This is a genomic window from Thermus thermamylovorans, assembly GCF_004307015.1.
Classification (GTDB): Bacteria; Deinococcota; Deinococci; order Deinococcales; family Thermaceae; genus Thermus; species Thermus thermamylovorans.
The window spans coordinates 1-55378 of record NZ_SIJL01000008.1; the positions used below are offsets into that span (position 1 = coordinate 1).

The window sequence follows — 55378 nt, forward strand, 5'->3', positions numbered from 1 at the left end:
ACATAAATCCTTACACGACCGGAAAGGCCCTGGGCCAGATAACGGACCACCATGAGTTCGCGCTCCGTCAGGACCTCTGGCCCCGGCTTGCGGACGGTTTGGGCCTGGATCATGCGGTAAAGGAGGCTCTGGGGCAGGTAGTGCTCTCCTCGGGCCACTGCCAACACGGCATCCTCCAGCTCCTGCTCGATGGCCTCCTTGGACAGGTACCCGGAGCCCCCGGCCTGGAGGAAACGTTCCGCATATTCCGGTTCCGCATACATGGACAGGGCCAGGAGCCGGGCTTCGGGGTAAAGAGCCTTCAGCTTTTCCGCCACCTGGATGCCGTCCATGTCAGGTAGGGCGATGTCCAAGATCACCACCTGGGGCCTGGATTGGGGGATCTTCAGCAAGGCCTCCTGGCCTGTTTCCGCCTCGCCCACGATCTCCACCTTTCCTTGCAACAGGTAGCGTATCCCTGCCCGCACCACGGGATGGTCGTCCACCAGGAAGACCCGGATCACGCCTTCACCTCCTTTAAGGGAATGCGGGCGTAGACGGTGGTGCCAAGCCCCTGGAGGCTTTCCATCTGGAACCGGCCTCCTAGGAGTTCTATCCTCTCCCGCATACCCAGGATCCCCAAGCCAGGCTGGACCTGCGGGGGGAAGCCTTGGCCGTCGTCCTCCACCACCAGGTGGATCCCATCCCCTTCTTGTTGCAAGACAACGGAAACCTGCTTGGCCTTGGCATGGCGGGCCACGTTGGTGAGGGCCTCCTGTACCACCCGGTAGAGGGTGGTTTCGTGGGTTTCCGGCAGCCGCCCCTTTAGGCGGCAAAGGAGGTTGACCCGGATCCCGGTTCTTTCCTGGAACTCTTCGGCCATGCGTTTCAAGGCGGCCTCGAGGCCCAGGGTGTCCAAGGCGGAGGGGCGCAGGGAGCGGGAGAGGTGGCGCACATCCTGGATGGCGCTTCGCACCGACTCTTGCAGGGTGGGCACCGCCTCCAGCCGCCCCTCCTTCACCGCTCTCAAGCCCAGGTCGATGCCCGTAAGGACCTGGCCTATCTGGTCGTGAAGATCGCGGGCGATGCGCGCCCTTTCCGCCTCTTGGGCCTGAATGAGGGCCTTGAGGAGCTGGGAACGCTCCTGGTCCCTTTCCTTTAGGGCCTGGGTGTACCGGGCCCGGTGTAGCCCGGCTTCGATAGGGGCTTTGATAGCCTCCCGGAAGGCCTCGGGGGCTTCGGCGTTCAGGTAGAGGCGGGCTCCGGGAAGTTCCAGGGTGTGGTAGAGCCCTTGCACGCCTTTCCGTAGGAGGCAGTCCTTCTCCTCCTGGTAGGGGCAGAGAAACTTACCCACCCGCACCTCGCCCAGCCAGGCTTCCCCGCAACGGAAGAGTCCGCTTTGGGCCAGGGCTTCCAGGGCGTTGTGCAACACCTCTTCTGGGGTTTCCGCCCGGTTCACGGCCTCCGCCACCTGGTTTAGGGTGGAAAGCTCCTGTTCCCGTCGCTTCACCCCTTCCCGGTATGCCACCAGAGCCTGATGGAGGACCCTTAGTTCCCCACCGGGATCGGGAAGGACTGCTTCCCGTCCCTCTTGCCAGGCCCGCACGCCTTGGACCAGGGCCTCGAGAGGCTTAAGAAACTGGTTCGCCGCACGGCTCACCAGGAGGAAGGCCAAAGCGGCCACCCCCAGGGCCAGCCAGGCGCCCAGGACCAAAAGGTGGGCCAGCTTCTGCCAGAGGGGGGTTTCGGGAAAGGCTAAGGCCAAGGCACCCACAGAGCCATCCCCGATGGGGCTACGGTAAAGCCTATAGATTTCCCCTTGGAAACGGAAGCGACCCTTTAGGGTTTTTAGATTCAGGGGAAACCCGCCCGGGAAGGTGTGCACCATCACCTCTCCCTTGGGGCCTAGGACAAACCCCAGCACGCCTTCTGCCACCAGGGACTCCAGCTGGCGGAAAACGGCATAGAGGTCGTTGACCAAGAGGTCCTCTTCCAGTTGCCGGGCCAGGTAGAGGGTCTGGGCTTTGCCCCGGGCCTCGAGGCTGGCCTCCAGGCCTGTCTTCACCAGGAAGAAAGCGGTTCCCCCGAGTCCGAGCCCCAGGAAGAGCATGCCCAGAGCGAAGGTCGCCAGCAGGCGCGTACGGAAGCTTCCCTTCATGTCTAGAACCCCAACAGGAAGCGGCGATACTCAGCGTCGCTAGCGGAAGCGAAGCCGGCTATTCCCGCTTCCGGAAGCTGTCCAGCTTCCTCCAAGCGTTTTAGGATCTCCCGCTTGAGCTCAGGAGCTACACCCTTCCGCACTACCACGGGTGGGGGTGGATCCTCGGGTCCTTCCCAGATGACCCGGATCTTTTCCTTGAGCCCGGCGTCCTTTCGTATCATAGCATCCAGCACCATTCCGTCCACCGCTGCGGCCTCCACCAGGCCCTGGATCATGGCCTCCACCGCTCGGTCGTGGGCGTAGGTGAAGAGGATCTTGCCCAGAAAGATTTCCGGCCGATAGCCCCTCCCCTTGAGCTCCCGGATGGGGCGGAGGTAGCCCGTGTTGGACAAGGGGTCCACAAAGGCCATGGTGGCTCCCGCCAGATCCTCCAGGCTTTGTCGGTCCGAGGTGGCCGGCACGATGACCACGCCGCGGTACCGGGTCCAGCTTGCGGGCACCGACTGGGCGATGACCTCCCCGTAACCCTCCGCTACCGCTTTGGCTGCAGCGAAGGTGCATAGGAAGGCTATGTCCACTTGGCCCTTGTGCAGAAGGTCCAGCACCTCCCCGTACCCCCTCCGCCCCAATACCGTGGCCTGGGGCCAGAGGGTGTGGGCCAGGGTCCAGTAGGGGTAGCTCCTTTTGGGGGAGAGGATGCCCGCCACGGCGATGCGCAGGGTGGCTTCTTCCTCGAGGCGGATGGGGGGAAGGGGAGCCAAGGGCCCGGCTTCCGGGATCCGGGCGCAGCCCAGGAGGAGAAACACCAGGAGCCAGATTCGGGCCATGTCTTTAGTATGCCCAGGCTTGCCCGTGACGAAGGTCCCGGGGTTTGTAGGTGTTTTCCCGAGGACACCCGTCCGGGGGGGTTGTCGGAGAAACGCCGATGAAGACCGCTTTTGATTTTCCTAACCTGGCCGTGGAGGTGGGTATGAACGAGGTGGAAAGCCGCAGGGCCTTTCTGGAGAAGGTGGCCTCCACGGTCTTCGCCGGCGTGGTGCTGGGCGGTCAGCCGGTGAAGGCTGGGGCCGAACCTTCCAAGGTGGAGCTACCCCCAAGACCCCCCGATGGGCCCATCCTACCCGAGCTGGAGTATGAGGATGTTCTTTTGCGCATGCAACGGGATCTGGAGCGGGCCCTGAACAAGGGCACCACCCCCAAGTGGGTCATGGTGATCGACACCCGCAAGTGCGTGGGTTGCCACGCCTGCACCATTTCCTGTGCCGTGGAGAACAAGCTTCCCCCTGGGGTGGTCTACCGTCCTGTGGTGGAGGAGCAGGTGGGTGTCTACCCGCGGGTAACCTGGAAGTTCCTGCCCCGGCCTTGCATGCAGTGCGACAACCCTCCTTGCGTTCCCGTCTGCCCGGTGGGGGCTACTTGGAAGCGGGAAGACGGCATCGTGGAGATCGACTACGACGCCTGTATCGGCTGCCGCTACTGCCTGGTTTCCTGCCCCTATCAGGCCCGCACCTTCGACTTTGGGGAGAATTGGACGCAGGATACTCCGGGCCATGGGCAGATGCCCTACGAGGAACTTCCCACATTTGAGTGGGGTGAAGTTCACGTGCATAAGGAAGGGTTGACCCCCGGTAGCCCCGTGGGCAACGCCCGCAAGTGCAGCTTCTGCTTGCACCGCATCGAGCACGGGCTTTTGCCCCAGTGCGTGACCACCTGCATCGGTCGGGCTACCTTTTTCGGGGATGCCTCCGATCCGGAAAGCCTGGTTTTCCAGCTCATCCACCAGCCCAATGTCATGCGGCTTAAGGAAGAGCTGGGTACGGAACCCAGGGTCTACTACCTGGTGTAAAGGAGGGCAAGGATGCGCGTTTGGGGTCGGATCCTCTACGGGGTTTTAGCGGCCATAGGCCTTGTGGGTTTCTTCTTGCGCTTCGCCACCGGCCACCAACTGGCGGGATACGGCAGCTACGTGCCCTGGGGTCTATGGGTGGCCGCGTATATCTACTTCATTGGCCTCTCGGCGGGAGCTTTCCTGCTTTCCGCCTTGGTCTATGTCTTTGGGGTGCGCAAGCTGGAGCCCATCGCTCCCTTGGCCCTGGTGGTGGCCTTGGCCAGCCTACTAATGGCTCTGGTTACCATCTGGTTTGACCTGGGACACATGGAGCGGTTTTATTACGTCTACCTGAGGCCCAACTTCCGCTCCATGATGGCCTGGATGGTGTGGCTTTATACCGCCTATGGGTTGCTCCTTCTTGCGGAGCTCTACTACGCCCTGAGGCGCCACCTGCCCCGGTATGCGGATAGGGGTGGCATAACCGGATTTCTGGCGCGCTTCCTCGTCAAGGGGCGGAAGACCCCCTTTACTCAGGAGGAGATCCAGCGGGACGAGGGCATCACCAGGGTTTTGGGGACCATTGGCGTCCCCTTGGCTATCGCCTTCCACGGGGGTGTGGGTGCCCTCTTCGGCACGGTGGTGGCCCAGGATCTGTGGCATAGCCCCATCTACCCCATCCTCTTTCTCACGGGTGCCCTCCTCTCGGGCGGGGCGCTGATGACCGCAGCCTACGTGTTCTTCTGGCCCAGGAAGGACGGGGAGTGGAGGGAGCTTAGCCTTCTCCTGGGCCGGATCGTGTTAGGGCTTATCCTTTTTGACCTCCTCTTGGAGTGGGCGGAGTACTCCATTCCCATGTGGTACGGGGTGGGTTCCGAGTTCAAGGCGCTGCGGAATACCCTGTTCGGCCCCTTCTGGTACGTGTACTGGGTGTTCCACATCCTGCTCGGGGTGGTGGTTCCCATCTGGCTCCTGTTGGCCTTTGGCTTGCGGGGCCGGATGGGGGCCGTAGGTCTCGCCAGCTTTCTGGTGGCCTTCACCTTCCTGGCCATCCGCCTCAACCTGGTCATTCCCAGCCTGGTCCACCCCAAGCTGGAGGGCCTGGTAAACGCTTACCGGGACCATCGCCTTGTCTTTGCCTACCTCCCCACCTGGTTTGAATGGAGCGTGGTGGTCTTTTCGGTGGTGCTGGGCTTTACCGTGACCTACATTCTGGTGCGTGTTTTGCCCGTGATCGAGGGCAAGCTTCTAAAGGAGGTGGCGTGATGCTTTCCCGGCGGGAACTGATCAAGCTGGGCGCCCTTTCCGGAAGCGGGGTTCTTCTGGGGGAGAAGGCCACAGAACTCCTTTCCAAAGCCGAGGCGGCGGCTCAAAGGACTCCTGGCTTCTATCCTCTGAACGATCCAGAAAATCAGATCTATTCGGTTTGCCTCCAGTGCAACACCGGCTGCCCCATCAAGGTAAAGATCTACGAGGGGGTGGCGGCGAAGATAGACGGGAGCCCTTATTCGCCTTGGACCCTCTACCCGCACCTTCCCTTGGGAACATCGGTGGAGAAAGCAGCCAAGGTGGATGGGGGTATCTGCCCCAAGGGGCAGTCTGGTTTGCAGACGGCCTATGATCCTTACCGCATACGCAAGGTTCTCAAGCGGGCAGGCCCCAGGGGAAGCGGCAAGTGGAAGGAGATTCCCTTCGAACAGGCGGTGAGGGAGATTGCCGAAGGAGGGAAGCTCTTTGCCGAAATCGGGGACGAACGGGTCTATCCGGGTCTGAAGGAGGTCTGGGCCCTGAGGGACCCCAAGGTGATGAAGGCCATGAAGGCCCGGGTGGAGGAAATTTGGCAGGAAAAGGATCCAGCCAAGAAAAAGGCCTTGGTGGAGGGCTTTAAGGAGGAATTCAAGGACTACCTGGACACACTCATCGACCCCGATCACCCCGACCTGGGACCCAGGAACAATCAGGTGGTCTTTGCCTATGGCCGCCTAAAGGCCGGGCGGAGTGAGTTCTTCAAGTGGTTCTTCCAGAACGGCCTGGGTACCGTTAATTTCCACGGGCACACCACCGTGTGCCAGGGCTCCCTCTACTTCACGGGCAAGGCCATGAGCTACCAGCTGGCCTACGACGAGAAGAAGGGGGAGTACACCTGGACGGGGGCCGAGAAGTTCTACTGGCAGGCGGACCTGACGGGGGCGGAATTCGTCATCTTCGTGGGGTCCAACATCTTTGAGGGCAACTACGGTCCGCCCCTCCGGGTGAAGGAGGTTACCCAGGGATCGGCAACCGGGAAGTTGAGGTATGTGGTCCTGGACCCCCGAGCCCAAAAGGGCGTGGCCCATGCCACCAAGTGGATCCCCACCAAGTCGGGCTACGATGCCGCCGTTGCCTTTGGCATGATGCGTTGGATGTTTGCGAAGGGGCGGTTTGACGCCCGCTTCCTCTCTGCCGCCAACAAAGGAGCGGCCAAGGCCATTGGCGAGCCCAGCTGGACCAACGCCACCTGGCTGGTGGAGATAGACGAGAAGGGCTTTCCCGCCAAGCTTCTGCGCATGAGCCACCTGGGAATGGCTCCCGAGGTCCGGGTCATGGACGGCAAGGAGGTGGTCTTCGACCATCCCATTGTCTTGGTGCAGGGGAAACCCACCCCGGTGGACCCGCAGAGCGAGGATAAGCCGGTTTTCGGAGACCTCTTTGTGGACACCACCCTTAACGGCATCCGGGTGAAGAGCGCCCTCCAGCTGATTCGGGAGGAGGCCTTCAGCCGGAGCCTCGAGGAGTGGGCGGAGCTTGCGGGGGTTGAGCCCGAGGAGATCGTCTGGCTGGCCCATGAGTTCACCAGCCACGGCAAAAGGGCGGTGGTGGATATCCACCGGGGAGCCAGCCAGCACACCAACGGCTTCTACAACGCCTTTGCCTGGAATGTTCTTAACGCCTTGATTGGCAACTACGACCACCATGGTGGGTACGTCCGGGCCAGCACCTATGACATCACAGGCAAGAAGGCGGAAGGGCCCTTCTACCTGGACAAGCTCCACCCCAATAAGCTGGAGCCCTTCGGTATCAGCATCATCCGCCATGAGGTGGACTACGAAAAAACGACCCTCTTTGAGGGCTATCCCGCCAAACGTCCCTGGTTCCCCCACAGCTCGGACATCTACCAGGAGATTCTGCCCTCCGCTGCCCAAGGGTACCCGTACCCGGTGAAGATCCTTTTCCACTACATGGGCTCCCCTGCCTATGCCCTTCCCGCCGGCCACACCCAGATCCAGGCCATGCTGGACCCCGCCAGGATTCCCCTCATCGTGGCCTTTGACATCGTGGTCGGGGATACGTATCTCTACGCTGACTACATTATTCCCGATCTCTCCTACCTGGAGCGCTGGGAGTTCCATGGAAGCCACCCCAACGTGATCTGGAAGGTGCAAACCGTGCGGCAGCCCACTATCGCACCCATTCCTGAGGAGGTGAAGGTCTTTGGGGAGGGGATGCCCCTGTCCGCAGAGGCCTTCCTACTGGCCCTGGCGGAGCACTTGGGGGTGCCGGGATTTGGGGAGAAGGGCTTTGCCAACGGCATGCCCTTCCGCAGGCCCGAGGACTTCTACCTGAAGATGGTGGCCAACCTGGCGTTTGGCGAGAAGGCGGATGGGTCGGATGCGGTGCCTGAGGCCGACGACAGGGAAATGGAAATCTTCAGGCAAGCCCGCCGCCACCTGCCCCCCTCGGTGTTCGACCTGGAGAAGTGGAAAGCGGCCATCGGGGATGAGGGTCTTTTCCGTCGAGCGGTGTATGTTCTTAACCGGGGTGGGCGTTTCCAGGCCTTTGAGAAGGCCTTTAAGCCCGACGGCACCCTGGCTAATGCCTACGGCAGGCAGATCAACCTCTACCTGGAGAAGCACGCCAAGAGCAAGAACAGCATGACCGGCAAGCCCTACTGGCCCTTACCCCGCTTCTTCACCCCCTACACGGATGCCTTGGGCCAGCCCATCCAGGACGAGGAAAAGGGTTTCGAGCTCACCCTGATCACCCACCGCTGGATCACCATGACCAAGAGCCGGACCATTTCCAACTACTGGCTCCTTAACATCACCCCCGAGAACTACATTGCCATCAACCCCGAGGATGCCAAGCGGTTGGGTTTCAAGGATGGGGAGCTGGTCAAGGTGGTTTCCGCCAGCAACGAGGCGGGGATTTGGGACCTAGGGCCTTTGGGCAAAAAGCCCATGGTGGGCAAGGTGAAGGTCATGGAGGGCATCCGCCCCGGGCATCTGGCCTTTGCCTTGGGTTTTGGCCACTGGGCCTATGGCGCAAGCGACCTGGAGATCAACGGCCAGGTGATCAAGCCTGACCTTAGGCGGGCTACAGGTATCCATGCCAATGCTGCCATGCGGGTGGACCCCGTCCTTAAGGACGTGGGGCTGACGGACATTACCGGAGGAAGCGCTGTCTTCTACGATTCCAAGGTGCGCTTGGTGCGCCCTACCCCTGAGGAAGCCCGGACTTATGGGGAGGGAGTGCGGAGGGTGGCCCTCGAGGGCCCAGCGGGCGTCCGGGCCAAGGAGATACTGGAAAAAGCCCTTAAGGCCGCCCGAGGGGAGCTGGAACCGGAGGCCTTGAGGCGGGAGGTGGCAAGCCAGCTGGGTCTGAGCCAAAAGGTCTAGCAGCCGAGGGGCCAGGCTCCAGGGGATGACATCCCCTGGAGCCTTTGCCCTAGACGGGGGTCGGCCGGTGAGGTACATTTGTCCCGTGGACCCCGGCGAACTCCTCGACCTCCTCAAGGGGCGCACCGGCTTTACCGAGGCCCACGCCGCCCTCCTGCGGGAGCTGGGCCAGGTGATGGCCCCCATCGCCCCCGAGGTGGCCCTGGCCTTCTACGACTACCTGGGGCGGGATCCGGAGCTTTCGGAAATCCTTCACGCCGTGCCCGGCAGGGTGGAGAGGCTTTACGGCACCTTTGCCCACTGGTACGGGGAGCTTTTCTCGGGCACCTACGACCGCGCCTATGCGGAAAGGCGGCGTCGCATCGGGCTGGTGCACGCCAGGCTCGGCATCGGCCCCCGGGCCATGATCCCAGCCATGGGGATCGTGCAGGAGCTTTCCCTGGAGCACCTGCGCACCGCCTTACGCGGTCCCGAGGTTTTTAGTGCGGTGGAGGCCTTTGAGAAGATCGTGGCCGTGGAGATCGGGCTCATCGAGGAGAGCTACCTGGAGGCCCTCGCCCTGGGGTTTGCCCTGGGCCACCGGGACCTGCGGCGGGCCTTGGCCGAGGGGGCGGCGGCCCTCCTCGCGCCACCCCACCCGGGCCCGGGTAGAGGCCCCGGCTGATACCCTTTGCCGCTCCATCCCTCATCCCCTTCCCCAAGGCGGGCCCTTACCCACGGCCTCTGCCCTCCTCCGCAAAGCGCTTCCCCCCCTCTCCGAGAACCCCGGGCTTGCCTGGAGGTGCCCCCTGGGGGCTCCCCTCAGGGCTCCCGGGCCAGGTCGTTGAAGCGCACGTGCTGGGCGTGGAACTGGAGCTCTACGGTGCCCGTGGGCCCGTTCCGTTGCTTGCCCACGATGATTTCGGCGATCCCGGCCTTTTCGGAGTGGGGGTTGTAGTACTCGTCCCGGTAGATGAACATGACCAGGTCCGCGTCCTGCTCGATGGAGCCCGACTCCCTTAGGTCCGAGAGCATGGGGCGCTTGTTGGGCCTGGCCTCCACCGCCCGGGAGAGCTGGCTCAGGGCGATGACCGGGATGTGGAGCTCCCGGGCCAGGGCCTTGAGCCCCCGGGAGATGGCGGCGATCTCCTGCTGGCGGTTCTCCCCCCCCTTGCCCGCGCCGGGCCCGGACATGAGCTGCAGGTAGTCGATGACCAGGAGGCCCACCCGGTGCTGGCTTCTGAGCCTGCGGGCCCGGGCCCGGAGTTCCAGGAGGGTCAGGTCGGGGGTGTCGTCGATGAAGATGGGGGCTTCGGCCAGGCGCCCGGCCACGTCCACCAGGCGGGAGAAGTCCCGGTCGGTGAGCTGGCCGAGCCGTACCCGGTTCATGTCGATGCGGGCCTCGGAGCACATGAGGCGCAGGGTCAGCTGGGCTGCAGGCATCTCCAGGGAGTAGATGCCCACCCCCACCCCCTCCCTCAGGGCGGCGTGCTGGGCGATGGTGAGGGCGAAGGCCGTCTTGCCCATGGCGGGGCGGGCGGCGATGATGTTCAGGGAGCCCGGGGAGAGGGTGCCGATGAGCCCGTCCAGCTCCTTGAAGCCCGTGTGCACCCCAGCCACCTCCCCTTTGTTCTGGAAGAGGGCCTCGATGTGCTCGAAGGTCTCGTGCACCAGCTCCCGCATGCCCCGGGCCTCGGTTTCGGTCTGGGCGAGGGCGACCTCCAGGATCTTCTTCCCCGCGGTGTCCAGGATCTCGTCCAGGCTCCCCGCCTCCTCGTAGGCCAGGCGCATGGCTTCTCCCGCGGCCTGGATGAGCCGCCTCAGGGTCCACTTCTCGGCCACGATGCGGGCGTAGTGCTCCGCGTAGGCGGCGGTGGGGGTGGCCTCGGAGAGCTGGGCCAGGTAGCTCACCCCCCCTACCCCCTCCAGCTCCCCCCGGCGGGAAAGCTCCTCCGCCAGGGTCACCAGATCCACAGGCTTGCCCTGGGCCCTCAGGGCCTGCATGGCCGCGTAGACCTTGCGGTGGGCCTCGGCGTAGAAGGCCTCGGGGGAGGGGAGGAGGCTTTCCAGCTCGTCCAGGACCTCCGAGTCCAGGAGGATAGCCCCCAGGAGGCTCTGCTCGGCCTCGAGGCTGTGGGGGGGGATACGCCCTTCGGGATATCCTGGCGAGTGGCCCATAGGCTCCACCAGGCTACGCCTGTCCCCCCGGGTTCCGCCAGGGGGCTCCCCTCCAAGGGAGGCCAGGACCTCTTTGGGGCTTCTCACCCTTCGCCGCTAGGGTGAAGGGGTGGGCTGGTTTCTTCTCCTCTTCCTTCTTGCCTCCTGCCGGGCCCAGGGCCTGCCCGAGCCTTACGCCCTCCTGGGCCGGGGGGACCTCGAGGCGGTCCGCCAGGTGGCCCTGGGGGGTGAGGGCTACGCCCGCCTGCTTGCGGGCTGGCTCCTGGTGGACGCGGAGGGCCTCCCCCTCGCCGAGCGCGCCGAGTACGCCTGGCGCTACGCCCTCTTCCTGGAGGAGGTGCGGGCCTTCGAGCCCGGTTGGGAGGCGCGGGCGGCCTGGCGCAAGGCCGCCCCCCTCCTCCAGGCGGCGGGGGATCCCCGGGCCTTCTCCGCCTGGCAGAGGCTCCTCCCGGAGGGGGAGGCCGTGGCCGCCCTCCTCACCTTGGGGGAAGGGGAAAGGCTCTACGAGGCCCTCCTCCGCGGGCAGGCCTACGAGGCCCTCCTCGAGGCGCTGCCCGAGGGGGCGCGGCCCGATCTCCGGGCCCAGGCCCTCTTCCGCCTGGGACGCTTTGCCGAGGCCCTGCCCCACTATCGGGCCTGGGCGGAGCGGGAGGCCCGGGGCTACCTGGGCCTGGGCTACGCCCTTTGGCGGCTTGGCCGCCGGGAGGAGGCCCTCTCGGCCTTCGCCCGCTACCCCCACCCGGAGGGCCGCTACGCTCAGGGTCGGCTCTTGGAGGAGATGGGGCGGGCCTGGGAAGCGGTGGCCGCCTACCGCAGGAGCACCCCGGAGGGGCTTTGGCGGGCCACGGCCCTTTTGGAACGGCAGGGGCTCCTGCGGGAGGCCCTGGGCCTCTACCTGGAGCTCGCCCGCACCCCTAGCCCCTACGCGGACGACGCCGCCCTACGGGCCTACTTCCTCGCGGGGCAGCTGGGCCTGGAGGGGGAGCGCCAGCAGGCCTACGCCCTCCTCCAAGGAGGGCTCGGCCTCCTCCTGGGCCGCTGGCCGGACCCCCCGCCGCCGGTCCATGAGGCCTCCCCGCCCCCCGAAGCCCCCCGGGTGGAGGCCCTCCTGCGGGTGGGGCAAGGGGCCTGGGCCCGGGGGGAGGTGCGCTACGCCCTGTGGCAGCGTCCCCGGGACTGGCCCGCCCTGGTGCCCCTCCTCTACCGCCTGGGGGCCTACCGGGAGGGAATCCGGGCCGCCTGGCCCACGGCCCTGGCCTACCCCAGGGCCTACCGGGGGTGGGTGGAGGGGTACGCCCAAAAGGAGGGCCTGGACCCGGACCTCCTCTTCGCCCTCCTCCACGTGGAAAGCCGCTTCGACCCCCTGGCGGTGAGCCGCACCGGGGCCCTGGGCCTGGGCCAGTTCTTGCGGAGCACCTGGGCCGACGTGGCCCGGATGCTGGGGGAGCCCCCCGCCGACCCCTTTGACCCGGAGGCCAGCATCCGCTACGCCGCCCGCTACCTGCGCTGGCTCATGGAACGGTGCGCCGCCTTCGAAGGCCTGGAGCAGGTGGCCTGCGCCCTCACCGCCTACAACGGGGGTATCGGCTACACCCTGCGGGGCATCGCCCGGGAGGGAGACCTCTATGCCTTCTTCCGCTTCCAGGAGCGGGACGAGCCCCGGGAGTACCTGGCCAAGGTGCTTTCCGCCTACGCCGCGTACAAGGCCCTGCCCTGAGCTTGCCCCCCGCTTTTGGCTTTGGGTATATTGGGGGCCATGGCGCTATCGGCCCTTGCGCCCTTCCTTCTGGGAGCCTTGGCTCCCTTTCTTATGCGTTTTCTGGGGCGGAAAGTGGCCTATCTCTTCTTCCTCCTCCCCTTGGGCCTTTTCCTCCACCTGCTCGGGTACCTGCCCCGGGTGGCAGCGGGGGAGCGGGTGCGGGAGGATTGGGCCTGGGTGCCGGGCCTGGGGATCGCCTTCGGCTTCTACCTGGACGGCTTCAGCCTCCTCTTCGCCCTCCTCATCCTGGGTATCGGGGCCGTCATCCTCCTTTACGGGGCCAGCTACCTGGAGCACCATCCCCACCAGGACCGATTTTTCCTCTTCATCCTGGCCTTCATGGGCTCCATGCTGGGTTTGGTCCTGGCGGGGGACCTCGTCACCCTCTTCGTCTTCTGGGAGCTCACCAGCCTTACCTCCTTCCTTCTGGTGGGCCTGGAACACGAGCGGGCCTCGGCCCGGCGGGCGGCCCTGCAAGCCCTTTTCGTCACCGTCTTCGGCGGACTTTTCCTCCTAGCAGGGTTTGTCCTTTTGGCTCTGGCGGGGGGGAGTTACAGCCTCGAGGCCCTCCTGGCCCAAGACCTCACCGCCCACCCCTACTACCCCGCCCTCCTCCTCCTCCTGGCCCTGGGGGCCTTCGCTAAGTCCGCCCAGTTCCCCTTCCACTTCTGGTTGCCCAACGCCATGGAGGCTCCCACCCCCGTTTCCGCCTACCTGCACTCCGCCACCATGGTGAAGGCCGGGGTCTACCTCCTGGCCCGCTTCCACCCCACCTTGGGGGGAGGTGAGCTCTGGCAGGCCCTCCTCCTGCCCGTGGGCGGGGTCACCATGCTCCTCGGGGCTTACGCCGCCCTCACCGCCACCGAGATCAAGCGGGTCTTGGCCTACTCCACGGTGAGCGTCCTGGGCCTGCTCACCTTCCTCCTGGGGGTGGGCACCGAGGGGGCGGTGAAGGCCATGGTCTTGGTCCTCCTGGCCCACGCCCTCTACAAAGGGGCCCTTTTCCTGGTGGCAGGTTCCATCGACCACGGGGCGGGGGAGAAGAAGGTAGACCGGCTCGGGGGCCTTCTTTCCGCCATGCCCCTCACCGCCTTGGCCGGCTTTCTGGCTGCCCTGTCCATGGTGGGCCTGCCCCCAGCTTTCGGTTTCGTGGCCAAGGAGTTCTTCTACAAGGCCCTGGAGGGTTCCCCCCTCCTCCTGCCCGCCTTCCTGGCTAGCCTTCTCCTGGTGGGGGTGGCCCTCCTGGCGGGGGTGAAACCCTTCCTGGGGGAAAGACCCCCCCACCTCCACCCCCACGAGTCCCCCTGGCCCCTATGGGGGGGGCCCCTTCTCCTGGGTCTCGTGGGGCTAGCCTTCGGCCTCCTCACCCCCGAGGTGGGCCGCCTGCTGGTGGCCCCGGCGGTGGTGGCCATCTGGGGCCAGGAGGTCCCGGTGAAGGTCTACTTCTGGGACGGGTTCAACCCTGTCCTCCTCCTCTCCTTGGCCACGGTCCTGGCCGGGGCGGGGGCCTTCGCCGCCCGCAGGGGGCTTCGCCGCCTGGCCCTGCCCTACAGCGCCGACCGGGCCTACGACCGCATCCTGGAGGCCCTGGAGGGGCTCGCCAAGTGGCAGACCGCCCTCCTGCAGCACGGCTACCTGCGGCTTTACGCGGCCACGGTTTTGGGGGTTGGCCTCCTCCTTACCCTCCTCCCGGCCCTCAGGGCCGGGGTGAGGTGGCCGGCCCTCGAGGGCGTAAGGCTCTACGAGGCTCTGATCCTGCTCCTCATGGCCACCGCTGCCTTTTACGCCGCAAGGACCCGCTCCCCCATCTTCGCGGTGGTGGCCTTGGGGCTGGTGGGCTACGGCATCGCCCTGGTCTACCTCTTCTACGGGGCCCCGGACCTGGCCATGACCCAGCTCCTGGTGGAAACCCTCACCGTCTTGGTCTTCGCCTTCGTATTTGCCGCCATGCCCCGCTTTGCCCGGGACCGGCCTGTTCCCTGGAAGGCCCTTGTAGGCGCGGGGGTAGGGGCCGCCGTCACCTTGGGTGTCCTTGCCACCTCGGGCCAGGCCCCTCTGCCGCCGGTTTCGGAGTTCTTCGCCGAGGAAAGCTACCAAAGCGCCTTCGGCCGCAACGTGGTCAACGTGATCCTGGTGGATTTCCGCGCCCTGGACACACTGGGGGAGGTGGTGGTCCTGGTGCTGGCAGGGCTCGGCGCCTACGTGCTCCTCAGGAGGAAACATGGAAACTCCGGTGCTTAGGGGACTTGCCCGCTGGATCCTCTTTCTCATGCTTCTCTTTTCCCTCTACCTCTTCTACCGGGGGCACAACCTCCCGGGTGGAGGCTTCATCGGGGGCCTGGTGGCGGCCTCCGGCTTCCACATCTACGCCCTGGCCTTCGGGGTGGGGCGGGCCCGGGCGCTTTTGCGCCTCCATCCGACCGAGCTGGCGGTTTTGGGGACCAGCATCGCTCTTCTGGCTGGTCTCCTGGCCTTGGGACACGGAGCCCCCTTCCTCACCGGTTTCTGGACGGAGCTCTTAGGGCAGAAGCTGGGGACCCCCTTGCTCTTCGACGTGGGGGTCTACCTGGGAGTGGTTGGGGCCGTGCTTTCCGTGCTATGGGCCCAGGAGGAGGAGGTGAGGGCAGGGTGACGGTGCTGCTTGCCCTTCTGGTGGGTCTCCTGGTGGGGGTGGGGGTGTACCTCATGCTCCAGGGAAGCCTGGCCCGTTTCCTTCTGGGCCTGGCCCTGCTCTCCAACGCCGCCAACCTGGTGGTCTTCCTGAGCCCCGGCCTGGTGCGGGGAGGAAGCCCGGTAATCCCCGCGGGAATCCTCGTTCTGGAACCCCCTTATGCCGACCCCCTGCCCCAGGCCATGATCCTCACCGCCATCGTCATCGGTCTCGGAGTCCTGGCCTTCGCCGTGGTCCTGGCCTACCGGGTGCACCAGGTCCTGGGCACCGACGACTTGGACGAGCTCAGGGGGACGGACCGATGAAGGATCTGTGGCTCACCCTGCCTCTCCTCATCCCCCTTTTAAGCGGGCTCCTTTGCTTCTTCTTAAGGCGCTCGCCTTTTGGGGAAAAGCTGGCGGTGGCCTCGGCCCTGGCCCAGCTGGGGGTGGCGGTCTACCTTATCGCCTACGTGCAAAAGGAAGGCATCCAGTCCACGGCCCTAGGGAACTGGCCTGGTCCCTTCGGGATCGTCTTGGTCCTGGACACCTTTGCCGCCTTGATGGTCTTTACCGCCGCCCTGGTGGGTCTGGCGGTTACCCTCTACTCCCTAAGGGGCATCGATCCTGGCCGCAAGGCCCTGGGCTACTTCGCCTTCTTGCAGATCATGCTCTTCGGTGTCCAGGGGGCCTTCCTTACCGGTGACGTCTTCAACCTTTACGTCTGGCTGGAGGTTATGCTCCTCTCCTCTTTCGTCCTCCTCACCCTGGGAGGGGAGCGGGTCCAGCTCTTGGGGGGCCTCAAGTATTTTGCTTTGAACTTTCTCTCCTCCCTCTTCTACCTCATGGCTGTGGGTCTGCTCTACGGCCTCACGGGCAGCTTGAACCTGGCCGATCTCCACCTGCGCCTTGCCCATGTGGATCCCGCCCAGGTGAGCCTGGTGGCGGGCTTTTTCCTCTTGGCTCTTTCCATCAAGGCCGCCCTCTTTCCCCTCTTCTTCTGGCTGCCCGCCTCGTACCATACCCCGCCCCTACCGGTGGCCGCTTTCTTCGCCGCCTTGCCTACCAAGGTGGCGGTCTACGCGCTTTTCCGCCTCTTTACCGTGCTCTTCCATCAGGAACCCGAACTGTGGCACCGGTTGATCCTTTGGATCGCCGGTTTCACCATGGTCACCGGGGTCTTGGGGGCCTTGGCCCAGATGGAGGTGCGTCGCCTTCTCTCCTTCCACATCATCAGCCAGATCGGCTACATGGTCATGGGCCTGGGGCTTTTCACGCCCGTAGGGATCGCCGGGGGTATTTTCTACATCGTCCACCACATCTTCGTGAAGGCGGCCCTTTTCCTGGTGGCCGGTCTGGCCCAAAGGCTTTTGGGTTCTTTCCACCTGGAAGAGCTGGGCGGCCTCTACCGCTACCGGCCTTTTTTTGCCCTGCTCTTCATCATCCCAGCCCTTTCCCTGGCGGGACTTCCCCCCTTCTCCGGCTTCTTCGCCAAGCTCTTCCTGGTGGTGGGGGGGTTGGAGATCGGGGAGTACGCCATCGTGGGGGTGGCGCTCCTGGTGGGGCTTTTCACCCTGATGTCCATGATGAAGATCTGGCGGGAAGCCTTCTGGAAGCCCCTGCCGGAGGAGCGGGTTAGGCTCCTGGAAGGCCCCGTGCCCCTCACTATGGTCCTGGGTACCGCCCTTCTCTCCTTCGTCACGGTGTTCATCGGCCTCGGAGCCGGCTACGGCTTCGCCCTGGCGGAGCAGGCGGCCCGGGAGCTTCTGGACCCTTCCGCCTACGTGGCGGCGGTTCTCGGAGGTGCACGGTGAAAGTCTGGCTTGTCTTGCGGCTCGTCCTCTACTTCCTTTGGGAGGTGGTCCTCTCCAACCTGCGGGTGATCCAGGAGGTGCTCTCCCCCCGCTTCCGCATGCGCCCGGGGATCCTGGCGGTGCCCCTGGAGGGGAAGAGCGACCTGGAGATCGCCCTCTTCGCCAATATGATCACCCTCACCCCGGGCACCCTGAGCGTCCACGTCTCCCGGGACCGCCGGGTGCTCTTCGTGCACAACATGTATGCGGAGGACCCCCAGGCGGCCAAGGAGGACCTCAAGGGGAGCTTCGAGCGGCGCGTTTTGGAGGTGACCCGGTGAAGGAGCTTTCCCTTTTCCTCCTCACCGTGGCCCTGGCCCTCACCCTCTACCGCCTCCTCCGGGGGCCTTCCCTGCCGGACCGGGTGCTGGGCCTGGAAATGGTGGGCTTTGGCTTCATGGGGCTGGCTCTGGTCTACGCCCTCCTCACCCGGCAGGTCTTTTTTGTGGACGTGGCCACGGTGCTGGCCCTGGTCTCCTTCTTGGCCACCATCGCCTTCGCCCGCTTCATCGAAAGGAGCCGGGAATGAGCCTCCTGGTAGACCTCCTGCTCCTTTTGGGTTCTTTGGTCTTCCTGGCGGCGGCCCTGGGCCTTCTGCGCTTCCCCGACTTCTACATCCGCATGTCCGCGGCCACCAAGGCCGCCACCCTGGGCCTGGGCCTCCTCCTCCTGGGGGTGGCCTTGGGCTTTGGCGAGGGGCTGGTGGCCTTCAAGGCGGTGCTCCTCCTGGTCTTTCTCTTCTCCACCGCCCCCATTGGGGCCCACTTCCTGGGCCGCGCCGCCTACCGCGCAGGGGTACCCCTGTGGGAGAAGACCCACGTGGACGAGCTGAAGGGGCGGGAGCACGAGTAGGCCTTATCCCCGGCGCCCCCTGGGGGCAAAGCGGCGGGCCAGCAGTGCCCCGAAGAGGAACCCCCCCAGGTGGGCCCACCAGGCCACCCCAGGGAGCCCCAAGGCGCCCTGGAGGAGCTGGAGCAGGGCCCAGTAGCCCAGGTAGAAGCCCGCGGGCAGGGTGACCAAAAAGGGCAGGATCAGGAAGACCAGGGCCACCACGTAGGCCCGGGGGAAAAGGACGTAGTAGGCCCCGAGGACCGCCGAGACCGCCCCGCTGGCCCCGATCATGGGGATGGGGGAGCCCGGCATGAAAAGCCCCTGGGCCAGGGCGGCCGCCAAGCCCCCCAGGAGGTAGAAGAGGAGAAAGCCGCCGTGGCCCATGCGGTCCTCCACGTTGTCCCCGAAGACCCAGAGGAACCACATGTTGGAGAGAATATGAAAGAAACTCCCGTGGAGGAACATGCTGGTGAGGAGGCGGTAGGCCTGCCCCAGGGGGTCCTGGAAGAAGAGGGCCGGGATGAAGCCATAGGCCCTCGCCGACCACTCCAGCCCCACGGAAAGCTGCCAGAGGAAGGCCAGGGCGTTGGCCAGGACCAGGGCTTTGACCACCAGGGCCGGCCGGCGGGCGTGGTTGATGTCGTAGAGGGGGAGCACCTACCTCCTCCCTCCGGCCGGCTCCCCCCGGTAGGGGAGGGGCACGTACTGCACGCTGGGCTTACCCCCCTGGGCCTGGGGGTAAAGGTCCATGAGCTCGTAGACCTCCAGGGGCATCTCCGTGCTCACCGGCAGGCCCATCTCCCGGGCCTGGGTCACGTCGATGGGGTAGTCGTGGGTCCAGGTGCCCTGGGAGAGGAGGGCGGCCACCGCCTCCGCCCTCTCCTCGGGGAGGTGCCGGAGGAGGAGGCCCTTAACCGTGGCCTTCACCTGCCTCAAGGCCTTCTCCGCCACGTCCGCCAGGATCAGGGTCTGGTCCTCCACCTCAGCAAGGGGCTTCTTTTCCAGCACCTTCAGGATGCTCGCCGCCGGGTACTGGCCGAGCTGGGGGTCCACAGGGCCCAAGACGGCGTTCTCGTCCATGACGATCTCGTCCGCGGCCAGGGCGATGAGGGTCCCCCCGGACATGGCGTAGTGGGGCACGAAGACCGTGACCTTGGCGGGGTGGCGCAGGAGGGCCTCGGCGATCTGCTCCGCGGCCAGGACCAGCCCTCCCGGGGTGTGCAGGACCAGGTCGATGGGCACGCTCTTGTCGGTGAGGCGAATGGCCCTCAGGACCTGCTCCGAGTCGTCGATGTTGATGAAGCGGGTGATGGGGATGCCGAGGAAGCTCACCGCCTCCTGCCGGTGGATGAGGGTGATGACCCGGCTCCTGCGCTTCCTCTCCAGCTCGGCGATCTTGCGGGCCCGGGCCCCATAGAGCAGCTGCTGCTGCAGGTAGGGGGACAGGACGGAGAGGATGAAGAAGAGCCAGAAGAGCTGGAAAAAGATTTCCATAACCCGACCTCTGGCCCTATCCTAGCACCGGGGCCTGCGGGCCAGCGGGGGCTTGGGCCTCATCCTGCCCCACCCCCATGGGGCCGTCGGCCCAGAGGGCCCCTTCGGGTGGGGCCCCGGTGCGGGGGCAGGCGCGGCCTCCGCCTCGGGGAGAGGGTTCAGCGGAGGGGGGCCTCACGCGGGACCCCCTTTGGGCCTGGGGTAAAGCCCCCAGCTTGGTTTGGTATCCCCCACCGCCTCGAGGTGGAAAGGCACCCCGACCAGATGGCCCCGGGCTCCCGGGCCTCCTCACGGCAGGCTCGCCTTCCCAACCCACCTCAAAGTGCTGGGGTTCCCGCTTCCCCCTCTACCTTCACTCCGCCCTCCCCGGGGAGAAGCGCACCGCCAGGGTGCGCCCTAGGACCAGGGCCAGGATGCCCAGGGTCCAGAAGAAGACATCGAGGCCGGAAAGCGCCTCGGCGAAGAGGAGGAGGAGAAGCTCCCGCAGGGCCAGGGCCACCCCGATCTCCAGGAGGACGGCCAGGCGCACCCGCTCCAGCTCGAAGTACTCCACGAAGACCCGCACCAGCTCCAGGACGATGACCAGGGTGAGGACGTTGGTGACGAGCTCCTTGAGGCCCAGGCGCACCGTGGGCTCGGTGAGGGTGAGGCCGAGCTCCAAGAAGGTGCGCCCCACCCCCACGAAGAGGCCCACGAGGAGGGCCACCACCACCAGGTTGAAGACCAGGCGGGTGGCCCGGCGGTAGAGGAGGAGGAGGAGGTCCTGGCTCATGGGTGGCGCCCGCTCCAAGCCCGCAGGGGGCCTCTGGAGGACGGCCCCCTGGCCTTCCAGCGGCTACTCCCCCTGGATGGGGATCCGCACCGGGGGCTCGTGGGGGCGCTTTTCCCGGGGGATGCGCACCTCCAGCACCCCCTTGCCGAGCCGGGCCTCGAGGCCTTCCCTCTTGGCGTCCTTGGGGAGGAGGTAAGCGCGGTAGATGCGCCCGTAGACGATCTCCGAGAGGTGCTTGGTGCGCTTTTCCTCCCGTTTCTCCCCCTCCACCACCAGCTGGTCCCCCTCCAGGCGCACCTCCAGGTTCTCCGGGCCCAGGCCCGGCACTTCCACCCGCAACAGGTAGTGGTCCTCCCCCTCCTGGAGCTCGGAAAGGGGCTCCAGGGTCTCGCCCTCCTCCTTGAAGGCCCGGTCCAGGGCTTCCTCCAGGGCCTTGCGCACCCGGTTTCTGCCGAAGGGCCAGAGCTTTTCTAGCATGGTCCGCCTCCTTTGGGTCCCCACGGGGTCCGGCCGCCTCCGCCGCACCCCTTGCCCTCCCCATCCTGCGGAGGTCCTCGCCTCCCTCCGCTGGGGTGCGGTCACTCCGTCCAGCGGCCCCGGAGGAGCTTTTCCGTCTCCTCCTTGTGCCGGGTCTCCTCGGAGATGATCTCGTGCAGGTCGTTGGCCAGGCCGTAGTCCCCCAGGGCCTCGGCCTGCTTCATCCGCTCCACGTAGCGGGCGATGGTCTCGGTCTCCGCCTTTAGGATGGCCTCCAGCATGGCCCGGGGCCCCTCGGCCTCGGGCACGGGGGCCGGGAGGGTGGTGGGCTTGCCCCCCAGGGCGGCGATCTTGTCCGCCAGGAGCTGGGCGTGGCGCAGCTCGTCCTGGATCTCCCCCAGGAAGAACTCCTTGAGCTCCCCGCGGTGGATGCCGGTCACCGTGGCTGCGTAGGTGATGTACTGCAGGATGGCCGCGTACTCGTGGGCCAGGTCCAGGTTCAGTCCTTGGATCAGGGTTTCCCTGTCCATGCCGCCTCCTTTCTCAGCTCTCCTCAGCTGCCCTCAGGATCCTAGCGCACGTTCCCTGTTTCCAGCTTTCGGGCCTTCAGGTCCAAGAGGCTGTACTCCCCCTCAGAAAGGTCCCCAGGCACCACCACCCAGCTGGCCCCCAGGGTCTCGTGCTTCTGCCCCTTCCCGGCCACGATGACCAGGAGGGGGTTGTGGGTCTTGACCAGGTGGGCCACCTCGTGGGAGCCCGCCTCCCCCAGGCCCTTGTGGTGGGGCAGGGTGTGGAAGAGGAAGATCCTGGGGTAGTCCTTGAGTTCCCAAAGCGCCTTCAGGTGGTACTCCGCCACCCAGGCGGGGTAGCGCAGGGCCTCCTTTTCCTCGGGTTCCCCCTCCTCGGCGATGGCCCCGCCCATCCCCGCCACCAGGTAGGGCCCCTTCCAGAAGGTGAAGGTCTCGTGCACGTTGCGCATGTGGGGATGGACCAGCTCCACGTTGGCCGCCTCCCGGAGGTAGTCCCAGATGGGGGCGTCCTCGGGCCCGGGGATGTAGGCGGTGGGCAGGTGGGCTTCGGCCAGGAGGCGGAAAAGGGCGGCGTAGTCCCGCCCCTTGGCCGTCTTGGGCATGAGGTTGCCGAGGACCGCCAGGGCGTCCGCCCCGGTGTCTGGGGCCAGCCGCACCAGGCGCTCCAGGGCCTCGAGGTCGCCCATGGGGTTGGAGGTGGCCAGGATGTACCGCACCGTGCGCCGCATGGTTCCCTCCTTTCCGGTCCCAGGCCGCCTCCAAAGGGCCTGGGGCCGAATCCGCTACTCCACCTGCACCTGGATCCTCTTGGGCCGGGTCTCCTCTGCCCTGGGCACCAGGAGGTGCAGGACCCCGTGGCGGAAGCGGGCCTGCACCCGGGAGAGGTCGTAGGTGCTGGGCACGTTGAAGCCCCGGGCGAAGGTCCCGTAGGGGCCCTCCAGGCGGTGGTAGGTGGTGCCCTCCCGTTTTTCGAAGGGCCGCTCGGCCTTCACGGAGAGCACCCCCTCCTCGGCCACCACCTCCACCTTTTCCGGCTCCACCCCGGGCAGGTAGACGAAGAGGTGGAGCCCCTCGCCGTCCTCCACCACGTCCACGCTGGGGGCGTAGACCCGGGGCCCCTGCTGCGGGGTGCCGAAGGCCCGCGCCAGGCGCTCCTGCAGCTCCTCCAGCTCCTTGAAAGGGTCAAACCGGATCACTTCCCTCACCTCCTTACCACCTCAAGAGCGCGGCCATGCCTCCGCGCTCAAGAAGCCCCTTTTGCGCTTCCCCGTGGACGAACTCCAGCCTCGTGCCGTAGGCCTCGGCGAGGCCCGGGATCACCAGGGCCAGGGGTTTCTCCTCCGGGCCCTGGCAGGGGGCCTCCTCCGGGCGGGGGTACACCCCTTCCGGGCAGACGTACACCCGGGCCTCGGGCACCCAGGGGAGGGCCAGGAGGTGGACCCGCCCCTCCTGGAGGAGGGCGAGGACCTCGGGGCCGAAGACCCCCCGCTCCTCCAGGAGGCGGAGGAGGGCCGCCTCCTCCTCCCGCTCCGCCTGGGCCAGGACCTCCTCCACCCGCTTGAGCACCTCCCCCGGCCGGGCCCCCGGGCTTTGCAGGGAGGGGAGGCGGGCCGCCACCCGCTCCCCCAGGTGCCGGGGCAGGAAGCCCTCGAAGAGGCGCACCGGGACCTCGGGGCCCATGAGGATGAGCCGCCTGGCCCCTTCCTCCTCCACCGCCCTTTCCAGGAGGCGGGCCACCTCCTTGTAGAAGCGCACCTGCCAGGCCTCGAGGCGGCTTTGGAAAAGGTCCATGCCCGCCCCGCCGGAATGCCGTCCCTGCTGGAGCCTGCGCCCCTCCCGGCTCAGGGTGATCTCCCGCCACAAGGAGGGGTCCAGGGCCAAGAAGGCGTCCTCCCGCTCGGCGATCTCCCCCATGTGGACGGTGAAAAAGCGCCAGCGCTCCCCGTCCACGTAGACCACCCCGTAGCGCTCGTACTCGTCCAGGGCGAAGAGGAGGGGGGCCAGGAAGGGCTCGCCGTAGTGGGCCAAGACCCCGTCCACCAGGGGAAAGTCCACGTGAAACTCGTAGCTCTCCAAAAACCCCTCCCCGGCGAAGAGGGCCCGGGTCCGCCCCCTGGGGGGCTCGTCCAGGCGCAGGAGCACCTCCTTGGCCACCCCTTCCGGCACCCCCAGCTCCTTCATGGCCGCCTTGGCCCGGAGGGCGTAGGCCTTGCCCGCGTTCTCCTCCCGGGTGGGGTGGGTGTCCAGGTAAAGGGAGAGCAGGGGGCCCTCCCTCTGGGGTAGGGTTTCCTTGAGGTAGCGGATCTCCTCCTTGGTCAGCATGGCTTCCTCCTAGATGCGCTTCAGGACCTGGCGGAGGGCCTCCTGGTTGAGCCTCTCCTCCTGGCCCAACCGGGTGAAGAGGGCTTCCAGCTCCGGATCGGGGAAGGTGCTCTCCAGGTAGTAGGCCCGCTCCAACCCTTCCTCGGCCAGCAGGCGCACCAGGGCTTCCCAGCCTGCCTCCTCCGCCCTGGGGGTGGGAGGGAGGGGGGCCCCAAGGCGGCGGAGGGCCTCGGCCAGAGCTTCTGCGTGGGCCCGCTCCCGCTTTGCCACCTCCAGGAGGAGGGCCTTGAGGTGGGGGTAGGGCACCCCCTCCGCCGCCCTTTCCGCCCGCAGGGCGTCCAAAAGCTCGTCCTGGTAGGCCTTCTTGAGCACCTCCACCACGTCCATGGGGTCGCCTCCCTAGGCTTCCACCCGCTCAGGGGTGCGGAAGGTGAGGCCCAGAGGCCCAGCCTCCACCACCACCTTGTCCCCCTCCCGCACCTCCCCGGCCAGGATCTTCTTGGCCAGGGGGGTTTCCAGCTCCCGCCCGATCACCCGCTTGAGGGGCCGGGCGCCGAAGACCGGGTCGAAGCCCCTTTCGGCCAGGAAGTCCTTGGCCCCTTCGGTGAGCTCCAGGGCGATGCGCCGTTCCGCAAGGCGGGCCCGGAGGCCCTGGAGCTGGATCTCCACGATCTGGCGGATCTGCTCCTTGGTAAGCGGCCGGAAGACCACGGTCTCGTCCAGGCGGTTCAGGAACTCGGGGCGGAAGTGCCGTTGCAACACGGCGAAGACCTCCTCCCGGATGCGCTCGTAGGGCCAGCCCTTCTGGATGCCCTCGAGGATCAGGGGGCTTCCCAGGTTGGAGGTGAGGATGATCACCGTGTTGCGGAAGTCCACGGTGCGCCCGTGGGAGTCGGTGAGGCGGCCGTCGTCCAGGATCTGCAGGAGGAGGTTGAAGACGTCGGGGTGGGCCTTCTCGATCTCGTCGAAGAGGATGACCGTGTAGGGCCGCCGCCGCACCGCCTCGGTGAGCTGCCCCCCCTCCTCGTAGCCCACGTAGCCGGGCGGGGCCCCGATGAGGCGGCTTACCGCGTGCTTTTCCATGTACTCCGTCATGTCGATGCGCACCATGGCCTCCTCGGTGTCGAAGAGGGTGGCGGCCAGGGTCTTGGCCAGCTCGGTCTTGCCCACCCCCGTGGGGCCCAGGAAGAGGAAGCTCCCGATGGGGCGGTTCGGGTCCTTGAGGCCCGCCCGGGCCCGGCGTATGGCGTCGGCCACGGCCCGGATGGCCTCCTCCTGCCCCACCACCCGCCGGTGGAGCTCGTCCTCAAGCCGCAAAAGCTTCTCCCTTTCCCCTTCCAGGAGCTTGGAGACGGGGATCCCCGTCCAGCGGGAGACGATCTCGGCGATGTCCTCCTCGGTTACCTCCAGGCGCACGAAGCGGGCGTTTCTGAGCCTTTCGGAGAGGGCCTCCACCTCGGCCTCGAGGCGGGGAAGCTCCCCGTAGCGGAGCTCGGCGGCCCGGTTCAGGTCGTACTGGCGTTCGGCCAGCTCGATCTGCCGCCTTACCTCGTCCAGGCGGTGCTGGGCCTCGCGGAGCCGCTTCAGGACCTCCCGTTCCGCCTCCCACTCCCTTTTGAGCTTTTCGATCTCCTGGGTGAGGGTGGCGATCTCCCCTTCGATGGCCTTCAGGCGCTCCAGGGAGTCGGGGTCCTTCTCCTTCTTGAGGGCCTCACGCTCAATCTCCAGCTGGAGCTTCTTGCGCTCCAGGGTATCGATGGCCTCCGGGGCGCTTTCCAGGGCCATGCGCAGGCGGGCCGCCGCCTCGTCCACCAGGTCGATGGCCTTGTCGGGGAGGCGCCTTTCCGTGATGTAGCGGTGGGAGAGGACCGCCGCCGCCACCAGGGCCGGGTCGGAGATGCGCACCCCGTGGTGCACCTCGTACTTCTCCTTGATGCCCCGCAGGATGGAGATGGTCTCCTCCACGCTGGGCTCGTCCACGTAGACGGGCTGGAAGCGCCTTTCCAAGGCGGGGTCCTTCTCGATCTCCCGGTACTCGTCCAGGGTGGTGGCCCCGATGAGCCTCAGCTCCCCCCGGGCCAGGGCGGGCTTCAGCATGTTGCCCGCATCCACCGCGCCTTCGGCCTTGCCCGCCCCTACCACGGTGTGGAGCTCGTCGATGAAGAGGATGATCTCCCCTTGGCTCCCCACCACCTCCTGGATCACCGCCTTCAGGCGCTCCTCAAACTCGCCCCGGTACTTGGCCCCGGCCAGGAGGGAGCCCATCTGCAAGGAGATGAGGCGCTTGCCCTTTAAGCCTTCCGGCACATCCCCCTTCACGATCCGCTGGGCCAGGCCCTCCACGATGGCGGTTTTGCCCACCCCCGGCTCGCCGATGAGCACGGGGTTGTTCTTGGTGCGGCGGAGGAGGATCTGAATGGTGCGCCTGATCTCCTCGTCGCGGCCGATGACCGGGTCCAGCTTGCCCTCGGCGGCGAGCCGGGTCAGGTCGATGCCGTACTGCTCCAGGGCGTTGTAGGTGCTTTCCGCGTGTTCCGTCTGCACGGTCTTACCTCCTCTGAGTTCTTGCAGGGCCTTCTTCAAGGCTTCCAGCCCTGGGAGGCCGGGGGTGGCCTCCGCCAAGGCCAGGACCAGGGTGTCCAGGGCCACGAAGCGGTCCTTAAGCTCCTCCATGAGGGCCTCGGCCCGGCCAAAAACCCCGGAGAGCCGGGGGGTCAGGTACTGCCCGCCCTCCGCTCCCTCCACCCGGGGCAGGCGGGCAAGCTCCTTCTCTTGGCTCTCTTTCAAGGCCTTGGGGTCTACCCCGGCTTTTTCCAAAAGCCTCCAGGCCAGGCCGGAGGGATCCCGCAGGAGCACCGCCCAAAGGTGGGGCAGGTCGATGGCTTGGTGCCGCATCTGCCGGGCCAGGACCTGCGCCTGGGCCAGGGTCTCGCGGGCGGCTTGCGTCCAGCGTTCCAGGTTCATACCCCTTTGCCTCCTACTAGCTCGATCATATCACTTGATAAAGCCAATGTCAAGCAATCTATAAGCATAAAGTGGAACACCCTGTGTTGCGGAGAGGTTCGCCCAACGGAGAGATGCCAGCGCGTTCTGCCCTGATTATAGGGGAAAGGGGGGCGAGGGATGTCCCGATTCCTGAACCGCCTCGAGGAGAAACGCCAGGGCTTTAGCGGCGTTCCAGGATTTCCACCACCAAGGCTGCCCCCACCAGGTTGGCTCCCAGGTCGCGGCGGATGCGCTCCGCCTTGAGCATGCGGAAAAGGTCCTCTTCCCGGAAGTACCAAGCATCCCCCACTTCCAAGGGCTCCACAAAGCCGATCTCCACGTAGGCCCGCACCGCGCCCAAGGAGAGGCCGTAGGCCGCCAGGGTCTCGAGGGAGAGCCACTCGCTACGCGCGAGCATGGTGCACCTCCGCTAGCTTCCGCCAAAGGGCTTCCTCCTCCGGGGAGAGATGCTCGGGGATGACGAGGCGCACCTCCAGGTAGAGGTCGCCCCGGCCATGGGGCCCGGGGAAGCCCTTGCCCTTGAGCCTAAGCTTCCTTCCCGCCTGGGTCTTAGGGGGGATGGTGACCTCCACCGGGCCCTCCAGGGTGGGGGCCCGCACCTTGCCCCCCACCACGGCGATGGGTGCAGGCACGTCCAAGGTGGCGTAGAGGTTCTGGCCCTCGAGGCGGAAAACGGGGTGAGGGAGAAGCCGCACGGTGAGGAGAAGGTCCCCCGGCGGCTCCCCAGGGCCCCCCATGCCGGGAAGGCGCAGGACACTTCCCTCCTGGACCCCGGGGGGGATCTTCACGGAAACGCGCCTTCCTCCCACCTCCAGCACCTTTTCCCCGCCCCAGAAGGCCTCCTCCAGGGTCAGGGCCAGCTCGGCCCGGAGATCGCGGCCTTTCCTTGGCCTCCTCCGCCCCATGCCCCCAAAGAGGCCCCCGCCGAAGAGCTCCTGGAAGAAGTCGGAGAAGTCCTCTACGTCAAACCCCGAGAAGTCGTACCCCCCGGGGGGTGGGGGCGGGGGTGGGGTGGCGGTGCCGTAGGTGTCGTAGACCTTGCGCTTTTCCGGGTCGGAGAGGACGGCGTAGGCCTCGTTGATCTCCTTGAACCGCTCCTCCGCCTCAGGGCTTTTGTTGACGTCGGGGTGGTACTGGCGTGCCAGGCGCTTGTAGGCCCGCTTGATCTCCTCCTGCGTGGCGTTTCTCGGTACCCCTAGGATGGCGTAGTAGTCCTTCATGGCCTACTCCACGCCCTCTTCCTCAGGGCTTTTCTCCTCACCCACCGCCACCCGGGCCGGGCGCACCAAGGCCTCCCCCAGGCGGAAGCCCCGCTGGAAGACCCGGGCCACCTTGCCGGGCTCGCCGGGGAGGAGGCCGATGGCCTCGTGGTAGCGGGGGTCAAAGGCCTCCCCTTCCCCGGGCACCTCCTCGATGCCAAGCCCTGCTAGGATGCGGAAGAAGCCCTCCCGCACCGCCTTCACCCCTTGGAGGATGCCCTCGGGGTTGGTGCCTGCGAACTCCAGGGCCCGGTCCAGGTCGTCCAGGACGGGAAGGAGGGCCCTTAGGGCTTTCAGGACCCCCTCCCGCTCCCGGGCCCTGAGCTCCTCCTCCATGCGCTTGCGGTAGTTGTCGAAGTCCGCGAGGAGCCGCAGGTAGCGGTCCTTGAGGAGGGCGAGCTCTCCCTCCAAGGCCTTGAGGCGCTCCGCCATGGGGTCCTCCAGCGGCCCCACGGAAGCCTCCTGGGCCGGCGGAAGGTTCTCCCCCCCTTCCTCTGCCCTGGGGGTGGCTTCGCTCAGCAGGCGCTCCTGCTCCTTGTCCATGCTCCCTCCTGGGGCGTAAGGGGCCCTGCCCCAGAGGGCAGGGCCTAAGGGGGCCTCATTCGGCGGGCTTGTAGTCGGCGTCGATCACGTCGTCGGGGCGCTGGCCCCCAGGGGCGCCCACGCTCTTTTCGTAGGCCTCCACCGCCTGCAAAAGCTCCTGGGTAGCCGCCTTCAGCTCGGGGTCGGGGGCGTCCTTCTCCACCAGCTCCTTGGCCTTGGCGATGGCCGTCTCCAGGCGGGAGCGGGCCTCGGGGCTACCCTGCTTCTCCTGGAGCACCCTTTCCGCCTGCACCCGGGCGGAGTCCAGGGTGTTCCTGAGCTCCGCGTGCTCCTTGCGGCGGCGGTCCTCCTCCGCGTGGCGCTGGGCCTCGGCGATGATGCGCTGGATCTCTTCTTCGGAGAGGGTGGTGGTGTTCTGGATGGTGATGGAGGCCGCCTTGCCCGTGGACTTCTCCTTTGCGGTCACGTGGAGGATGCCGTTGGCGTCGATGTCGAAGCAGACCTCAATCTGGGGGACTCCAGCGGGCATGGGGGGGATGCCCTCGAGGCGGAAGCGGCCCAGGCTCTTGTTGTCCTGGGCCATGGGGCGCTCCCCTTGCAGGACGTGGACCTCCACCGCGGTCTGGTTGTGCTCGGCGGTGGTGAAGACCTCGCACTTGCGGGTGGGGATGGTGGTGTTCCGGGGGATGAGGACGGTCATCACCCCGCCCTTGGTCTCCACCCCCAGGGAGAGGGGGGTGACGTCCAGGAGGACCACGTCCCGCACCTCGCCCACCAGCACCCCCGCCTGGATGGCGGCTCCCATGGCCACCACCTCGTCGGGGTTCACGGAGCGGTTGGGCTCCTTGCCCAGAAGCTCCCGCACCATCCGCTCCACCGCGGGCACCCGGGTGGCCCCGCCCACCAGGATGACCTCGTCGATCTGGCCCGGGGAAAGCCCTGCGTCCTTCAGGGCCTGTTCCACGGGGGCGCGGAGGCGCCTCAGGAGAGGCTCGATGAGCTCCTCGAACCTGGCCCGTGTGAGCTTCTTCTCCAGGTGGAGGGGCGTCTTGCTGGCCGGGTCCAGGGCGATGAAGGGGAGGCTGATGGTGGTCTCGAAGGTGCTGGAGAGCTCGATCTTGGCCTTCTCCGCCGCCTCGATGAGGCGCTGGAGGGCCTGGCGGTCCGCCTTGAGGTCCACCCCGTACTCCCGGCGGAACTCCTCGGCCAGCCAGTTCACGATGGCGTGGTCCATGTCGCTGCCGCCCAGGTGGGTGTCCCCGGAGGTGGCCTTCACCTCGAAGACCCCTTCCCCGATCTCCAGCACCGTCACGTCGAAGGTGCCGCCCCCCAGGTCGAAGACCAGGACGGTCTCGTTCCCCTTCTTGTCCAGGCCGTAGGCCAGGGCGGCCGCCGTGGGCTCGTTGATGATGCGCAGGACCTCCAGCCCGGCGATCCTGCCCGCGTTGGCCGTGGCCTCCCGCTGGGCGTTGTTGAAGTAGGCGGGCACGGTGATCACCGCCTTGGTGATCCGTTCCCCGAGCTTCTTGGAGGCGTCCTCCACCAGCTTGCGGAGGACCATGGCGCTGATCTCCTCGGGGGTGTAGAGCTTGCCCTTCACCTCCACCCGCACGCCCCCGTCGGGGCCCGGGACCACCTTGTAGGGCACCCGCTTGGCCTCCTCCCGCACCTCTTCGAAGCGGCGGCCGATGAAGCGCTTGATCTCGAAGAGGGTGCCCTCAGGGTTCAGGACCGCCTGGCGCTTGGCCATGCGCCCCACCAGGGTTTCCCCGTCCCGGAAGGCTACCACGCTGGGCGTGACCCTCTCCCCTTCGGCGTTTTCCAGCACCACCGGCTTGCCGCCCTCCAGAATGGCGATCACGCTGTTGGTGGTGCCCAGGTCAATGCCCACTGCCTTGGCCATAGCCTCACCTCTCGCCCCAAGCATAAGCTGCCCGATATCTCTTAGTCAAGAGACTTGAGCATGCCTGTATCATAGTGGCCCGGGCTACCCGTGGCCTGGGCCGAGCGTGTACCCTAAGGAAGAGATGTCCCGGCTCCCCCATCTCTTGGTGTTGGTCCTGGCGGTGTTCCTCCTGGTCTGGGCCTTCAGCCTTGCCGGCACCCCGGGCGGCTCCGGCGGGGCCGTGAACTACACCACCTTTCTCGAGGACCTGCAGGCGGGCCGGGTAAAGGAAGTGGTGGTCCGCGCCGGGGATACCCGCATCCAGGGCACCCTCACCGACGGCTCCACCTTCACCACTTTTGCCGCCAGCCCCCCGGACAACGAGACCCTGGAGTCCTGGACCAAGCGGGGGGTGAGCGTGCGGGTGGAGCCTCCTGCTAACCCCAACCCCTTGGGCTTCCTCTGGCCCTTGCTCCTGGTGGGGCTTCTGGTGGGCGCCCTCTTCTACTTTTCCCGGGCTGGGCGGGCCGGGCCCTCGGACGGGGCCTTCAGCTTCACCAAGAGCCGGGCCAAGGTGCTCACCGAGGCCCCCAAGGTCACCTTCAAGGACGTGGCCGGGGCCGAGGAGGCCAAGGAGGAGCTCAGGGAGATCGTGGAGTTCCTCAAGAACCCCGCCCGCTTCCACGAGATGGGGGCCCGGATCCCCAAGGGGGTTCTGCTGGTGGGCCCCCCGGGGGTGGGCAAGACCCACATCGCCCGGGCGGTGGCCGGGGAGGCCCGGGTGCCCTTCATCACCGCAAGCGGTTCCGACTTCGTGGAGATGTTCGTGGGGGTGGGGGCGGCCCGGGTGCGGGACCTCTTCGAGACCGCCAAGCGCCATGCCCCCTGCATCGTCTTCATCGATGAGATCGACGCCGTGGGCCGCCGCCGGGGCGGGGGCGTGGGGGGCGGCAACGACGAGAGGGAACAGACCCTGAACCAGCTCCTGGTGGAGATGGACGGCTTCGAGAAGGACTCCACGGTCATCGTCATGGCCGCCACCAACCGTCCCGACGTCCTGGACCCGGCCCTCCTGCGCCCGGGGCGCTTCGACCGCCAGGTGGCCATCGACGCCCCCGACGTGAAGGGCCGGGAGCAGATCCTCAGGATCCACGCCCGGGGTAAGCCCCTGGCCGAGGACGTGGACCTGGCCCTCCTGGCCAAGCGCACCCCGGGTTTCGTGGGGGCGGACCTGGAGAACCTCCTGAACGAGGCGGCCCTCCTCGCCGCCCGGGAGGGCCGGAAGAAGATCACCATGAAGGACCTGGAGGAGGCGGCCGACCGGGTGATGATGGGTCCGGCCAAGAAGAGCCTGGTCCTCACCTCCCGCGACCGCCGGATCACCGCCTACCACGAGGCGGGACACGCCCTGGCCGCCCACTACCTGGAGCATGTGGAGGGGGTGCACAAGGTGACCATCGTCCCCCGGGGGCGGGCCCTGGGCTTCATGATGCCCCGGCGGGAGGACATGCTCCACTGGTCTAGAAAGCGCCTCCTGGACCAGATCGCCGTGGCCCTGGCCGGGCGGGCGGCGGAGGAGCTGGTCTTCGAGGACGTGACCACGGGGGCGGAGAACGACTTCCGCCAGGCCACGGAGCTGGCCCGGCGGATGATCACCGAGTGGGGCATGCACCCCGAGTTCGGCCCTGTGGCCTACGCCCTGCGGGAGGACACCTACCTGGGGGGCTACGACGTGCGCCAGTACTCCGAGGCCACCGCCAAGCGCATCGACGAGGCGGTGCGCTGCCTCATCGAGGAACAGTACGGAAGGGTCAAGACCCTGCTTCAGGAGAGGCGGGAGGTCTTGGAACGGGTGGCGGAAACCCTCCTGGAGGTGGAAACCCTCACCGCAGAAGAGTTCCAGCGGGTGGTGGAGGGCCTGCCCCCGGAGCCGGCCAAGCCCGAGGAGCGGGAGGAAAAAGAGGCCCCCCGGGTGGTGCCCAAGGTTAAGCCGGGAGGCGCCCTGGGCGGGGCCTAAGTGCCCCGTCGTGGCGGGACCACCTCCGCGCCCGGGCGCTTCGGCGCCGGAGAGTAGGGCCCGGGGGGCTTAGGCCCCCCGGGGGAAGGGGTCAGCAGAGCCTACTTCTTAACCTGCTCCTTGAGGGCCTTGCCGGGCTTGAAGGCCGGATACTGGGTAGCGGGAATCTTGATCCTCTCCTTGGTGCCGGGCTTCACCCCGGTGCGGGCCTTGCGCTTGCGCACCTCGAAGGTGCCGAAGCCGGTGAGCTGCACCTTGTTGCCCCCGGCCAGCGCCCCCTCCACCTTGGAGAGGAAGGCATCCACCGCTGCCTTCACGTCCTTCTTCTTGAGGCCGGTAGCCGCCGCCACCTGATCCACCAGGTCTGCCTTGGTTACCGTTTTCCTTGCTGCCATTCTTCACCTCCTTCCTCTTTTCCCTTCCGTAGGGACTATATCATGACCGAATTTTGGTGCGCAATACCCAGACCCTTTTCTATACATATATGTAGCAATGTATGATAGCTAAAGTATCAGCTCTGGCGGTATTGGGGAGGGAGAAGTTCCCGTATCTTGGCTTCTATCTCCTGCGTCAAGGCTTCAAGCTCCTGGTGGGAGATCTTGGCAGCTCTTGGAACGGGGATGGGCTTGCCGTAGATGACCCTTATGGGTCGGCGCAGGCGGAAGAGCTTTCGCCCCACGGGCCAGGTTTGGTCCGCACCCACGATGGCCACGGGCACCACGGGGCTTCCCGTGCGCAGGGCGATGGCCGCCATCCCGGTCTTGAAGGGCCCTAGCTTGCCGGTGCGGCTCCTCGTCCCCTCGGGGAAGATGCCGAAGGCCATCCCCTTTTCCAGGGCACGGATGGCGCTTTTGATGGCGGAGAGGTCGCTCTGCCCCCGCTCCACGGGGATGGCGTAGAGCCGGGGCAGGAGCCAGGAGAGGAGGGGCAAGCGGAAGACGTCAGCCCGGGCCAGGAAGCTCACGGGCCGCCGTACCCCCGCCCCGATGGCGATGGGGTCCAGGATGGAAAGGTGGTTGCTGGCCAGGATGATGGGGCCCTCCCGGGGCACGTTTTCCACGCCTTCTGCCCGGTAGCCGAAGAGAAGGTGCAAGAGAAATCGGGCCAGGTACCAAGCGGCCCGGTAGACGGGGTTGGGCTGGTGGGCTTCCACGGGGCTCAGTCTAAGGCTCTAAGGGCTTTGCCCGCCTCCAGATGGGCCAGGCGCAGGGGCTCGGGGAGGCGGAAGCGGGTGGGCAGGGCCCTCGCGAAGGCCAGGGCCTCCTCCACCCCCACCCGGTGCCCGGGGGAGACGTAAAGGGGCTTGACCCCGGCGCGGCTCCGGTAGGCGTAGCCGAGGGGGCGGCCATCGGGAGAGAGGAGCCTTACCGCGCTCCCCGCCTCCTGGGGCAGGGGTGCCTCCGGGCGGCCGTAGAGGAGGCTCTTGGCCACCCCCAGGCTCGGCAGGTCCAGGTGCACCCCCAGGTGGCCCGCGATCCCCAGGCCCCGGGGGTGAGCGATCCCCTGTCCGTCCACCAGGAGGGCCTCGGGAGCCTCGGGGAGGGCGCGCAGAGCCTCCAGGTAGGCGGGGGCCTCGCGGAAGGAGAGGAGGCCCGGGATGTAGGGAAAGAGCGCCGCCTCCGGCACCACCCCGAGGCCCACGGAAAGGGGGCCCCTTTCCAGGTGGTAGAGCACCGCCACGGCCACCAGGGGCTTCCCCCGCTTGTGGGAGGCGTCCAGGGCGGCGATGCGCCGCACCCCCTCCAGGCTCCCCGCTAGGACCACCCGCTGGGCCAGGGCCTTTTGCAGGGCGAAGGCTGCCTCGAGGCTTTCCGGCTTGGGAAAGGGGGGGATCTCCACCGGGCCTTACCTCACTAGGGGCCAGCGCGCCTCACCGCAAGGAGAAAAGGCGGGGCAACCATGGCCTTTTGGGGGCCCCGTTGTGGCTTGCGCCACAACGGGGCGGTTAGGTGGCCTCCCGGAGGCGCTCCAGCACCTCGGGGTCGGAGGGGTCCACCCCGTAGAGGAGGGCCAGGTAGTAGGCGGTCCAGGCCAGGCGGTACCAGAGGGCCACCGCCTGGGCCAGGCGGCTTTCCCCCTGGGGGGGTACCTCGGCCACCGCGTCCACCCGGGTTTCCAGGATCTCCTTGGCGAGCCTCACCGCTTCCCCTTCCCCCAGGAGGACGGCGGCCAGGGGGTCCCCCTGCTCGTGGCGGGCTTCCATCCCCGTGAGGAAGAACTCCAGGGCGCTGTGGGGCGGGGTGAGGGAGAGGCTTTTGCCGATGCGGGCGAGGAGGCTCTGCGCCGCCCCCTCCAGGGGGCGGAAGAAGGGGGCGTAGAGGAGGGGAAGCCTTTCCAGGAGGGTGTAGGCCAGGAACTTGGCCGGGTTTTGTTCCAGGGGTACCTCCGGCCCCAGGCGGCGCCTTTCTCTAAGGAGGGCCTCGTCCACCTCCTTCAGGGCCCCCTCCCGCCCGGTGGCCAGGAGGAGGAAGCGCAGGTAGCGGTAGGGGTTCAGGGGGCTGGGGGGGAGGTAGACCTCCGCCCCTTCCCGGAAGCCCAGGCGCACCACCCGTGCCCGTCCTCCCTCCGCCAGGAGGGCCAGGGCGGCCCCCTCTCCCAGGTCGTACCCCCCTTCCAGGACGAAGAGGCTGCCCTCCTCCGTCCAGTCGGGGAGGCCGGAAAGCGCCGCGGCGAACCAGCCCTCCCCGTAGCCTATGGCGGCGTGGGGGCTGGGGTAGGCCTCCTTGGGCACCGGCCCCGAGCCCACCAGGTCCCTCAGCTCCAGGGCCAGGCCCCGGCGGTCGGCCAGGTAGGTTTCCTCGCGGTCCAGGTCGCGCATACCCCTTATGCTAACCCCCGTGCGGCGCCTGGAACCCAAGCCGGTACCAAGGGTCTGGGGGGGAAGCGCCCTGGGCTTCGGCCCTGGGGTGGGGGAGGTTTGGCTCGCGGAGGAGCCCCTCCTGGTGAAGCTCCTGGACCCCGCAGACTGGCTTTCCGTGCAGGTCCACCCCCCCCACGCCTACGCCTGGGAGGTGGAGGGAAAGCCCGGAAAGTACGAGGCCTGGTACGTGCTCACCCCGGGGGAGATCGTCTACGGCTTCGCCCGCCCCGTGTCCCCGGAGGAGGTGCGGCGCCGGGCGGAGGCGGGCGCCCTGGAGGAGGTCTTGCATCGGGTGCGGGTGGTCCCCGGCCAGCTGGTCTACCTGCCTGCGGGGGTGGTGCACGCCCTGGGCCCGGGGACGCGGGTCTACGAGGTGCAGACCCCCTCGGACCTCACCTACCGCCTCTACGACTACGGCCGCCCCCGGGAGCTCCACCTGGAGAAGGCCCTGGAGGTGGCCCTCCTGGAGCCCACCCCATTGCTCCCAGCCCAGCCCGAGCCGGTGGAGGGAGGAGAGCGCCTCCTCCGGACGCCCCATTTCCGCCTTTGCCGCTATCCCTTGCGGGGGGGGCTTTACCTGAAGCCCCAGGCCCCCCTGCTCCTCACCCTCCTGCAGGGAGAGGCCCTGGTGGAGAGGGTTCGCCTTCAACCCCCAGCCACCGTCCTCTTGGAGCCGGGGGAAGGGGTCTGGGTGGAGGGGGAAGGGTGGCTTCTTGGGGCTAGCCCTGGAGGGCTTTGAGGAGGGTCTCCACCCGGGGGGAGGGCCCCTCCCCCAGGTCCTTGTGGAGGCGGGTCCGGTAGCCCTCTAAAAGCCTCCGCGCCCGGGCCTTCTGCCCCCGGGCCAGGCACCTCTCCACCAGGAGAAGCAGGGCCTCCCCGTGGCCCTCCTTGCCGGCGAAGAGAAGCCTGGCCTCTTCCAGGGTGAAGGCCAGGTCCGCTGCTCTCAGGTGCACGAGCCTTCCCTCGGAGAGGAGCTTGGGGAGCTCAGGATAGGGGAGGGGATTGCGGCTGGCCAGCACCAGGAGGCAGGGCAGGGTGCGGAGGAGGGGGGAGAGGTCCTCCGTTCCCGTAAGGTCCTCCAGGATGACCAGGGTGGGTTCAGCTTGAAGGGCCTCCACCACAGCCCCCCAGGGCACCTCCTGGGGTAGGCCCAAAGCCTTGGTCAAGAGGGCCCTGGGTTCTCCCAGGAGGGCGCTGACCCAAAGGGTGCGAAGGCCTAGTCGGGCGGAAAGCTGACCTGCTAGGACGCTTTTCCCGAAGCCCGCGGGGGCCTCGAGGTGGATGGCGAAGCCCGGTTCTTCAGGTAGTCGTTCCAGAAGCTTTTTCCGCTCCACGTAAACCGGGCTTTGCCAGGCCAGGGCCATGCTTGGATTCCATTGTAGGCGGGGACCACCCTTGACCAAAGCCCCCTTGCCCCCCAAGACTAGGGGGCATGGACCGCCCCTTCTTGGACCTCGAGCCCTGCGGCCCCTTGCGGGGGAGCTTGCGGGTACCGGGGGACAAATCCGTCACCCACCGGGGGCTCATGCTCCTGGCCCTGAGCGAGGGAGAGGGGAGGCTTCTCCACCCCTTGAAGGCGGGGGATACCCTCTCCACCGCCCGGGCCCTTCAGGCCCTGGGGGCGGAGATCGCGGAGGAGGGACCCCACTTCCGGGTGCGGGGGCGGGGCCTGCGCCTCAGGGAGCCTGAGGACGTTCTGGACTGCGGCAACGCCGGTACCCTCATGCGCCTCCTCCTGGGTCTCCTGGCGGGGCAGGAGGGGCTTTTCGCCGTCCTCACCGGGGACGCTTCCCTCAGGCGCCGCCCCATGGGCCGGGTGGTGGAGCCCTTGCGCCAGATGGGGGCCGAGATCGATGGGCGGGAGGGGGGAAAGCGGGCTCCCCTGGCGGTGCGGGGCGGGGGGCTAAGGGGCATCGCCTACACCCTCCCCGTCCCCAGCGCCCAGGTGAAAAGCGCCCTCCTCCTGGCGGGCCTCTTCGCCGAAGGGGTCACGGAGGTGGTGGAGCCCATCCCCACCCGGGACCACACGGAAAGGCTTTTTCGCCACTTTGGGCTTCCCCTGGAGACCGAGGGCCCGCGTATCCGCACCCGGAGGGCCGAGCCCTTCCCCGCCAAGGACCTCACCGTGCCCGGGGACTTCTCCTCGGCGGCCTTTTTCCTGGTGGCGGCCCTCGTCACCCCGGGTTCCGAGGTCACCGTGGAGGGCGTGGGCCTGAACCCCACCCGCACCGGCCTCCTGGAGGTGCTGAAGGCCATGGGGGCGGATCTGGAGTGGCGGGTGCTGGAAGGGGAGGGGGGGGAGCCCGTGGGCTATGTGCGGGCCCGGTATGGTCCCCTGAAGGGGGTCCAGGTGGACCCCGCCCTCATCCCCCTCATGGTGGATGAGGTGCCCATCCTGGCCGCCGCCGCCGCCTGGGCGGAAGGGGAGACCCACATCCCGAACCTTGCCGAGCTCCGGGTGAAGGAATCGGACCGGGTCCAGGCCATCGCCCACAACCTCCGCGCCCTGGGGGTGGCGGTGGAGGAGGGGCCGGACTGGCTCCGCATCGGGGGCGGTGGGGTGCGAAGGGGGGAGGTGGAACCCTTCCACGACCACCGCATCGCCATGGCCTTCGCCGTGGCCGGCCTCCCCGTGGGGGTGAGGGTTTGGGAACCAGGGTGGGCGGAGATTTCCTACCCGGGGTTTTTCGGGGACCTCCGGCGGCTATGCGGGGCATCGTGACCATCGACGGGCCCTCGGCCTCGGGGAAGAGCTCCGTGGCCAGACGGGTGGCGGAGGCCCTGGGGGTGCCCTACCTTTCCAGCGGCCTCCTCTACCGGGCGGCGGCCCATCTGGCCTTGCGGGCGGGGGTGGACCCGGGGAACGAGGCGGGGCTTTTGGCCCTTCTGGCGGTTTCTCGGGTACGCCTTCTCCCAGAGAGGGCGGGCAACCGGGTGTTGGCGGATGGGGAAGACCTCACCCCCTTCCTCCATACCCCCGAGGTGGACCGCACCGTCTCCCGGGTGGCCCGCCACAAGGGGGTGCGGGCCTGGGTGAACGAGAGGCTCAAGGAGGTGCCTCCCCCCTTCGTGGCCGAGGGGCGGGACATGGGGACGGCGGTCTTCCCCGAGGCGCCGCACAAGTTCTACCTCACCGCCCGCCCCGAGGTGCGGGCCGAAAGGCGGGCCAAGGAGCGGCCCCAGGCCTACGAGGAGGTGCTAAGGGACCTCCTCCTGCGGGACGAGCGGGACCGGGGGCAAAGCGCCCCTGCCCCCGACGCCCTGGTCATCGACACCAGCGAGATGGGCCTCGAGGCGGTGGTGGCCCGGGTGCTCTCCCACATCCAGGACTGACCATGGTGCCGGGAGCCAAGGAAAGGCCGGTACAGGAGTTCCTTAACGTCCTGGTCTTCCGCCCCTTGGCCCACCTGGTGGTCCTCCTGCTGTACCGCACCCGCGTTAGGCCCCACCACCTGGTCCTCTTCCACACCGCCCTCACCCTCCTGGCCGCCTGGCTGCTGGCTTTGGGCCATGACCTCCCCGCTGCCCTTCTCCTGCAGCTCAAGACCACCTTGGACAACGCCGACGGGCAGCTGGCCCGCCTGCGGGGAGAGGCTTCCGAAATGGGCCGCTACCTGGACACGGAGCTGGACGTCCTGGGCAACGGGTTCCTCTTTTGGGCCCTGGGAGCCCGCACCGGGGCCTGGGGCCTGGCCCTTTTGGCCTTTTTGGTCTTCACCCTGGTCCAGTCCTACGACTTCAACCTGGAGCGGCTTTATAAGGAGGCCCGGGGGTTCCCTCCTGGATCGGGTCCACGCGACCCCGAAAGCCGCCTGCTGCGCCTGTTGCGGGGGATCTACCGCCTCCTCTTCCTGCCCCAGGACCGGGGGATCACCGCCCTGGAGCGCTTCCTCCAAACCCGGTTTCGCCTGGACCCTTTCCGCTTCTGGGACGAGGGGGCCCTGGTGGGGGTGGTGAACCTGGGGCTTTCCACCCAGCTTTTCTTCCTGGGGGTGTTCCTGGTCTTCCACCAGCCTGGGGCCTACCTCACCTTCGTCCTGCTTCAGGGCCTGTACCTTGGGCTTTGGTACGTATGGAGGATCGTCCGCGCTATCCCATCCCCACGGTAGGGGCCCTGGTGGAGCAGGCGGGCCGGGTGCTTTTGGTGCGCACAGCCAAGTGGCGGGGGCTTTGGGGGGTGCCCGGGGGGAAGGTGGAGTGGGGGGAGGGCCTGGAGGAGGCCTTGCGGCGGGAGTTCCGGGAGGAGGTGGGCCTGGAGCTTCGAGGGGTACGCCTCGCTTTGGTACAGGAGGCCATCTTCAGCGAAGAGTTCCACAAGCCCATCCACATGCTCCTCTTCAACTACTTTGCCCTGGGGGAAGGGGAGGTGCGGCCGGGGGAGGAGATCCTGGAATGGGCCTGGGTGGAGCCCGGGGCGGGGCTTGCCTTCCCCCTGAACACCTTTACCCGGAGGCTTCTGGAGCGGTACTTGGAGGGAGCATGAGGACCGCCTTGGTCACCGGTAGCGCCAAGGGCATTGGCCGGGCCATCCTCCTGGCCCTGGCCAAGGAGGGCTACCACGTGGCGGTGCACTACCGCACCTCGGAAGGGCTGGCGGAGGCCACCCGCAAGGAGGCGGAGGCCCTGGGGGTGAGGGCCATCAAGGTGCGGGCCGACCTCACCCGGGAGGCGGAGGTCTTGGCCCTGGTGGAGGAGGTGCGTTACCACCTGGGCGGGGTAGGGGTGCTGGTGAACAACGTGGGGGACTACCTCCACAAGCCCATCGAGGAGGTGAGCCTCGAGGAGTGGCGCTGGATCCTGGACACCAACCTCACCGCCACCTTCCTCCTCACCCAGAAGGTCCTCCCCCTCATGGTGGCCCAGGGGTTTGGCCGCATCGTGAACCTGGGCTACGCCGGGGCGGGGAACCTCCTGGCCCGGACCCACATCACCCCCTACGCCATCGCCAAGACGGGGGTGATCCTCTACACCAAGGCCATCGCCAAGCGCTTTGCCCAGGCGGGGATCACCGCCAACGTGGTGGCCCCGGGGGTGGCGGAAAACTCCGTGTCCAAGCCCCTTCAAGAGATCCCCATGGCCCGGCTGGCCCTCCTGGAGGAGATCGCCCGGGCGGTGCTCTTCTTCGTGGGGGAGCCCTACGTGACGGGGCAGGTCCTCGAGGTGGCGGGGGGGTGGAACCTCTGAGCACCCCGCCGTGGCTTGCGCCGCGACGGGGTTCCAAAAGGGTGCGCGGGCCGGCGTGCCTCCCCCTGAGGGCGGGGGGGAGCGCGCGGGCACCCTCGAGGCCCGGCCTTGCTGGCCGCCCGGTTTGCGGGTAGGGTGGGGAAAACCCGGGGGAAGACCACGGGTAGGCCGGCCCCTTGCCGGGTGCTCCCTCTGGCCGCCCCTCGTGATCTCGCCCCCCCCGGGGGGAAGGACGGTGAGGCCCCGTGTGGGGATATGAGCTCATCCTGGCCCTGCAGTCCTTGTCCCGGCCCTGGCTGGACGCCTTTTTCCTCCTCGCCACCCAACTGGGCCACCACTACGCCTACATGCTCATCCTGCCCTTCGTCTACTGGGCGGTGGACCGGCGGGTGGGACGGCAGCTGGCGGGGGTGTTCCTGGCCTCCATGTGGCTCAACGGTCTTTTGAAGGAGTACCTGACCCTGCCCCGGCCCGACCCCGCGGTGGTGCGCCACCTGGTGGCCGAGCCCAGCCCGGGGTTTCCCTCGGGCCACGCCCAGGGAGCGGCCACCTTGTGGGGGTATTTGGCCGCCGCCTTCCGCCGGCGGTGGCTCACCGCCCTGGCCGTGGCCCTCATCTTCCTCATCGCTCTTTCCCGGCTCTACCTGGGGGTCCACTTCCCCGCGGACGTGCTGGGGGGTTTGGCCATCGGCCTCGCCCTGGTCCTGGCCTTCCGCTGGCTCCTCGCCCGTTCCTTTGGGGCCCGGCTTTCCTTGGGGCAGCGCCTCGCTCTGGTGGTGGCCGTTCCCCTGCTCCTCTACCCCCTCTACCAGACGGGCACCTCCGAGCAGATCCTGGGCTTTTTCCTGGGGTTCTTCGCCGCCGACCTGGTGGCGGGCCACCTGGTGGCCTACCGGGAACGGGTGCCCCTGGGGCAGCAGGCCCTCAAGCTGGCTGTGGGCTATCTGGGGTTCTTCGCCCTCATCGCCTTGCACGTGGCCTTCGTGCCCGTGGGCCTTCCGGCGGTGCTGGGCTACAGCCTGATCGCCCTCTGGGTGGCTCTGGGGGCCCCCGCCCTCTTCCGCCGCTGGGGCCTGGCGGGGGAGGCACCTGTTCCCCCTGTGGACGCTGGGGCCCGCCGGCGCCTGCGCCCCTATGTGGGGGCGGCCGCCCTGGTTCTGGGCCTGGTGGTGGCCAGCTCCCTTTATGTCCGGTTGGCGGTGCCCCCCGTGTCCCCTCCCCCCGTCCTCCAGACCGAGGGGGTGATGATCATCGCCCACCGGGGCGCGCCGGCCCTGGCTCCGGAGAACACCCTGCCTGCCTTTCAGGCGGCCTTGGAGCAGGGAGCCCACATGCTGGAGCTGGACGTCTGGCGCACCCGGGACGGGGTGGTGGTGGTGATCCACGACGAGACCGTGGACCGCACCACCGACGGCCAGGGCCGGGTGGGTGGGATGTCCCTGGAAGAGCTCCAGAGCTTGGACGCGGGCTACCGGTTCACCCCCGATGGGGGCTTCACCTACCCCTGGCGTGGGCGGGGGGTGCGGGTGCCCACCCTGGAGGAGGTGCTCACCACCTTCCCCGAGGCCCGCTTCCTCATCGAGATCAAGGAGAACGCCCCCGGCATGCCCGAGGCGGTCCTAGCCGTGGTGGACGCCATGGGGGCTCGGGACCGGGTGGTGCTGGCCTCCTTCCACGACGAGGTGATCCGCCGGGTCAGGGAACTGGCCCCCGGGATTCCCACCGGCCACGCCTCCGGGGAGGCCCTGCGCCTGGTGGTGCTCCAGCGGCTGGGGCTTGCGGCCTTCGCCCCGCCCGTGGCCGAGGCCCTGCAGGTGCCCGAGTGGCACGGCCCCTTGCGGGTGGCCAACCCTGGCCTGGCCCGGCTGGCCCGGCGCCAAGGCCTGGCCTTCCACGTGTGGACCGTCAACGAGGTGGAGGACATGTACCGGATCATCGGCCTGGGGGCCAATGGCCTCATCACCGACTACCCGGATCGGTTGCGCCAGGTCCTAGAGGTGCTAGGCCGGAACCGTCCGGAGCACCTTTTTTACTGAGGGGCCTCAGCCCTTGCGGGCCAGGCCGGTTGACCCGGCCGCCGGGTCCTGCTAGAGGTAAGGGCAGAGGGATGTCCGTGTGGGAGGCTTTGGTGGTGGGGGCGGGCCCCTCCGGCCTGGCGGCCCTTCGCCGCCTTAAGGAGGCCGGCCTCCCGGCTCTGGCCTTGGAGAAGCGGCACGACGTGGGGGGTGTTTGGCTTTACGAGGAGGACCCCGAAGGCCACTCCAGCGCCTACCGCACCCTGGTGACCATCACCTCCAAGGCCTGCTCGGAGATGGAGGGGCATCCCTTTCCCCCTGACTGGCCCGACTACCTGCCCCACTCCCTGGTGCGGCGCTACTTCCGCACCTACGCTGAGCGCTTCGGCCTGCTGGGGAGCATCCGCTTCGGGGAGGCGGTGCAGGAGGCCCGCCGCTGCCAAGGGGTGTGGGAGGTGCGCACGCAAAGCGGGCGGGTTTACCGGGGCCGGTACCTCATCGCCGCCTCCGGCCACCACTGGAAGGCTTTCCTGCCCAGCTATCCGGGCCAATTTTTGGGGGAGAGCTACCACGCCCACGCCTACAAGGACCCCTGCCAGCTCCGGGACCGGCGGGTCCTGGTTGTGGGCCTGGGCAACTCCGGCGCGGACATCGCCGTGGACGCCGTGCGCACGGCCAGCGCGGTGGAGGTTTCCCTCAGGCGGGGCTACCACGTTCTGCCCAAGTTCAGCCTCTTCGGGGAGCCCACCGACGCCCTCTACCGCCGCCTGGTGGCACCCCTTCCCCGGCCCCTGCGTCCTTTGCTGGCTGGCTTGCTCCTCCGCCTCCTGGTGGGGCCCTGGGGGCGCTACGGCCTGCCCCAACCCCAAGAACCCCTCTTCTACACCCATCCCCTGGTCAACAGCGAGCTGCTCTACCACCTGCGCCACGGCCGTATCCGGGTCCGGCCGGGCATCGCCCGGCTGGAGGGGCAGAGGGTCCACTTTGTCGACGGCACCTCCGGGGAGTACGACACCCTGATCTGGGCCACAGGGTACGCGGTGGACTTCCCCTACCTGCCCCCTGAGCTAGTCCCCGCCGGGGAAAAGGTCCGCCGTCTCTACCTGCATATCTTCCACCTGGACGAGCCCTCGCTGGTCTTCCTGGGGCTGATCCAGCCGAACGGTTGCCTGTGGAACCTCTCGGAGAAGCAGGCGGCCCTGGTGGCCCGGTACATCCAGGGGAGCTACCGGTTGCCTCCGGATGCGGAGGAGGAGGCCCGGAGGATGTGGGAGGCCCACCGGCGCCGGTACGCCCAAAGCCCCCGTCACCTTCTGGAGGTGGACTGGTACGAGTACGCCGCCCTGATGGACCGTCTGGTGGCCCGACACCCTTTGCCCTCCCCGCCTTTCGCCTGAACTCCACTCCGTTCACAAGGGCGCACCCCCTCGAGCCCCTGCCCATCGGCGATCGATCCCTTTGCGTGATACCGTAGGTCCTATGGACGGGAACGTCCCCGACCCCAAGTACGGGGAGAAGCTGCGCCTGGTGGCCGAGGTCCTGAAGGCGGTGGAGGGCCCCATCTACATCGCCACCCACGTGGACCCCGATGGGGACGCCATCGGGAGCTCTCTAGGGCTATACCGGGCCCTCAAGGCCCTGGGCAAGGAGGCCCGCTGGGTGGCCGAGCCCCCCCGCTTCCTGCGCTTTTTGGCCCAGGAGGAGGAGTACACGCCCCCCCTGGAGCGCCTCCCCCTGGGGGCCACCCTGGTGGTCCTGGACAGCGCCGACCCCAGCCGGGTGGCGGGGGTGCCCCTGGAGGGCTTCGTGGTCAACATCGACCACCACGGCACCAATCCCCGCTTCGGCCACCTGGCGGTGGTGGACCCTTCCAAGGCGGCCACCGCAGAGATGGTGAAAGACCTCATCGACCTCCTGGGGGTGGCCTGGACGGAGGAGATCGCGACCCCTGTGCTCACCGGCATCCTCACCGACACCGGCAACTTCCGCTTCGGCAACACCACCCCCGAGGTGCTGCGCAAAGCGGCGGAGCTCCTCGCCTCCGGGGTGCGCCTTTCCGAGATCACCGACCGCCTGCAGTACCGCTCCCCCGCCTACTTCAAGGCCCTGGCGGCGGTCCTCGCCACCCTGGGCTTCCACTACGGGGGGCTTCTGGTCACCGCCCACCTGCCCGAGGGCCTGGACCTCCCCGAGGAGGACGCCGACGGCTTCGTGGGGGTGATCCGCTACGCCGAGGGGGCGGTGGTGGCCGCCTACCTGCGGCGCAGGGGGGAGGGGGTCAAGGTCTCCCTGCGCTCCCGGGGCGGGGTTTCCGCCCAGAACATCGCCCTTCGGCTGGGGGGTGGCGGGCACGTACCCGCCGCCGGGGCCACCCTGGAGGGGGTGGACCTGGAGGAGGCTTACAGGCGCCTCCTGGAGGCGGTGGCGGAGGAGCTCAGACGGGCGGGGTACCTTTAGGGGGGTTCCAGAGGAACGGGGGGGTTTGCAGGAGGAGGGGAGCCACCGCCTCTCCCCGCTCCACCAGAAGGCGGTGGCGGTAGCGTTTCCCCTTGGGTTCCCGGAAGACCTCCAGGATCTCCCCCTCCGCCACAAGCCACACCTCGGGGATGCCCGCTTCCGCGTAGAGGGGGAGCTTCACCCCATAGTCCAGCTCCCAGGTGGAAAAGCTTACCTCCACCACCAAAAGCGCGTCTTCCCCTTCGGGGAGCTTTCCCCGGTAGAAGTCCTCCCGGGGCCGGAGCAGGGCGAGGTCCGGCTGGGGCAGGGAGTGGGAGGAGAGGCGCAAGGGGTTTTGTACGTAGACCAGGTCCCGCTCCCCGTAGAGCCTTTCCAGGGTTTTGCTCAGGTAGGTGACCAGGCTGGCGTGGCCGCTGCCGATGGGGGCCATTTCGTAAACCTCCCCGTCCAGGAGTTCCAGACGCACCCCCTCCGGGGCCCGTTCCGCGAGGGCCAGGAACTCCTCCACCCGGATGCGGTACCGGAGCATAGCCCCATTTTAGGCTCCGTACTTGAGGAGCCTCCCCGCATGGGCCAGGAGGAGGGGCATGAGCTCCACCCCCCGGAGGTGCCCGAGGCTTCCCCTCTGCGCCTCGCCCTCCGTGAAGCGCCGGGCCTCGTCCTCGCGCAGGTGAGGGGCCTTGAGGAGGAGGGGCACGGGGTGCCAGGAATGGGCCCTTAGGAGGGCGGGGGTGGAGTGGTCCCCGGTGAGGGCCAGAACGTCCGGCTTTAGGGCAAGGATTTCCGGAAGAAGGGCGTCAAAGCGCTCGACCTCCCCCACCTTGCCCCAGAAGTCCCCGTCCTCCCCCTTGGCGTCGGTCTTCTTGAAGTGCAGGTAGAAGAAGTCGAAGCGCTCCCAGTTCTCCTTGAGGGCCCCAAGCTTCCCCTCGTGGGCGTCCCCCTCCCCCTCCACGGGGAGAACCTCCATGCCCACCAGGGCGGCGAGGCCCCGGTACATGGGGTAGCTGGCGATGGCCGCCGCCTTCAGCCCGAAGACCTCCCCCACCTTGGGGAAGGCGGGTTTGCCGGAGGCCCCGCGGAAGAGGGCCCCGTTCAGCTTGGGCTCGTCCCGCAACACCTGGCGGATGCGCTCGGCAAGCAGGTTCACCACCCGGGTGGTTTTGGCCGAGGCCCCGTCCAGGGCCTGGGCTTCCAGGGGAGGAAGCCCTGTCTTTTGGGGGTCGGTGTCCGTCACCCCGTCCCCTAGCCCCTCCCCCCGGAGGACCACCAGGAAGCGGTGCTCGCTTTCGGTATAGAAGTGCACCTCCACGTCCTCTATCCGGGGGATGGCCTCCCGCAGCCTGGCCACCACCCGGGCGTTCTCCTCGGTGCTGGGCCGCCCCGCCCGGCGGTCCAGGACCACCCCTTCCGGGCTCAAGGTGGCGAAGTTCCCCCTTAGGGCCACGTCCCCCTCGCGGAAGTCTGCCCCCAGGCCCAGGGCGCTCAGGGCCCCCCGGCCCACCACGTAGCGGAAGGGGTCGTAGCCGAAGAGGGCCAGGTGGCCGGGGCCGCTTCCGGGGGTGAGGCCCGGGTGGACGGGGGTGAGGAGGCCCAGGGCGCTTTCCGCCGCCAGGCGGTCGAGGTTGGGGGTCTTGGCGGCCTCCAGCTCCGTGGGCCCCCCGGGTTCCAGGGGGAGGCCCCCCACCCCGTCCAGAACCACCAGGAGGATCTTGGCCTCGCTCTTCTGGTGCAGCTCCCTTAGAACCGGGAAAAGGTCCATGGGGCCATTTTACCGGGGGTGGGGAGGGCCCCCTCTCCTGGGGTAAGATGGGCGGGTATGGCGAAGGAGAAGGGCCTCACGCCGCAAAGCCAGGACTTCAGCGAGTGGTACCTCGAGGTGATCCAGCGAGCCGAGCTCGCCGACTACGGGCCGGTCCGGGGCACCATCGTGGTCCGACCTTACGGCTACGCCCTCTGGGAGAACATCCAGGGGGTTTTGGACCGCATGTTCAAGGAGACGGGGCACCAGAACGCCTACTTCCCCCTCTTCATCCCCATGAGCTTCCTGAGGAAAGAGGCCGAGCACGTGGAGGGCTTTTCCCCGGAGCTCGCCGTGGTCACCCACGCCGGGGGGGAGGAGCTGGAGGAACCCTTGGCGGTGCGCCCCACCTCGGAGACGGTGATCGGCTACATGTGGTCCCGGTGGATCCGGAGCTGGCGCGACCTGCCCCAGCTTTTGAACCAGTGGGGGAACGTGGTGCGCTGGGAGATGCGCACGAGGCCTTTCTTGCGCACCAGCGAGTTCCTGTGGCAGGAGGGGCACACCGCCCACGCCACCCGGGAGGAGGCGGAGGAGGAGGTGCGGAGGATGCTTGGCATCTACGCCAAGCTGGCCCGGGAGTACGCCGCCCTTCCCGTGATCGAGGGCCTCAAGACCGAGAAGGAGAAGTTCGCCGGGGCGGTCTACACCACCACCATCGAGGCCATGATGCGAGACGGCAAGGCCCTCCAGTCGGGCACCAGCCACTACCTGGGGGAGAACTTCGCCCGGGCCTTTGACATCAAGTTCCAGGACAAAGACCTCCAGGTGAAGTACGTGCACACCACCAGCTGGGGCCTTTCCTGGCGCTTCCTCGGAGCCATCATCATGACCCACGGGGACGACGGGGGGCTCATCCTTCCCCCCCGCCTGGCCCCCATCCAGGTGGTGGTCGTGCCCATCTACCGGGAGGAAAGCCGGGAGCGGGTGCTGGAGGCGGCCCTGGACCTCAAGAGGCGCCTCCTCCAGGCGGGGCTTCGCGTCCACCTGGACGACCGGGACCAGCACACCCCGGGGTACAAGTTCCACGAGTGGGAGCTCAAAGGGGTGCCCTTCCGCATCGAGCTCGGCCCCAAGGACCTCGAGGCGGGGGAGGCCGTGTTGGCCAGCCGCCTGGGGGGCAAGGAGCGCCTTTCCCTGGGGGCTCTTCCCGTCCTCTTGCCCGAGAGGCTGGAGGCTTTCCACCAGGCCCTCTACCAGAGGGCCCTGGACTTCCGGGAGGCCCACATCCGCAGGGTGGACACCTACGAGGAGTTCCAGGAGGCCGTGGGGGAAGGGTTCGCCCTGGCCTTCCACTGCGGGGACCGGGCCTGCGAACGGGCCATCCAGGAGGAGACCACCGCCACCACCCGCTGCGTGCCCTTTGAAGCCGAGCCGGAGGAGGGCCTTTGCGTGCGCTGCGGGAGGCCTGCCGCTTACGGCAGGCGGGTGGTCTTCGCCCGGGCCTACTGATACCCTCCCGCGCCGGGGTTCGCTCCCTTCTTTCCCCGGGGCCCCTTTTGCGCCCAGGCCAGGCTTCCGGCGCGGGGGCCGTTGTAGATTGGGGGGCGTGGACTGTCCTAGGGAGGGGCTCAAGGAGAAGCGGGAGCGGGCCCTCGCCATCCTGGAGGCCCTGAAGCGGGCCTACCCCGGAGCGAAGACCGAGCTCCGGCACAATAGCCCCTTCCAACTCCTCGTGGCCACGGTGCTCTCCGCCCAGGCCACGGACAAAAGCGTGAACGAGGCCACCCCCGCCCTCTTCGCCCGCTTCCCCGACGCCAAAGCCCTGGCGGAGGCCACCCCGGAGGCGGTGGAGCCCTACATAAGGCGCATCGGCCTCTACCGCACCAAGGCCAGGAACCTGGTGGCCCTGGCCCGGAGGCTCCTGGAGGCGCACGGGGGGGAGGTGCCCAGGGACAAGGAGGCCCTGATGGAGCTGCCCGGGGTGGGCTGGAAGACGGCCACCGTGGTCCTAGGAGCGGCCTTCGGGGTGCCGGGGATCGCCGTGGACACCCACGTGGCCCGCCTGGCCAAAAGGCTCTGCCTCTCCCGGGCCAAAACTCCGGAGGGGATCGGGGCCGAGCTGGAGAGGCTTTTCCCCGAGGAAGACCAGGTCTTCGTCCATCACGCCCTGGTCCTCCACGGGCGCTACCTCTGCACCGCCAGGAGGCCCAGGTGCCCCGCCTGCCCCCTGGCCCCCCACTGCCCGAGCCGCCAAGAGGGGTAGCCCCCCGGCCGAGGGACCTTCCATGGACCGCATCCTCGCCGCGCCCGCCCACCGCTTCCTCCTGGCCAGCGCCTTCTGGTCCTTCGGGGCCAACCTGGTCTACTTCTTCCTCAACTTCCACCTCGAGGCCCTGGGCTTTGGCCGCCAGGCCATTGGCCTGGCCCAGGCCCTCCTACTCCTCACGGGGGTGGTCTTCGCCCTGCCCCTGGCCTACCTCATCCCCCGGCTGGGCTACCTCAGAAGCCTCCGCCTCGCCCTGGCTCTGGCGGTGGGGGGCGGCCTCCTCCTGGGCCTGGGCCTTTGGGTCTTTCCTGGGCTCGGCCTCTACGGCCTGGCCGGGGCCTTCCTGCAGGGGGCGGCGGCCCCCCTCCTCGCCCGGCTGGTGCCCCCAGAGAGGCGGGTTCTCCTCTTCAGCCTGCAGGCGGCCCTCACCACGGCCACGGGCTTCTTCTCCACCCTCCTGGCGGGCCTCCTTTCCGACGCCCTCGGGGCGCGGTGGGTCCTCCTCTTCGCCCTGCCCTTCTTCCTCCTGGCCCTGCCCTTCCTCCTGGGCCTCCCCGAGGGCCGGGGGGAGCCTCCCCGGCTCCGGGGGCGGTTTGGCCTCTGGTTCCGCCTCTTCCTCCCCCAGGTGACCATCGGCTTCGGGGCGGGCCTGGTCATCCCCTTTCTGAACCTTTACCTGCGGGAGCGGTTCGGCCTCAGCTACGGGGCCACGGGGTTTATCTTCGCCCTCTCCGCCCTGGCCACGGGGGTGGCCATGCTCCTCCAGCCCCTCCTGGCGGCCCGCCTGGGGAAGCTGGGGGCCATCGTCTTCGTCCAGGCCCTCTCCCTGCCCTTTCTGGCCATCCTGGCCTGGGCCCCCTGGCTGCCCCTGGTCACCCTGGCCCTCCTGGTGCGGGGGGCCCTCATGAACGCCGCCGGGCCCGTCTACGCCGCCCTGGTCATGGACTACCTGGAGGACGGGGAGCGCCCCGGCTTCTTCCTGGTGGAGGCCGCCCTCTGGGGCCTCCTCTTCGCCCTGGGGAGCGCCCTTTCCGGCCTGCTCCAGGAGGCCCTGGGCCTCGCCGCCTTCCACTACCTCTTCGCCGCCACCTTGGCCCTCTACGCCTTCGGCATCGCCCTCTGGCCCTGGGCCTTCCGGGGCCTCCGGGGTCTTGGGGAAGAGGGCAGGGCCCCCGCGGAGGCTCAGGGCAGACCCTAGGGTAGGGAATGGGACCCAAGGCGCTGGGCCAAGGCGGTGTCCGCCCCTTGCGCAAGGGGGCATAGCCTGGGGACGGCCTGGCCCTTGCCCCGCTCCCGGGAAGCGGTGGGGGCGGGGGCTTTGCACCTTTCCCGCCTGGCCTAGACTGGGGGTATGCGGGCGAACCTCAGCGTGGAAGAGGCCCTGGAGCTGGTCCTAGCCGAGGCCCGGGGGGAGCCCGGCGTGGAGGAGCTTCCCCTGGGGGAGGCCCTGGGCCGGGTGCTGGCGGAAGACCTGGCCTCCTTGGCGGACCACCCCGACCAGGACGACACCGCCATCGACGGCTACGCCTGCCGGGAGGCGGACGCCCTAGGGGCTTCCCGGGAAAGCCCGGCGCGCCTCCGGGTGATCGGGGAGTCCCCCGCGGGGAGGCCCTTCAGGGGACGGGTAGGGCCGGGCGAGGCAGTGGCGGTCTACACGGGGGCCCCCATCCCCGAGGGGACGGACGCGGTGGTGCGGGTGGAGGACACCCGGAGGGAGGGGGACGAGGTCCTCCTCTTCGCCCCTGCGAGCCCCAAGGACATAAGGCCCAAGGGGGACGACCTCAGGCGGGGGGAGGTCTACCTCCGGCGGGGGGACCTCCTCACCCCCGGCAGGCTCGGCCTGGCCGCGGCCATGGGCCACCCCCAGGTGCGGGTCTTCCGCCCTCCCCGGGTGGGGATCCTCTCCACCGGGGACGAGGTGGTGGAGCCGGGAGAGCCCTTGCCCTATGGTGGGGTCTACAACTCCAACGCCTACAGTCTCCTGGGCCTGGTGCGGGAGGCGGGGGGGGAGCCGGTCCTCCTGGGCAAGGTGGAGGACGAGCCCCAAAGGGTGCTCGCCCGCCTGGAAGGGGCGGGGCGGCTGGACCTCCTCCTCACCTCGGGGGGGGTGTCCATGGGGGAGTACGACGTGGTGCGCAAGGTCTTGGAGGAGCGGGGAGAGGTCCTCTTCTGGAAGGTGAAGCAACAGCCCGGGGGGCCCTTGCTCCTTGCCCGTCTGGACGGGCTTCCCGTCCTGGGCCTGCCGGGGAACCCGGTGTCCAGCATGGTGACCTTCTTCCTCTACGGGAGACCCTTCCTCTACAGGCTCCTCCGGCGCACCGAGCCCCCTTACCGCGCCCTTAGGGCCAAAGCCCTCACCCCCTTCCGCGGGGCAGCGGGCAAGAAGGTCTTCCGCCGGGGGATCCTCTCCTTTGAGGGAGAGCTCGTGGTGCGCACCACGGGGAACCAGTCGAGCGGGGTGCTCCGCTCCATGGCCCTGGGCAACGCCCTGGTGGTGATCCCTCCGGACCAAGAGGTGCGGGAGGGGGAGGCGGTGGAGGCCATCCCCTTGACATTCGTGCTCTAGTTCACTAAGCTTAGAAGGTTTACGGGCTTTACCCCTCCTCCTTGGGCGCGGGTGGGGCCCGGGAAGCGAGAGAGCATGGAGTTCAAAGACTTTCCCCTGAAGGACGAGATCAAGGAAGCCCTCCTGCGGCGGGGCATCACCGCCCCCACCCCCATCCAGGCGGCGGCCTTGCCCCTGGCCCTGGAGGGCAGGGATCTCATCGGCCAGGCCCGCACCGGCACCGGCAAGACCCTGGCCTTTGCCCTGCCCATCGCCCAGGGCCTCGAGGCCTCCTCCGAGCGGGGCCGCCCCCCCAGGGCCCTGGTCCTCACCCCCACCCGGGAGCTGGCCCTCCAGGTCTCCGGGGAGCTGCAGGCGGTGGCCCCCCACCTCAAGGTGGTCACCGTGTACGGGGGCACCGGCTACGGCAAGCAAAAAGACGAGCTCCTCCGGGGGGCAGACGTGGTGGTGGCCACCCCCGGGCGGGCCCTGGACTACCTGAAACAGGGGGTTTTGGACCTCTCCCGGCTGCGGATCGCCGTCCTGGACGAGGCGGACGAGATGCTCTCCATGGGCTTTGAGGAGGAGGTGGAGGCCCTTCTTTCCGCCACGCCCCCTGAGCGCCAGACCCTCCTCTTCTCCGCCACCCTGCCCTCCTGGGCCAGGAGGCTCGCCGAGCGCTACATGCGCGCCCCGGTGGTCATCAACGTGGTGCGGGAGGAGGGGGTTACCTACCAGGAGGAGGCGGTGCCCGCCCCTGGGGACCGCCTTTCCCTCCTCTCCGACCTCCTTTACGTGAAAGCCCCCAAGCGGGCCATCGTCTTCACCCGCACCAAGGCGGAAACGGAAGAGGTGGCCACGGGCCTCCTCCGCCTGGGCCATCCGGCCCGGGCCATCCACGGCGACCTCTCCCAGACGGACCGGGAAAGGGTGATGCGGGCCTTCCGCGAGGGGGAGGTGCGGGTCCTGGTGGCCACGGACGTGGCCGCCCGCGGCCTGGACATCCCCGAGGTGGACCTGGTGGTGCACCACCGCCTCCCCGACCGGCCGGAGACCTACCAGCACCGCTCCGGGCGCACGGGCCGCGCGGGGCGGGGGGGTGAGGTGGTGATCCTCTACGGACCTCGGGAAAGGCGGGAGCTTTCCGAGCTGGAACGGGCGGTGGGGCGTACCTTCCGGCGGGTAAACCCCCCTACACCCGAAGAAGTCCTGGAGGCCAAGTGGCACCACCTCCTGGCCCGGCTCGCCCGGGTGCCGGAGCGGGACTACAAGCTCTACCTGGACTTCGCCGGGAGGCTCTTCGCCGAGGGGCGGGTGGAGGTGGTGGCGGCCCTCATGGCCCTCCTCCTGGGCGGGGCCCCCAGGGAGAAGAGCCTCCTCACCGGGGAGGAGGGCTGGCTCACCTTCAGGGCCACAGGGGCCAGGCTCACCCTGCCCCGGCTCGTGGCCCTGCTGAAGGAGAGGGGCCTCGAGGTGGGCAAGATCGCCCAGGGAGAGGAGGCCCTTTACGTGGATCTGCGCCCGCAGGACCTCCCCCGCCTGGCCGAGGTGCCGGGGGTGAAGCTGGAGCGGGCCCGGCGGGTGGAAGCCCTGCCCGAGGCGCCCGCCCATAGCCGCCGTCCCATGCGCCGCTAAAGCCCTGGTGGGGGTTAAAGGCCTTCCCCCCTCGCCACCGAGGGGGGAAGCCTTGCGTTTTGGCCCTGGTGCGCCCGGAGGGATTCGAACCCCCGACCTAGGGCTTAGGAAGCCCCCGCTCTGTCCTGCTGAGCTACGGGCGCCCGCGCCTTGTGGGATTCTAGCATTCTCAGAAGGCGGAGGCAACCCGTCCCTTCCCGGTATAGTCTTCGGGTGGGCGGGGGCCCGGCCCAGGGTCCCGCCGGAGGAGACCATGACTGAGCCCAAGGACCTCGAGGCCCTTTCCGTGAACGCCATCCGGTTTTTGGCCATCGATGCCGTGGAAAAGGCCAAAAGCGGCCACCCTGGCATGCCCATGGCCATGGCGCCCCTGGCCTATCTCCTCTTTCACGAGGCCATGCGCCACAATCCCCTGGACCCCTCTTGGCCCAACCGGGATCGCTTTGTCCTTTCCGCCGGGCATGGGTCCATGCTCCTTTACGCCATCTTGCACCTCACGGGCTATGACCTCTCCCTCGAGGAGCTCAAACGCTTCCGCCAGTGGGGCTCCAAGACCCCGGGGCACCCCGAGTACGGTCACACCCCGGGGGTAGAGGTGACCACCGGTCCCCTGGGCCAGGGGATCGCCACCGCCGTGGGCCTGGCCCTGGCGGAGAGGAAGCTCGCCGCGGAGTTCAACCGCCCGGGTTATGAGGTGGTGAACCACTACACCTACGTGCTGGCCTCGGATGGGGACCTGATGGAGGGGGTTTCCGGGGAGGCCAGCTCCTTGGCGGGGCACTGGCGGCTTTCCAAGCTCATCGTCTTCTGGGACGACAACCGCATCTCCATCGACGGTCCCACGGACCTGGCCTTCACCGAGGACGTCCTCCTGCGCTTCCGCGCCTACGGCTGGCAGACCCTCCGGGTGGAGGACGCCAACAACCTCCAAGCCCTCCGCCACGCCCTCCGCCTGGCCCAGCTGGACGAAAGGCCCTCCCTCATCGCCGTGCGCAGCCACATCGGCTTCGGTTCCCCCAAGCAGGACTCCCACAAGGCCCACGGGGAGCCCCTGGGGGTGGAGGCGGTGGCGGCCACCCGGAGAAACCTGGGCTGGCCCTACCCTCCCTTCGAGGTGCCCGAGGAAGTCTACCGCCACATGGACATGCGGGAGAAGGGGAGGGCCTGGCAAGAAGCCTGGGAACAGCTGCTGGTAGCCTACGCCCGGGCTTATCCCGATCTTTACCAGGAACTTTCGCGCCGCCTAAAGGGCGAGCTCCCCTCTCTACCCGAGGAACCCCCAACCTTTGACAAACCCATTGCCACGCGGGCTGCCAGCGGCAGGGCCTTGGACGCCATCGCCTCCCGGATGCCCGAGCTTCTGGGGGGAAGCGCCGACCTCACCCCCTCCAACAACACCCAGGCCCAGGGCATGGCGGGTTTCTCCCCCCAAAACCCCACGGGACGGTACATCCACTTCGGGGTAAGGGAGCATGGGATGGGGGCAATCCTCAATGGCCTGAACCTGCACGGAGGCTACCGGGCCTACGGGGGCACCTTCCTGGTCTTCTCCGACTACCTGCGCCCCGCCATCCGCCTGGCCGCCCTCATGGGCACCCCCACGATCTTCGTCTTCACCCACGACTCCATCGCCCTGGGGGAGGACGGCCCCACCCACCAGCCCGTGGAGCACCTCGTGTCCTTGCGGGCCATGCCGGGCCTCTGGGTGATCCGCCCTGCGGACGCCTACGAAACCTTCTATGCCTGGCACGTGGCCCTGGGGCGGAAGGAGGGCCCCACCGCCCTCGTTCTCACCCGGCAGGCGGTGCCCCTCCTTTCCCCGGAAAAGGCCAAAGGAGTCCTTAAAGGAGGCTACGTCCTGGAGGATGCGGAAGACCCCGAAGGAGTCCTGGTGGCCACGGGTAGCGAGGTGCATCTAGCCCTGGAGGCCAGGGCTCTCCTGGCCGAGAGAGGCCGCCGGGTGCGGGTGGTGAGCCTGCCCTCCTTCGAGCTCTTCGCGGCCCAGCCCCAGGCGTACCGGAAGGAGGTCCTCCCGCCAGGCCTCCCCACCCTGGCGGTGGAGGCGGGGGCCACCTTGGGCTGGGAACGCTACGCCCATAAGGCGGTGGGCCTGGACCGCTTCGGGGCCAGCGCTCCCTACCCCGAGGTCTACGAGAGGCTGGGCTTCACCCCAAAGCGGGTGGTGGAGGCCTTTCTGGACCTTTTGGAGTAGGCACACCGCCCCGCGCCCTCTTTTGCAGAAGCACCTCTCCCGCTATCCTCCCCCTATGGACAGGCTGCAGGCCTTCTTTCCCCTGGCGGAGCGCGCCATCTACCTCTTCGCCGGGCTCATGGTCATCCTAGGGGCGGCCTACCTCCTGGGGAGTGCCTTGGTGGAGGGGACCGAGCTCCTCTTCCAAAGGCAGGGGGATCGGCTGGCCATCTTCCTCCTGGACCGGGTGCTCCTGGCTCTGATGATGGCGGAGATCCTTTACACCGTCATGCGCTTCGCCAAGGAG

General features: G+C 68.0%; 53 protein-coding genes, 1 tRNA gene and 1 pseudogene (1 of these 55 cut by a window edge). 29 read left to right on the forward strand and 26 right to left on the reverse strand.

Annotated features, from left to right (window positions below; all coding sequences use genetic code 11):
- From ETP66_RS07110 to ETP66_RS07120, 3 genes are all read right to left on the reverse strand, one after another.
- Positions 1–503 (reverse strand): response regulator (locus ETP66_RS07110; protein WP_130841948.1); only part of this gene is annotated, 503 nt, incomplete at its 3' end.
- Complete coding sequence (locus ETP66_RS07115; protein ID WP_130841949.1) at positions 500–2137, reverse strand: sensor histidine kinase; 1638 nt, start codon at positions 2135–2137, stop codon at positions 500–502. The genes ETP66_RS07115 and ETP66_RS07110, both read right to left, overlap by 4 nt.
- Positions 2138–2139: 2 nt before the next feature.
- The gene (locus tag ETP66_RS07120) at positions 2140–2967 is read right to left on the reverse strand and encodes a PhnD/SsuA/transferrin family substrate-binding protein (protein ID WP_130841950.1); all 828 of its coding nucleotides are present in this window, start codon (positions 2965–2967) and stop codon (positions 2140–2142) included.
- A 143-nt stretch (positions 2968–3110) separates the two neighbouring features.
- Between ETP66_RS07120 and ETP66_RS07125 the strand changes: the two genes are divergently transcribed.
- The 4 genes from ETP66_RS07125 to ETP66_RS07140 all read left to right on the forward strand — a co-directional run bounded on the left by ETP66_RS07125 (position 3111) and on the right by ETP66_RS07140 (position 9287).
- Positions 3111–3986: a 4Fe-4S dicluster domain-containing protein gene (locus ETP66_RS07125; protein ID WP_130841951.1), complete on the forward strand. Its 876-nt coding sequence runs from the start codon at positions 3111–3113 to the stop codon at positions 3984–3986.
- Between the two features lie 12 nt (positions 3987–3998).
- A complete protein-coding gene (gene nrfD / locus ETP66_RS07130; protein WP_130841952.1) occupies positions 3999–5234 on the forward strand; it encodes an NrfD/PsrC family molybdoenzyme membrane anchor subunit in 1236 nt (411 codons plus the stop codon).
- Positions 5234–8623, forward strand: a complete 3390-nt coding sequence (locus tag ETP66_RS07135; RefSeq protein WP_130841953.1) for a molybdopterin-dependent oxidoreductase — start codon at positions 5234–5236, stop codon at positions 8621–8623. The genes nrfD and ETP66_RS07135 overlap by 1 nt, the downstream gene beginning before the upstream one ends.
- Before the next feature lie 85 nt (positions 8624–8708).
- Positions 8709–9287: a protoglobin domain-containing protein gene (locus tag ETP66_RS07140; protein ID WP_201738496.1), complete on the forward strand. Its 579-nt coding sequence runs from the start codon at positions 8709–8711 to the stop codon at positions 9285–9287.
- A gap of 137 nt (positions 9288–9424) precedes the next feature.
- Here ETP66_RS07140 and dnaB read toward each other — a convergent pair whose 3' ends face one another.
- Entirely contained in the window at positions 9425–10780 is a 1356-nt protein-coding gene (gene dnaB, locus ETP66_RS07145) for a replicative DNA helicase (protein WP_130841955.1), read from the reverse strand.
- Positions 10781–10889: 109 nt separating this feature from the next.
- On the opposite strand from dnaB, the gene ETP66_RS07150 reads away from it, so the two are divergent.
- The 8 genes from ETP66_RS07150 to mnhG all read left to right on the forward strand — a co-directional run bounded on the left by ETP66_RS07150 (position 10890) and on the right by mnhG (position 17893).
- Positions 10890–12497, forward strand: coding sequence for a transglycosylase SLT domain-containing protein (locus ETP66_RS07150; RefSeq protein WP_130841956.1), 1608 nt, complete (start codon positions 10890–10892; stop codon positions 12495–12497).
- A 93-nt stretch (positions 12498–12590) separates the two neighbouring features.
- Entirely contained in the window at positions 12591–14780 is a 2190-nt protein-coding gene (gene mbhE, locus ETP66_RS07155; RefSeq protein WP_201738497.1) for a hydrogen gas-evolving membrane-bound hydrogenase subunit E, read from the forward strand.
- A gap of 28 nt (positions 14781–14808) precedes the next feature.
- Complete coding sequence (locus ETP66_RS07160; protein WP_236630118.1) at positions 14809–15171, forward strand: MnhB domain-containing protein; 363 nt, start codon at positions 14809–14811, stop codon at positions 15169–15171.
- Entirely contained in the window at positions 15168–15515 is a 348-nt protein-coding gene (locus ETP66_RS07165) for an NADH-quinone oxidoreductase subunit K (protein ID WP_130841959.1), read from the forward strand. The genes ETP66_RS07160 and ETP66_RS07165 overlap by 4 nt, the downstream gene beginning before the upstream one ends.
- Positions 15512–17002 carry a proton-conducting transporter transmembrane domain-containing protein gene (locus ETP66_RS07170; RefSeq protein WP_130841960.1) on the forward strand — a complete coding sequence of 497 codons (1491 nt, stop codon included), beginning with the start codon at positions 15512–15514 and terminating at the stop codon, positions 17000–17002. The genes ETP66_RS07165 and ETP66_RS07170 overlap by 4 nt, the downstream gene beginning before the upstream one ends.
- A complete protein-coding gene (locus ETP66_RS07175) occupies positions 16999–17322 on the forward strand; it encodes a Na+/H+ antiporter subunit E (RefSeq protein WP_130841961.1) in 324 nt (107 codons plus the stop codon). Before ETP66_RS07170 ends, ETP66_RS07175 begins: the two co-directional genes overlap by 4 nt.
- A complete protein-coding gene (locus tag ETP66_RS12395) occupies positions 17319–17570 on the forward strand; it encodes an MrpF/PhaF family protein (protein WP_130841962.1) in 252 nt (83 codons plus the stop codon). Before ETP66_RS07175 ends, ETP66_RS12395 begins: the two co-directional genes overlap by 4 nt.
- Positions 17567–17893, forward strand: a complete 327-nt coding sequence (mnhG, locus tag ETP66_RS07185; protein ID WP_130841963.1) for a monovalent cation/H(+) antiporter subunit G — start codon at positions 17567–17569, stop codon at positions 17891–17893. The genes ETP66_RS12395 and mnhG overlap by 4 nt, the downstream gene beginning before the upstream one ends.
- A 3-nt stretch (positions 17894–17896) precedes the next feature.
- On the opposite strand, the gene ETP66_RS07190 is transcribed toward mnhG, so the two are convergent.
- The 14 genes from ETP66_RS07190 to dnaK form a co-directional block, all read right to left on the reverse strand.
- Positions 17897–18529, reverse strand: coding sequence for a rhomboid family intramembrane serine protease (locus tag ETP66_RS07190; protein WP_130841964.1), 633 nt, complete (start codon positions 18527–18529; stop codon positions 17897–17899).
- Entirely contained in the window at positions 18530–19366 is an 837-nt protein-coding gene (locus tag ETP66_RS07195) for an SDH family Clp fold serine proteinase (protein ID WP_130841965.1), read from the reverse strand.
- 352 nt (positions 19367–19718) lie between these two features.
- Entirely contained in the window at positions 19719–20138 is a 420-nt protein-coding gene (locus ETP66_RS07200; RefSeq protein WP_130841966.1) for a phosphate-starvation-inducible PsiE family protein, read from the reverse strand.
- A 63-nt stretch (positions 20139–20201) separates the two neighbouring features.
- The gene (locus tag ETP66_RS07205) at positions 20202–20615 is read right to left on the reverse strand and encodes an Hsp20/alpha crystallin family protein (RefSeq protein ID WP_130841967.1); all 414 of its coding nucleotides are present in this window, start codon (positions 20613–20615) and stop codon (positions 20202–20204) included.
- A 101-nt stretch (positions 20616–20716) separates the two neighbouring features.
- Entirely contained in the window at positions 20717–21145 is a 429-nt protein-coding gene (locus ETP66_RS07210) for a ferritin-like domain-containing protein (protein ID WP_130841968.1), read from the reverse strand.
- A 41-nt stretch (positions 21146–21186) separates the two neighbouring features.
- Positions 21187–21873, reverse strand: coding sequence for a metallophosphoesterase family protein (locus ETP66_RS07215; RefSeq protein WP_130841969.1), 687 nt, complete (start codon positions 21871–21873; stop codon positions 21187–21189).
- 54 nt (positions 21874–21927) lie between these two features.
- Positions 21928–22341 (reverse strand): Hsp20/alpha crystallin family protein, encoded by a 414-nt coding sequence (locus tag ETP66_RS07220; protein WP_130842054.1) that lies wholly within the window; start codon positions 22339–22341, stop codon positions 21928–21930.
- 13 nt (positions 22342–22354) lie between these two features.
- A complete protein-coding gene (locus ETP66_RS07225; protein ID WP_130841970.1) occupies positions 22355–23467 on the reverse strand; it encodes a VLRF1 family aeRF1-type release factor in 1113 nt (370 codons plus the stop codon).
- Positions 23468–23476: 9 nt separating this feature from the next.
- Positions 23477–23854, reverse strand: a complete 378-nt coding sequence (locus ETP66_RS07230; protein ID WP_130841971.1) for a ferritin family protein — start codon at positions 23852–23854, stop codon at positions 23477–23479.
- Positions 23855–23866: 12 nt separating this feature from the next.
- Positions 23867–26431 carry an ATP-dependent chaperone ClpB gene (clpB, locus tag ETP66_RS07235; protein ID WP_130841972.1) on the reverse strand — a complete coding sequence of 855 codons (2565 nt, stop codon included), beginning with the start codon at positions 26429–26431 and terminating at the stop codon, positions 23867–23869.
- Between the two features lie 202 nt (positions 26432–26633).
- Positions 26634–26870, reverse strand: a complete 237-nt coding sequence (locus ETP66_RS07240; RefSeq protein WP_038045448.1) for a chaperone modulator CbpM — start codon at positions 26868–26870, stop codon at positions 26634–26636.
- Positions 26857–27693 (reverse strand): DnaJ C-terminal domain-containing protein, encoded by an 837-nt coding sequence (locus ETP66_RS07245; protein ID WP_130841973.1) that lies wholly within the window; start codon positions 27691–27693, stop codon positions 26857–26859. Before ETP66_RS07245 ends, ETP66_RS07240 begins: the two co-directional genes overlap by 14 nt.
- A gap of 3 nt (positions 27694–27696) precedes the next feature.
- Entirely contained in the window at positions 27697–28164 is a 468-nt protein-coding gene (locus tag ETP66_RS07250; RefSeq protein ID WP_430731880.1) for a nucleotide exchange factor GrpE, read from the reverse strand.
- Between the two features lie 166 nt (positions 28165–28330).
- Positions 28331–30178 (reverse strand): molecular chaperone DnaK, encoded by a 1848-nt coding sequence (gene dnaK / locus ETP66_RS07255; RefSeq protein WP_130841974.1) that lies wholly within the window; start codon positions 30176–30178, stop codon positions 28331–28333.
- Positions 30179–30302: 124 nt separating this feature from the next.
- Between dnaK and ftsH the strand changes: the two genes are divergently transcribed.
- Positions 30303–32177, forward strand: a complete 1875-nt coding sequence (gene ftsH, locus ETP66_RS07260) for an ATP-dependent zinc metalloprotease FtsH (protein WP_130841975.1) — start codon at positions 30303–30305, stop codon at positions 32175–32177.
- 101 nt (positions 32178–32278) lie between these two features.
- Here ftsH and ETP66_RS07265 read toward each other — a convergent pair whose 3' ends face one another.
- From ETP66_RS07265 to ETP66_RS07280, 4 genes are all read right to left on the reverse strand, one after another.
- The gene (locus ETP66_RS07265; RefSeq protein WP_130841976.1) at positions 32279–32572 is read right to left on the reverse strand and encodes an HU family DNA-binding protein; all 294 of its coding nucleotides are present in this window, start codon (positions 32570–32572) and stop codon (positions 32279–32281) included.
- Between the two features lie 116 nt (positions 32573–32688).
- A complete protein-coding gene (locus ETP66_RS07270; protein WP_130841977.1) occupies positions 32689–33330 on the reverse strand; it encodes a lysophospholipid acyltransferase family protein in 642 nt (213 codons plus the stop codon).
- A gap of 5 nt (positions 33331–33335) precedes the next feature.
- Entirely contained in the window at positions 33336–34016 is a 681-nt protein-coding gene (locus ETP66_RS07275; protein WP_130841978.1) for an endonuclease V, read from the reverse strand.
- Between the two features lie 106 nt (positions 34017–34122).
- Positions 34123–34995 (reverse strand): SIS domain-containing protein, encoded by an 873-nt coding sequence (locus ETP66_RS07280; protein ID WP_130841979.1) that lies wholly within the window; start codon positions 34993–34995, stop codon positions 34123–34125.
- Between the two features lie 19 nt (positions 34996–35014).
- On the opposite strand from ETP66_RS07280, the gene ETP66_RS07285 reads away from it, so the two are divergent.
- Positions 35015–35776, forward strand: coding sequence for a class I mannose-6-phosphate isomerase (locus tag ETP66_RS07285; RefSeq protein WP_130841980.1), 762 nt, complete (start codon positions 35015–35017; stop codon positions 35774–35776).
- Positions 35777–35906: 130 nt separating this feature from the next.
- Here ETP66_RS07285 and ETP66_RS07290 read toward each other — a convergent pair.
- Positions 35907–36401, reverse strand: a pseudogene (locus ETP66_RS07290) (transcriptional regulator); the annotation flags it as partial.
- A gap of 68 nt (positions 36402–36469) precedes the next feature.
- Between ETP66_RS07290 and aroA the strand changes: the two are divergent.
- The 8 genes from aroA (at position 36470) to ETP66_RS07330 (ending at position 44693) form a co-directional block, all read left to right on the forward strand.
- Positions 36470–37759 carry a 3-phosphoshikimate 1-carboxyvinyltransferase gene (gene aroA / locus ETP66_RS07295; protein ID WP_130841981.1) on the forward strand — a complete coding sequence of 430 codons (1290 nt, stop codon included), beginning with the start codon at positions 36470–36472 and terminating at the stop codon, positions 37757–37759.
- Positions 37744–38370 (forward strand): (d)CMP kinase, encoded by a 627-nt coding sequence (gene cmk, locus ETP66_RS07300; RefSeq protein ID WP_130841982.1) that lies wholly within the window; start codon positions 37744–37746, stop codon positions 38368–38370. Before aroA ends, cmk begins: the two co-directional genes overlap by 16 nt.
- A 2-nt stretch (positions 38371–38372) precedes the next feature.
- Positions 38373–39146 carry a CDP-alcohol phosphatidyltransferase family protein gene (locus ETP66_RS07305; protein ID WP_130841983.1) on the forward strand — a complete coding sequence of 258 codons (774 nt, stop codon included), beginning with the start codon at positions 38373–38375 and terminating at the stop codon, positions 39144–39146.
- Entirely contained in the window at positions 39110–39520 is a 411-nt protein-coding gene (locus ETP66_RS07310) for an NUDIX domain-containing protein (protein ID WP_130841984.1), read from the forward strand. The genes ETP66_RS07305 and ETP66_RS07310 overlap by 37 nt, the downstream gene beginning before the upstream one ends.
- Positions 39517–40221: a bifunctional dihydropteridine reductase/dihydrofolate reductase TmpR gene (gene tmpR / locus ETP66_RS07315; RefSeq protein ID WP_130841985.1), complete on the forward strand. Its 705-nt coding sequence runs from the start codon at positions 39517–39519 to the stop codon at positions 40219–40221. Before ETP66_RS07310 ends, tmpR begins: the two co-directional genes overlap by 4 nt.
- 245 nt (positions 40222–40466) lie before the next feature.
- Positions 40467–42257 (forward strand): glycerophosphodiester phosphodiesterase family protein, encoded by a 1791-nt coding sequence (locus ETP66_RS07320; protein ID WP_201738499.1) that lies wholly within the window; start codon positions 40467–40469, stop codon positions 42255–42257.
- 71 nt (positions 42258–42328) lie between these two features.
- Positions 42329–43633 (forward strand): flavin-containing monooxygenase, encoded by a 1305-nt coding sequence (locus ETP66_RS07325; RefSeq protein WP_130841986.1) that lies wholly within the window; start codon positions 42329–42331, stop codon positions 43631–43633.
- An 82-nt stretch (positions 43634–43715) separates the two neighbouring features.
- Entirely contained in the window at positions 43716–44693 is a 978-nt protein-coding gene (locus ETP66_RS07330; protein WP_130841987.1) for a DHH family phosphoesterase, read from the forward strand.
- On the opposite strand, the gene ETP66_RS07335 is transcribed toward ETP66_RS07330, so the two are convergent.
- Complete coding sequence (locus tag ETP66_RS07335; protein ID WP_130841988.1) at positions 44671–45222, reverse strand: Uma2 family endonuclease; 552 nt, start codon at positions 45220–45222, stop codon at positions 44671–44673. The two genes, ETP66_RS07330 and ETP66_RS07335, sit on opposite strands and share 23 nt — an antisense overlap.
- Before the next feature lie 9 nt (positions 45223–45231).
- Positions 45232–46452, reverse strand: a complete 1221-nt coding sequence (locus ETP66_RS07340) for a 2,3-bisphosphoglycerate-independent phosphoglycerate mutase (protein ID WP_130841989.1) — start codon at positions 46450–46452, stop codon at positions 45232–45234.
- 57 nt (positions 46453–46509) lie between these two features.
- Here ETP66_RS07340 and proS point away from each other — a divergent pair, with 57 nt between their 5' ends.
- From proS to ETP66_RS07365, 5 genes are all read left to right on the forward strand, one after another.
- Positions 46510–47943 (forward strand): proline--tRNA ligase, encoded by a 1434-nt coding sequence (gene proS / locus ETP66_RS07345; protein WP_130841990.1) that lies wholly within the window; start codon positions 46510–46512, stop codon positions 47941–47943.
- 88 nt (positions 47944–48031) lie between these two features.
- Positions 48032–48697 (forward strand): endonuclease III, encoded by a 666-nt coding sequence (nth, locus tag ETP66_RS07350; RefSeq protein WP_130841991.1) that lies wholly within the window; start codon positions 48032–48034, stop codon positions 48695–48697.
- Between the two features lie 22 nt (positions 48698–48719).
- Positions 48720–49898 (forward strand): MFS transporter, encoded by a 1179-nt coding sequence (locus tag ETP66_RS07355; protein ID WP_130841992.1) that lies wholly within the window; start codon positions 48720–48722, stop codon positions 49896–49898.
- 153 nt (positions 49899–50051) lie between these two features.
- Positions 50052–51266 (forward strand): molybdopterin molybdotransferase MoeA, encoded by a 1215-nt coding sequence (locus ETP66_RS07360; protein ID WP_130841993.1) that lies wholly within the window; start codon positions 50052–50054, stop codon positions 51264–51266.
- Between the two features lie 75 nt (positions 51267–51341).
- Entirely contained in the window at positions 51342–52880 is a 1539-nt protein-coding gene (locus tag ETP66_RS07365) for a DEAD/DEAH box helicase (protein WP_201738500.1), read from the forward strand.
- Positions 52881–52946: 66 nt separating this feature from the next.
- Here the strand turns inward: ETP66_RS07365 and ETP66_RS07370 are convergent.
- Positions 52947–53023: transfer RNA gene (locus ETP66_RS07370), tRNA-Arg, on the reverse strand.
- Between the two features lie 110 nt (positions 53024–53133).
- On the opposite strand from ETP66_RS07370, the gene tkt reads away from it, so the two are divergent.
- On the forward strand, positions 53134–55092 hold the full coding sequence (tkt, locus tag ETP66_RS07375; protein ID WP_130841995.1) for a transketolase: 1959 nt from the start codon (positions 53134–53136) through the stop codon (positions 55090–55092).
- A gap of 55 nt (positions 55093–55147) precedes the next feature.
- A protein-coding gene (locus tag ETP66_RS07380) for a phosphate-starvation-inducible PsiE family protein (protein WP_130841996.1) crosses the window boundary here: on the forward strand, positions 55148–55378 show its 5' portion. Its footprint extends 204 nt past the window's final position; the window shows 231 of its 435 coding nt (coding positions 1–231); its start codon is at positions 55148–55150; the stop codon falls past the right edge of the window.

Excerpts from the sequence above, each read along its gene's own strand:
- ETP66_RS07335 (WP_130841988.1), bottom strand. The coding sequence starts at position 45,222 with ATGCTCCGGTACCGCATCCGGGTGGAGGAGTTCCTGGCCCTCGCGGAA.
- ETP66_RS07215 (WP_130841969.1), bottom strand. The coding sequence starts at position 21,873 with ATGCGGCGCACGGTGCGGTACATCCTGGCCACCTCCAACCCCATGGGC.
- ETP66_RS07205 (WP_130841967.1), bottom strand. The coding sequence starts at position 20,615 with ATGCTAGAAAAGCTCTGGCCCTTCGGCAGAAACCGGGTGCGCAAGGCC.
- dnaB (WP_130841955.1), bottom strand. The coding sequence starts at position 10,780 with ATGGGCCACTCGCCAGGATATCCCGAAGGGCGTATCCCCCCCCACAGC.
- ETP66_RS07365 (WP_201738500.1), top strand. The coding sequence starts at position 51,342 with ATGGAGTTCAAAGACTTTCCCCTGAAGGACGAGATCAAGGAAGCCCTC.
- nrfD (WP_130841952.1), top strand. The coding sequence starts at position 3,999 with ATGCGCGTTTGGGGTCGGATCCTCTACGGGGTTTTAGCGGCCATAGGC.
- ETP66_RS07115 (WP_130841949.1), bottom strand. The coding sequence starts at position 2,137 with ATGAAGGGAAGCTTCCGTACGCGCCTGCTGGCGACCTTCGCTCTGGGC.
- ftsH (WP_130841975.1), top strand. The coding sequence starts at position 30,303 with ATGTCCCGGCTCCCCCATCTCTTGGTGTTGGTCCTGGCGGTGTTCCTC.
- ETP66_RS07305 (WP_130841983.1), top strand. The coding sequence starts at position 38,373 with ATGGTGCCGGGAGCCAAGGAAAGGCCGGTACAGGAGTTCCTTAACGTC.
- ETP66_RS07160 (WP_236630118.1), top strand. The coding sequence starts at position 14,809 with ATGCTTCTCTTTTCCCTCTACCTCTTCTACCGGGGGCACAACCTCCCG.
- aroA (WP_130841981.1), top strand. The coding sequence starts at position 36,470 with ATGGACCGCCCCTTCTTGGACCTCGAGCCCTGCGGCCCCTTGCGGGGG.
- ETP66_RS07265 (WP_130841976.1), bottom strand. The coding sequence starts at position 32,572 with ATGGCAGCAAGGAAAACGGTAACCAAGGCAGACCTGGTGGATCAGGTG.
- ETP66_RS07330 (WP_130841987.1), top strand. The coding sequence starts at position 43,716 with ATGGACGGGAACGTCCCCGACCCCAAGTACGGGGAGAAGCTGCGCCTG.
- dnaK (WP_130841974.1), bottom strand. The coding sequence starts at position 30,178 with ATGGCCAAGGCAGTGGGCATTGACCTGGGCACCACCAACAGCGTGATC.
- ETP66_RS07340 (WP_130841989.1), bottom strand. The coding sequence starts at position 46,452 with ATGGACCTTTTCCCGGTTCTAAGGGAGCTGCACCAGAAGAGCGAGGCC.
- ETP66_RS07230 (WP_130841971.1), bottom strand. The coding sequence starts at position 23,854 with ATGGACGTGGTGGAGGTGCTCAAGAAGGCCTACCAGGACGAGCTTTTG.
- ETP66_RS07125 (WP_130841951.1), top strand. The coding sequence starts at position 3,111 with ATGAACGAGGTGGAAAGCCGCAGGGCCTTTCTGGAGAAGGTGGCCTCC.
- ETP66_RS07170 (WP_130841960.1), top strand. The coding sequence starts at position 15,512 with ATGAAGGATCTGTGGCTCACCCTGCCTCTCCTCATCCCCCTTTTAAGC.
- ETP66_RS07195 (WP_130841965.1), bottom strand. The coding sequence starts at position 19,366 with ATGGAAATCTTTTTCCAGCTCTTCTGGCTCTTCTTCATCCTCTCCGTC.
- ETP66_RS07310 (WP_130841984.1), top strand. The coding sequence starts at position 39,110 with ATGGAGGATCGTCCGCGCTATCCCATCCCCACGGTAGGGGCCCTGGTG.
- ETP66_RS07200 (WP_130841966.1), bottom strand. The coding sequence starts at position 20,138 with ATGAGCCAGGACCTCCTCCTCCTCCTCTACCGCCGGGCCACCCGCCTG.
- ETP66_RS07355 (WP_130841992.1), top strand. The coding sequence starts at position 48,720 with ATGGACCGCATCCTCGCCGCGCCCGCCCACCGCTTCCTCCTGGCCAGC.
- ETP66_RS07280 (WP_130841979.1), bottom strand. The coding sequence starts at position 34,995 with ATGCGCGACCTGGACCGCGAGGAAACCTACCTGGCCGACCGCCGGGGC.
- ETP66_RS07245 (WP_130841973.1), bottom strand. The coding sequence starts at position 27,693 with ATGAAGGACTACTACGCCATCCTAGGGGTACCGAGAAACGCCACGCAG.
- ETP66_RS07360 (WP_130841993.1), top strand. The coding sequence starts at position 50,052 with ATGCGGGCGAACCTCAGCGTGGAAGAGGCCCTGGAGCTGGTCCTAGCC.
- ETP66_RS07225 (WP_130841970.1), bottom strand. The coding sequence starts at position 23,467 with ATGCTGACCAAGGAGGAGATCCGCTACCTCAAGGAAACCCTACCCCAG.
- ETP66_RS07325 (WP_130841986.1), top strand. The coding sequence starts at position 42,329 with ATGTCCGTGTGGGAGGCTTTGGTGGTGGGGGCGGGCCCCTCCGGCCTG.
- cmk (WP_130841982.1), top strand. The coding sequence starts at position 37,744 with ATGCGGGGCATCGTGACCATCGACGGGCCCTCGGCCTCGGGGAAGAGC.
- ETP66_RS07210 (WP_130841968.1), bottom strand. The coding sequence starts at position 21,145 with ATGGACAGGGAAACCCTGATCCAAGGACTGAACCTGGACCTGGCCCAC.
- tmpR (WP_130841985.1), top strand. The coding sequence starts at position 39,517 with ATGAGGACCGCCTTGGTCACCGGTAGCGCCAAGGGCATTGGCCGGGCC.
- mbhE (WP_201738497.1), top strand. The coding sequence starts at position 12,591 with ATGCGTTTTCTGGGGCGGAAAGTGGCCTATCTCTTCTTCCTCCTCCCC.
- ETP66_RS07250 (WP_430731880.1), bottom strand. The coding sequence starts at position 28,164 with ATGGCGGAGCGCCTCAAGGCCTTGGAGGGAGAGCTCGCCCTCCTCAAG.
- proS (WP_130841990.1), top strand. The coding sequence starts at position 46,510 with ATGGCGAAGGAGAAGGGCCTCACGCCGCAAAGCCAGGACTTCAGCGAG.
- ETP66_RS07135 (WP_130841953.1), top strand. The coding sequence starts at position 5,234 with ATGCTTTCCCGGCGGGAACTGATCAAGCTGGGCGCCCTTTCCGGAAGC.
- mnhG (WP_130841963.1), top strand. The coding sequence starts at position 17,567 with ATGAGCCTCCTGGTAGACCTCCTGCTCCTTTTGGGTTCTTTGGTCTTC.
- ETP66_RS07240 (WP_038045448.1), bottom strand. The coding sequence starts at position 26,870 with ATGCTCGCGCGTAGCGAGTGGCTCTCCCTCGAGACCCTGGCGGCCTAC.
- tkt (WP_130841995.1), top strand. The coding sequence starts at position 53,134 with ATGACTGAGCCCAAGGACCTCGAGGCCCTTTCCGTGAACGCCATCCGG.
- ETP66_RS07120 (WP_130841950.1), bottom strand. The coding sequence starts at position 2,967 with ATGGCCCGAATCTGGCTCCTGGTGTTTCTCCTCCTGGGCTGCGCCCGG.
- clpB (WP_130841972.1), bottom strand. The coding sequence starts at position 26,431 with ATGAACCTGGAACGCTGGACGCAAGCCGCCCGCGAGACCCTGGCCCAG.